The sequence below is a fragment of the Saccharopolyspora sp. NPDC050642 genome, assembly GCF_040654735.1.
Classification (GTDB): Bacteria; Actinomycetota; Actinomycetes; order Mycobacteriales; family Pseudonocardiaceae; genus Saccharopolyspora; species Saccharopolyspora elongata.
In genome coordinates this window covers 57672-115342 of sequence record NZ_JBFAIN010000018.1, presented here as the reverse complement: position 1 = coordinate 115342, position 57671 = coordinate 57672, and the positions used below count along the sequence as shown (strand labels likewise).

Sequence of the window (57671 nt, the reverse complement as noted above, 5' to 3'; positions counted from 1 at the left end):
CGAAGATCGCCGCCTCCTCCGGCGTCTTGATGCCGCGGATGCCACCGTGCGCCCCGCCCGAGGGCACCCCGGCCGCGATGAAAGCCTCGCTGTCGGACGGCATCGTGGCGAAGTCGGCGCTGAGCACGGGCGCGTGCTGCACGCGGTACCCCTGCGTCATCACGCCCTCCACCGCACCGGAACCGGGCGGCGCGCCCGGGCCCCCGGTGTCCGGGTGCTCGCTGTCGTCGCCGTCCATCACGAAGTGCGCGTAGTTGCCCGAGGCGAGCATCTCGAAGTTCAGGTACAGCGCGATGTCGCGGATCTCCTCCGGCGTGAGCGAGTCGACGTAGTGGTGCGACCCGACGTTGATCAGCTCCTCCGCGCCCCAGAACGCGAACCGGACCTTGTTCGGCACGACCTGCTGGTAGGGCGCGAGCCGCAACGCCGCCTGCAACACCGCCGCAGCGCTGGACCCGTTGTCGTTGACGCCCGGGCCTTCCGGCGCGCTGTCCAGGTGGGCACCGACCATCACCACGTTGTCGGCAGCGCCGCCGGCGGTCTCGGCGAACACGTTCACCGTCGTGCCGTACTCATCGTGCCCGCGCAGATCCACTGTGACCGGTCGCCCCGCCTGGCCCGCTAGTTCCTCGGCGACGAGCTGCGTGACGTGCCCGACGGGGATCGCCGAATCCGGTGCGCGCAACCGCAGGACCGCCCATGGCGCGGGCGAAACGTCGTGCAGCACAAGCGCTGCCGCACCGGCCGCGCCGGCGGCCCGGGCCTTGTCCGGGGTGGTGCAACCGCCGGTGCGCACCAATGCGACCGCGCCTCGGACGTCGGGCGGGAAATCGGCGGCCTCGCAACCGGGGGTGGCGTCGTCGGCGGCGCCGAGCGCGAACAGCGGCGCGGTGATACCGCCTTCCGGGGTGGACGGCGCGTACTGGGACATCAGGATGCGCACCGCCGATCCGTCCGGCGCGGTCAGACGCTCCACATCGGCGCGGAACCCGTGGTACGGCACGTCCTGGTAGGTCACTTGGTACCCGGCCGCGCGGAGCTGGTCGGTGAAGTAGCGCACCGAAGCGTCGTACCCGGGGGTGCCCGTAGCGCGGTTCCCGCCGTTGGCGGCGGCGATGCCGTCCAGCGCGGCCAGGTGCGCCACGCTTTCGTCGTCACCTGCGGCGATCCGGTCGGCGAGCCATTCGCGGTCCACCGCACCTGCGCTCGGCGCCGTCGCGAGGACCAGCAACACCGCCAACGCAACACCCAGCCGTCTCATGCCGAACCTCCCGGATCAGTAACCGGATCATGGCACGGAGCCGATCTCCCCGGCAGCGACGAACGGACCAACCCAGCCCACCCCGTCCGGTCGACCCGAAAGACCAAGCTGTCCCGCGAAACCGCGCGCCAGGTAGTGGCGAAGACGCCGAGTGGGACCCGGTTCGCACCGACCCGCTGTTGATCGTCTTGGCCGGCAAGCTGGAAGAGGACCACACGATCGCGTTCTACGACGCGCTCATCGTTGAAGCAGCCTTGCGATCGGGCGCAACGAAGCTGCTTACCGAGGACATGCAACACGGCCGGCACTTCGGGAACCTGGTCATCGAGAACCCGTTCCGGCCCTGAAACGCCGAGCGGGCCGCCTCCTGGAGGAGACGGCCCGCCTTCGGTTTCCGGATCAGCCGAGTTCGATGATCAGGTCGCCGCCCTCGACCTGCTGGACCGCGCCGATCGCCAGGCGCTTCACCCGGCCGCCCTGCGGGGCCGTGATCGCCGCCTCCATCTTCATCGCCTCGATGGTGGCGATCGTCTGGCCCGACTCCACCGCGTCGCCTTCGCCGACCGACAGCGTCACCACGCCCGCGAACGGCGCCGGCACGTGGCCGGGGTTGGACCGGTCGGCCTTCTCCGCGACCGGCAGGTTCGTGGCCACCGAGCGGTCGCGGACCTGGATCGGCCGCAGCTGCCCGTTGAGGATCGCCATCACGGTGCGGATGCCGCGCTCGTCGGGCTCGCTGATCGCTTCCAGGCCGATCAGCAGCCGCACGCCCGGCTCCAGGTCCACCGAGTACTCCTCCCCCGCGCGCAGCCCGTAGAAGAAGTCCTTGCTGCGCAGCAGGGAGGTGTCGCCGTACGCCTCGCGGTGCTCGGTGAACTCCTTGGTGGGCTTGGCGAACATCAGCCGGTTCAGGGTGTTCCGGCGGTCCGAGACGAGCCCCTCGCGGTCCTCATCGGACAGTTCCGCGAGCTTGCGCACCGCGGTGCGGCCCGCCAGCGCGCGGGTGCGGAACGGCTCCGGCCAGCCCGCCGGCGGCTCGCCGAGCTCGCCCTGCAGGAACCCGATCACCGAGTCCGGGATGTCGAACTTGCGCGGGTCGGCCTCGAAGTCGGCCGGGTCCACGCCGGCGCCCACCAGGTGCAGCGCCAGGTCGCCGACCACCTTCGACGAGGGGGTCACCTTGACCAGCCGGCCGAGGATCCGGTCGGCCGCGGCGTACATCGCCTCGATCTCCTCGAACTTGTCGCCCAGCCCGAGCGCGACCGCCTGGGTGCGCAGGTTCGACAGCTGGCCGCCGGGGATCTCGTGCTTGTACACGCGCCCGGTCGGCGACGCCAGGCCCGCCTCGAAGGGCTGGTAGACCTTGCGCACCGACTCCCAGTACGGCTCCAGGTCGCACACCGCCTGCAGGTCCAGCCCGGTGGCCTGCTCGGTGTAGTCGGTGGCGGCCACCACCGACGACAGCGCGGGCTGCGAGGTGGTGCCGGCCAGCGACGCCGTCGCGGCGTCCACCGCGTCCGCCCCGGCCTGGACGGCCGCCAGGTAGGTGGCCAGCTGGCCACCCGGCGTGTCGTGGGTGTGCACGTGGACCGGCAGGTCGAATTCCTCGCGCAGCGCGGAGATCAGCTTCGCCGCCGCCGGCGGGCGCAGCAGCCCGGCCATGTCCTTGACCGCCAGCACGTGCGCGCCGGCGTCGACGATCTGCTCGGCCAGCCGCAGGTAGTAGTCCAGCGTGTACAGCTTCTCGTCCGGGTTGGACAGATCGGCCGTGTAGCACAGCGCGACCTCGGCGACCGACTTCCCGGTGGCCCGCACCGCCTCGATGGCCGGGCGCATCTGCTCGACGTCGTTGAGGGCGTCGAAGATGCGGAAGATGTCGATGCCGGTGTCGGTGGCCTCCTGCACGAAGTGCTCGGTCACCTCGGTCGGGTAAGGCGTGTAGCCGACCGTGTTCCGGCCGCGCAGCAGCATCTGCAGGCAGATGTTGGGCACCGCCTCGCGCAGCTTCGCCAGCCGCTCCCACGGGTCCTCGGCGAGGAACCGCAGCGCCACGTCGTAGGTTGCGCCGCCCCAGCACTCCAGGGACAGCAGCTCCGGCGTCAGCCGCGCCACGTGCGGCGCGACCGCGAGCAGGTCGCGGGTGCGTACTCGGGTCGCCAGCAGCGACTGGTGGGCGTCCCGGAAGGTGGTGTCGGTGACGCCGACGGCCTTGGATTCCCGCAGCCAGCGGGCGAAGCCCTCCGGGCCGAGCTCGGTGAGCCGCTGCTTGGAGCCGGCCGTCGGCGGCACCGACAGGTCGATCTCCGGCAGCTTGTGCACCGGGTCCGGGGTGGTCGGGCGCTCGCCGTTGGGCCGGTTGACGGTGACGTCGGCGAGGTAGTTCAGCAGCCGGGTGCCGCGGTCGGCCGAGTGGCGGGCGGTGAGCAGGTGCGGCCGCTCGCCGATGAACGATGTGGTGACCTTGCCCGCGGCGAAGTCCGGATCGTCCAGCACCGCCTGCAGGAACGGGATGTTCGTGGACACGCCGCGGATGCGGAACTCGGCGACCGCGCGGCGGGCGCGGGCGACGGCGGTGGCGAAGTCGCGGCCCCGGCAGGACAGCTTCACCAGCATCGAGTCGAAGTGCGCGCTGACGCTGGTGCCGGCGAACGCGGTGCCGCCGTCGAGCCGGATGCCCGCGCCGCCCGGCGAGCGGTAGGCGCTGATCATGCCGGTGTCCGGGCGGAACCCGTTGGCCGGGTCCTCCGTGGTGATGCGGCACTGCAGGGCCGCGCCGCGCAACCGGATCGCGTCCTGCGTCATGCCGAGGTCTTCGAGCGTCTCGCCGGCGGCGATGCGCAGCTGCGACTGCACCAGGTCGGCGTCGGTGACCTCCTCGGTGACCGTGTGCTCCACCTGGATGCGCGGGTTCATCTCGATGAACACGTGGCGGCCCTGCTCGTCGACCAGGAACTCCACGGTGCCCGCGTTGACGTAGCCGATCTTGCGGGCGAAGGCGACGGCGTCGGCGCAGATCCGCTCCCGCAGCTGCGGGTCCAGGTTCGGCGCCGGGGCGATCTCGATGACCTTCTGGTGGCGGCGCTGCACGGAGCAGTCGCGCTCGTAGAGGTGGATCACGTTGCCCGCGGCGTCGGCGAGGATCTGCACCTCGATGTGCCGCGGGTTGATGACCGCCTGCTCCAGGAAGACCGTCGGGTCTCCGAAGGCCGATTCGGCCTCGCGCATCGCGGCTTCCAGCGCCTCGCGCAGCCCGGCGGGGTTGTCGACGCGGCGCATGCCGCGCCCGCCGCCACCGGCGACGGCCTTGACGAACACCGGGAACGTCATGCTCTCGGCGGCGGTGAGCAGCTCGTCGATCTCGCGGGACGGCGCCGAGGAGTCCAGCACCGGCACGCCGGCCTCGCGGGCGGCGGCGACCGCGGTCGCCTTGTTGCCGGTCATCTGCAGGATCTCGTGGCTGGGGCCGACGAAGGTGATCCCGGCTTCCCGGCAGGCGCGCGCCAGCTCGGGGTTCTCGGAGAGGAAGCCGTAGCCGGGGTAGACGGCGTCCGCGCCGGCCTCCCGCGCGGCCTTGACGATCTCCTCGACGGACAGGTAAGCGCGGACGGGATGCCCAGGCTCGCCGATCTCGTACGACTCATCGGCTTTCAGGCGGTGCAGCGAGTTGCGGTCTTCGTGGGGGAACACCGCGACCGTGCCCGCGCCTAGTTCGTACGCGGCGCGGAACGCGCGGATCGCAATCTCGCCGCGATTCGCGACGAGGACCTTGCGGAACATGCCGGCTCCTCCTGGGCAGGTGTCGGTCGGTGTGAGCACCGTACCGCGAAAATTCCCCTAACCGGGAGAACCTCTCAGGTGATGGACACCTCGGTACCTTTATGACCTGCCCAAATACCGGATCAATGCAAGGTCTAGACCAAAAGAAATCGGCGAAAATTTCGCTTGAGTCGAATTTTCGATCTCTTACTGGAGCCCAGGCGTGGCGCCCGCTCCGGATCGCCGCCCGATCGGCGGCTGCCGGCCCCAGAAGACCACAAGACCGTGGATGGCGCCGGAAAGCTCGAACGCTTCGCCCGACCTGGTACTGGCCGGGCGCTCTGCCGGATCCGACCCTCGCGGTCCCACCGACGGGACTGCGACCGGTGACGTCGTTCCGCTCCAACGACCACCGAGAACTACCAGTCCGCCTGACGCCCCAACGTGGGGAAGCCGCGCGCAAAGCCCGCGCGACCGGCCCGTTCACCTCGCCCATCGAGACGAACGGGCCGTTCGCTCAGCTCTTCTCCAGGTACTCCGCGCGTTCGGCGTCGACGACCTCCGCGACCATCCGGGCCAGGCCCGGGTGGTTCCGCAGCCGTGGGTCCTCGCCGACCACCCGGTCCGCCTCCTCGCGGGCCTGGGCGATCACGTCCTCGTCGCGCAGCAGCGACAGCATCTTCAGCCCCGACTTCCGGCCCGACTGCGCCGCGCCGAGGATGTCGCCCTCGCGGCGCAGTTCCAGGTCCAGGCGGGCCAGCTCGAAGCCGTCCGTGGTGGAGGCGACCGCGTCCAGCCGGTCCCGCGTCGTGGTACCCGCCGTCGCCTCGCTGACCAGCAGGCACAGGCCCGGCGCGCTGCCCCGGCCGACGCGGCCGCGCAGCTGGTGCAGCTGGCTGACGCCGAACCGGTCGGCGTCCATGATCACCATGACGGTCGCGTTCGGGACGTTGACCCCGACCTCGATGACGGTGGTGGCGACCAGCACGTCGAGCTCGCACGCGGCGAAGGCGCGCATCACCGCGTCCTTGTCGTCGGCGGGCAGCCTGCCGTGCAGGATGCCCAGCCGCAGGCCCGCCAGCGGCCCGGCCGCGAGCTGCTCCGCGACGTCGAGCACCGCCAGCGGCGGCCGCCGCTCCTCGCCGTCCTCCGGCGGCGGCTCCTCGCCGCCGCCGTCGCTGTCGTCCACAGCGGACTTCGCCGCTTTCTTCTTGCCCTTGCCCGGGTTCTCCTCGTCGTCGCCGATCCGCGGGCACACCACGTAGACCTGGTGCCCGGCCGCGACCTCCTCGTGGATGCGCGCCCAGGCCCGGTCCAGCCAGGCCGGTTTCTCCGCCACCGGAACGACGCTCGTGCTGATCGGCGAGCGGCCGCGCGGAAGTTCCCGCAGCGCCGAGGTTTCCAGGTCGCCGTAGACCGTCATCGCCACCGTGCGCGGGATCGGCGTCGCGGTCATGACGAGCACGTGCGGCGACGCGTCGTCCCCGCCGCGCGCCCGCAGCGCATCGCGCTGCTCGACGCCGAAGCGGTGCTGCTCGTCCACCACGACCAGGCCGAGATCCGCGAACGACACCCGGTCCTGGATCAGCGCGTGCGTGCCGACGACGATCCCGGCTTCGCCGGAAGCCGCCTCCAGCAAGGCCTTCTTGCGCTGCGCCGCGTTCAGCGAGCCGGTCAGCAGCGTGACGCGCGTGGCGTTCTCCGCGCCGCCGAGCTCGCCGGCCATCGCCAGGTCGCCGAGCAGTTCGCGCAGCGATCGGGCGTGCTGCGCGGCGAGCACCTCGGTCGGCGCGAGCATCGCCGCCTGCCGGCCGGAGTCCACCACCTGCAGCATCGCGCGCAGCGCCACCACCGTCTTGCCACTGCCGACCTCGCCCTGCACCAGGCGGTTCATCGGGTGCTCGGTGGTCAGGTCGGCGGCGATCTGCTCGCCGATCTCCTGCTGCCCCTTGGTCAGCTCGAACGGCATCCGCTGGTCGAACGCCGCCAGGACGCCGTCGTCGCGCATCCGGCACACCGGCGCCGGGTGCGACTTCGCCGCGCCGCGCAGCTGCGCGAGCGCCAGCTGGACCGCCAGCGCCTCGTCCCACTTCAGCCGGTCCTGCGCGGCCTGGACGTCGCCGAAGTTCTGCGGGCGGTGGATCTTGCGCAGCGCCGACTCGAGATCGGCCAGCCCCATCCGGTCGCGCAGCTCCGCCGGCAGCGGGTCTTCGGCGCCGTCCCAGACGTCCAGCACCTGGCCCACGCACCGCGCGATGGACCACGACGGCAGGCCCTGCGCTGCCGGGTAGACCGGGAGCACCGCGGAGGCGAATTCCTCGGCCGCCGAACCGAGATCGGTCTTGTCCGCGTCGAAGAGCTGGTACTCGGGGTGCGCCAGCTGCAGCTGGTCGCGGAAGGCGGTGACCTTGCCCGCGAACATGCCGCGCCGCCCCGGCAGCAGCTCGCGCTCCCGCCACGCCTGGTTGAAGAACGTGCAGCTCAGCGAGCGGTGGCCGTCGGTGATCCGGGCCTCGACGATGGTGCCGCGGCGGGACTTCATGGTGCGCTTGCTGACCCGCTCGACCTTCGCGAGCACCGTGGCGTGCTCGCCGAGCTCCAGCCCGGCGATCGCGGTCAGCTCGCCGCGCTCGGCGTAGCGGCGCGGGTAGTGGCGCAGCAGATCCCCCACCGTGACGAGGCCCAGCGCCGAATCGAGCGCCTTGCCGGTCTTGGCGCCGAGCACCCGGTCGAGCTTCGCGTCCAATGTGGTCACTGCATGTCCTCCGCCGTGCGCATCGTCACCGGTCGTCCCGCCGGGCAGGCACCCGCAAGCTATCGGACGGCACCGACGAGTCGATCAGTCGGTGGTGGCGACCCGCGCGCTCTGGCTGCCCAGCCGCCAGCCGAGCCAGCCCGCGAGCGCACCGCCCAGCAGCAGCCAGCCCTGCGCGTGGAGATCGACGGTGTCCCGGAAGTCCGTGGCGTCCAGGTTGGTGAGCGTGGTCAGCACGACGGTGCCGAGCATCAGCGAGCCGAAGACGCCCAGCGCCGCCCCGGCCCAGGCCAGGCCGCGCCGCCGCAGCACCCCGCGGACCCCGAACACGCTCCACACCGCGGCTACCGCCAGCCACCAGACGAGCTTGTCGAACAGGAAGTCGCGCAGCGAGCTGGAACTCTTCGGCGACCCCGACGACGTCCACTCGATCGCGATGGGCTCCGGCAACCTGGCGCGCAGCAGCAGCGGGACGGCGATCATCAGCAGCGCTATGAGCACGGTCCAGCCACCGACGAACCACAGATACCGGCTTCGGACACTCACTGGACGCTCCCGGGACAGTCGACGACCAGTAACGACAGTAGCGCCAGGCCGCCGCCACCGGTCGGCCCGGCCGGGCATCGCCGACCGGGCCGGGGCTGGTCAGGCGGCCGTGACCGGCTGCGGGGCCCGGTCCAGGCGCCACCGGCGCGTCACGAACAGCGCCAGCGCGGCCATCAGCACCCAGCCGACCAGGCCGGTGATCCCGGCGATGACCACGTTCGGCGGCTCGGCCGCGGAACCCAGGATCATCGGCAGCCCGGCGGACGCGTTGAACGAGCCGTGGCACAGCACCGCGGGCCAGACGCTGCCCGAGTACAGCCGCAGCCAGCCCATCAGCACCCCGTAGATCACGCAGAACCCGGTGAACAGGACCGCCGCCCAGGGGCCGAGCTGCGGGTAGTTGTAGCCGAGCAGCGTCAGCGGTGCGTGCCAGACGCCCCAGATCAGGCCGGAGAGCAACAGCGCGGGCCAGGTGCCGAACTCCATCAGCCGCGGCAGCAGCCAGCCCCGCCAGCCCCACTCCTCGCCGAAGGCCGGCACCGAGTTGATCAGCGGCGCGAACAGGACCATCGACACCAGCTGGATCAGCACGATGGTCCCGACGCCGATCGGCGGGGCGCCGCCCATGCCCTCGCGCATCAGGCTGAAGTCGAAGTCCACCGCGAGGACCCCGACGGCCGCGCTCAGCGCGACGGCCGCCGCGCTGATCAGCGGCGGGCCGAGCCAGGCGGCCAGCAGCAGCACGACCGTGCGCCCCTTGCGCGGCCCGAAGGTCAGGCCGGTCGCGCGGGCCCATTCGCGGGCCGGCACGCGGCGGTCCAGCAGCCGCACCGCGAGCACGCCCAGGGTCGGCGTGAACATCATGACTCCGGCGAGCCACGGGAAACCGCTGCCCAGGCCGCCCGCGAGCCACAGCGGCAAGGCCACCAGCCACGCGCCGCCCAGCGCCACCAGCAAGTACACCCACAGATCGCGACGTCCCACGTTGTCTCCCCTCACAGCGCCGAGCGTTCGGTGATGAGCGCGTTGACCAGTTCCGCGCCGCGTTCGGCGTGGCCGACGCTGATGTAGAAGTCGCGGCCGGAGGTCAGCCGCAGGACCAGGCATTCGCCGCCGCGCAGCATGATCGCGGTGCTGTTCGGCAGAACCCGGTAGCCCCAGCCACCGACCTCCAGCGGACGCCGGGTCTCGCCCCTCGCGCCGTCGATCTTCGTCAGCGGGATCAGCCGGGCCGGCCAGCGCTGCGGCCCGAACGCGACCCGGACCCCGCGCTCGTCGATCTGCACCCGCGCCGAGGACAGGGCCAGGCAGGCCGCGCCCGCCAGCAGCGGGGACAGCACGATCGGCCAGGGCTGGAGGACGGCGGTCGCGGCCGCGACCAGCAGCACGAGCCAGCCACCCGCGCGGAGCGCCGGGCTCGACACCGACGCCAGCCACACCGCCCGCTGGCCCGGCTTCAGCGCCAGCTCCGGTCCCTCGGCCGTGTCTTGCGCGCCCTCGTCCGGCCCCCGGTGGCAGGCGAACCAGCCGAGCCGGCCGGCGAGCGCCCCGATCAGCAGCACCGGGATCACCTGCCAGTTCATCGACCGCGCCTGCCGCCACTCGGCGACGTCGAGGTTCGACCACACCGTCAGCGCCGCCAGGCCGATCATGAACACCGCGCCGGCGGCGAGGATGGCGCCCGCGGCGGCACGGGTGCGGCGTTGCCGCCAGCCGCGCGCGGCGTACCCGGCGACGGCCAACCCGAGCACCAGCCAGCCGACCGGCACGAAGATCAGGAAAGCCGCGACCGACGTCGAGTCGTTCGGCGCGCCGGCGAAGCCCCAGTGCGACGCGATCGGATCGGGCAGCCGGTCGCGGAAGGCCTGGATGCCGACGAAGAGCACTGCCGTCACGGCCACGACCCAGAGGCCCGAGGCGGCCAGGAACCGGGTGCGGTAGGTCATTTCGCCTCCTGCGTCTGGTGGGCCACCCGACTCCGGCCCGGATGAATCCCTCAACTCTCCCCCTGCCTGATCCACTCGATGACGTCGTCCGGCCGATAGCCGTGGCGCTCGGCCTCGGCCAGCAGCTCGCCGACCTTCCGCTGCAGCGCGGCCTTCGCATCCGGGCGGCGCAGCACCGTGACGCCGCGCCCGCGGCGGAACTCCAGCAGCCCCTCTTCGCGCAGCTCGCGCAGCGCGCGGAGCACGGTGTTGGGGTTGATCTGCAGCGCGACCGCCAGGTCCCGCGCGGGCGGCAGTCGATCGCCCGGCGCGACCTCGCCGTCGGTGATGGCGCGCCGGATGGCGTCGGCGGCCTGCTCGTGCAGCGGCCGCTGATCGTGCAAATCCAACGAAAGCAACATGGTGCTAATGACACTAGCACCATTCATTTCTTACCTGCCAGCAGCCTCACCGTTCGCGCAGGTCAGGACCCGTGCGTACGTTTTGTCGCCATAGCAGCAAGCAGTGCACACGGGCCTGACCAGGCAAAACGCGACCGCATCGGAGCGATGCCGGCGCCGGCGGAGGTGCTACTCGACGCCGATGAGGAGCAGGGCGTCGAGGTTCCCGCCCGGGTAGTGGGCGAACTCGACCTCGGGATGGGCGTGGCGGAGGTGCCCGGCCAGCGCATCCGGCAGGCCGTCCGGGGCATCGGCCCGGACCAGCGCCGTGAGCAGCTCGCCACCAGTGGCGAGCATCCTGGTGGCGAGGTCACGGGCCGCGGCGGGCACGTCGTCGCCGATGAGCACGACCTCGCCGTCGATCAGCCCGAGCACGTCGCCGGGCAGGCAGCGGCCGACCCAGGTCAGCGCCTCGGCATCGGCGATGCGCAGCTCGCCGCGCCGCGTCGCGGCCGCCGCCTCGGCCATCGCCACCTGGTCGGCGGCCCGGCGCCGGGTCGGATCGTGCACCGCGAGCGCGGCCAGCCCCTGCACCGGCGACGCCATCGGCACCACGACCACGTCCTGCCCCTCGCCGATCGCGCCGACCCGCTCCACCGCGGCGGCCGTCGCCGCGTCGTTGGGCAGCACGACGACGTGCGCGGCGCCGGTCGCGACGAACGCCTCGCGGAGCCGCTCCTCGGTCAGCTCCGCGCCGCCGACCAGCACATCCGCGCCCTCGGCGGCGAACAGCTCCCCCAGGACGTCGTCGGTGACGCAGGCGAGCACGGCGACGTCCCGCGCGAACGCGGCCTGCTGGTCGGCGAACCGGGTGACCTTGATCTTGTGCACGCGCCCGGTCCCGATGCCCGACTCGATCGCCGCCCCGATGTCGTCGCAGTGCACGTGCACGGCCCAGGAATCCGCGCCGTCACCGACCACCGACACGCAGTCGCCGAGCGCGCACAACGCATCGCGCAGCGCCGCGACCCGGTCCTGATCGGTGTCGGCCAGCAGGTACATGACCTCGTACTCGTGCTGCGACTCGTGCTCCAGCACACCCGAATCGCCCGGCACCGGCGCCTCCGGCGCGAGGCGCTCGCCGTCGCGCACCACCGCGTGCAACGCGTCGAGCATGATCACCAGGCCCCGCCCGCCGGCATCGACGACGCCGGCGTCGGAGAGCGCCGCGAGCTGGCCCGGAGTAGCGGCCAACGCGTCGACAGCCGCCCGGGTCGCGCGGTGCACGACAGCGTCGAGCTCGCCGGAACCGGCCGCGAGCGCCGCAGCGCGCAACACCGACAGCACCGTGCCTTCAACGGGCTCGGCGACGGCGTGCCTGGCCAGCTCGTCCGCGCGGGCCAACGCCGCACCGAACGCCCGGCCGTCGGCTTCGGCGACGTCGCGCAACGACTCGGCGATACCGCGCAGGGCCTGCGAGAGCAGCACGCCGGAGTTCCCGCACGCGCCGCCGAGCGCACCCTTCGACAACGCGGCGAGAACACCGCCGAGCGTGTCCGGCTCGACCGCGTCGAGCGCTTCCACCGCCGCGCGCATCGTGTGCAGCAGGTTCGTGCCGGTGTCGCCGTCGGCGACCGGGTAGACGTTGATCCGGTCGATCGCGTCGCGCTCGGCCGCCAGCCCGGCCAGCGCCAGGTCGGCCCACCGGCGGGCAGCCGCCGCAGTCAGCGTCCGCAACACCCGCGACCTCCCACGCAGCCACCTACGATCGGATTGTCCGAGACTAGTCGCTGTGCGCGCCGGGTTCGGCACGCATCGGCACTCGCCCCCACCGCCGGGAGCGCCTCCGCCGGTGGGCTACACTGATCCGGTCCCAGGGTGGCGATGACCCCGGGCAACCGGGTTCTCCGGGCTGAGGCCGCCGGTCACGGCGGTGGACAGTGAGCGCTCACGCGAGGCTGATGCGGCCGTGGTGCGCTTGCGGCTCTCATCGCTGTAACCGTCAAGCAAAGTTAAGGGGTGTCTGACGTGGCTGCCGTCTGCGACGTCTGCGGTAAGGGACCAGGCTTCGGCAACTCGGTCTCGCACTCCCACCGGAAGACCAAGCGCCGGTGGAACCCGAACATTCAGACCGTGCACGCCAAGATCGGCCTTTCGCAGCGCAAGCGCATGAACGTGTGCACCTCTTGCCTGAAGGCCGGCAAGGTCGTCCGCGGCTGAACTCGACTGCGCGCAAAACCCCGGGGCCCAGCGCCCCGGGGTTTTCTGCGTTCACGGCCTCACGAAGCATGGTTGCGCCATTGCGGGCCGACCTTCTCCCACTCCGCGGCCCAGGCCGCGAGCCGCCTGCGGGTCACGATCAACCGGGCCCCCATCAGGGCGACCGTGGTGACCAGCGCAGATCCGAGCAGCACGCTCGCCCCGGCCATCCCGGCGGCCTGAGTCGCCTCGGCGCGGGTCAGCGGCGGCGAGGTCGGCCGCCCCTGCTGGTCCAGCCACACCGGCACGGTTCCGGCCGCCGGGGCGCGGGCCGGTAGCTCGATGACGGCGAAGCGCTCGTCCGGCGACTGCCCCCAGCGCACCGCGACCGGTCGGTGCGCGTTCCCGGCGCCGGCACCGAGCTCGGCGACGACCGTCGCCACCACCTGGTGCTTGGCCGCCTGCTCGCGATCCACATCGGCGAGCCGGCCGCGCAGCTCGGACTGCGCGACGAACAGGGCCGCCACCACGGTGGCGACCGCGATCAGCGCGACCAGCAGCAGCGCGGCGGGCTCGAAGTAGTCGGTGCGCCGCCGCATCGGGTTCGCGCCCGGGAAAATCCTGCGGATCAGGCACCGCAGGTCGCTGCCGTTCCGGCCGGCTCTCATGGCGAGCCTTCTTCCGCCCTGAACGCATCATCCGGCAAGGGCCAATGTACGACCGGGCGGAACCGAAATCCATACGCCGCGAGCAGGCAAAACGCACCTGCGCCGGGACTACGGCAGCTTCCAGTCGATGGGGTCCATGCCGCGGCGTTCGAGGATCTCGTTCACCCGGCTGAACGGGCGGGAACCGAAGAAGCCGCGGTCGGCCGACATCGGGCTCGGGTGCGGCGATTCGACGCACTCCACGCCGGGCATCAGCGGGCGCAGGTCGCGGGCATCGCGGCCCCAGAGGATCGCCACCAGCGGCTCCTCCCGCGCGGCCAGCGCGCGGATGGCCTGCGCGGTGATCTCCTCCCAGCCCTTGCCCCGGTGCGAACCGGGGTTGCGGGGCCGGACCGTCAGCGACCTGTTGAGCAGCAGCACCCCGCGCTCGGTCCACGGCGTGAGGTCGCCGCCGGAAGGCGTGGGGTGACCGAGGTCCTCGGTGTACTCGCGGTAGATGTTGACCAGGCTGCGCGGCGGCGCGACGCCGGGCGCGACGGAGAAGCTGAGGCCGACCGCGTGCCCGGGCGTCGGGTACGGGTCCTGGCCCACGATCAGCACCCGCACGTCGTGGAACGGCTGCTGGAAGGCGCGGAGCACGTGCTCCGGGGCGGGCAGGTACGTCCGGCCCTCGGCTACCTCGGTGCGCAGGAACTCGCCCATCTTCTTGATCTGATCGGCGACCGGCTCCAGGGCTTTCGCCCACCCGGCCTCCACGAGTTCGTGCAACGGCTGTGCGACCATCCGAGCACCCTAGCGAGCTACCAAGATCGCCCTCCGGACAACCCCCGAGATCGACTTCGAGCGATCAATGTGTCGCACGTCACACTCGATGGAAGTAACATGCCGGGCGATATGGCGCACACCCGTATCCGACCGTCACACGAAAGCACCATTTCCGCTAGTCATCCGCCGAATTCGGCTGTCAAATCGGCGACACTCCGACACAACGCGCGGACCGCTCGATCGGTGACCTTTTGCATATAGGAAATAACATCGGAATAACGCAATCCACGTCTTTTGGTGGCCTCCTCAAGGCCGCTCGGCTAGGTTCACCGGAGTTCTGAAGACCGCAAGGGTGGATGGCATGACCCGGAGGTGGGCCGCAAACTCATGACTTCGCAGGAATCAGCCGAAACATCAGCCGAGCAGCGCTCCCTGCTCCGTCGCGCGGTTGGCGCAGCGGCAATCGGCAACTGCACGGAGTGGTACGACTTCGGCGTATATGCATATGTGGCCGCATACGTGGGCCACCAGTTCTTCCCCGGCCCGCTCGAGACCATCTCGGCCTTCGGCGTCTTCGCGATCTCCTTCCTGTTCCGGCCGCTGGGCAGCCTGTTCTTCGGCCCGCTGGGCGACCGGATCGGCAGGCAGAAGGTGCTGGCGCTGACGATCCTGCTGATGTCCGGATCGACGTTCGTCATCGGCCTGCTGCCGACTTACGAGGCCATCGGCGTCTTCGCGCCGATGCTCCTGCTGCTGTGCCGGTTGCTGCAGGGCTTCTCGACCGGCGGCGAATACGGCGGCGCGGCGACCTACATCGCCGAGTTCGCGCCCGACCGCCGCCGCGGCTTCTGGGGTAGCTGGCTGGAATTCGGCACGCTCGTCGGATTCGGATTCGGCGCGCTGGTGCCGACGATCCTGATCTTGAACCTGGACAGCGCCTCGATGGAAAGCTGGGGCTGGCGCATTCCGTTCCTGATCGCCGGTCCGCTCGGCGCCGTCGGCCTCTACTTGCGGAGCAAGCTGGAGGACACCCCGGCGTTCAAGCAGTTGGAAGCGACGCACCAGGTGGCCAAGTCGCCGCTGAAGGACCTGATCAAGGAATGGTGGCGGCAGCTGCTGATCCTGATGGGCATCGTGGTGCTGATCAACATCGCCAACTACACGATCCTGACCTACATGGAGACGTACCTCAAGAACACGCTCCACGTGGAGGACGGTCAGGAGTACCAGGTCCTGGTCCCGCTGCTGCTCACGGTGCTGTTCATGCTGGTGATCATCACCCCGGTGGGCGCGCTGTCGGACCGGATCGGCCGCAAGCCGCTGTTCCTGTCCGCGGCGATCTGCTTCATCGTGCTGCCGATCCCGGCGTTCATGCTGATCTCCCAGGGCACCGTGCTGACCACGATCCTGGGGCTGGGCCTGCTGGCGATCGGGCACGTGCAGCTGATCGGGCCGCTGGCGGCGACGCTGCCGGCGATGTTCCCGACGAAGGTCCGCTACGCGGCCTTCTGCATCGGGTACAACATCTCCACGGCGGCCTTCGGCGGGACCGCGCCGCTGGTCAACGACGCCGTGGTCACCTCGACCGGCAACACCATGTTCCCGGCGTTCTACCTGATGGCCGCGGCCCTGGTGGCGCTGGTGCCGATCCTGCTGATGAAGGAGACGGCGAACAAGCCGCTGATGCAGGACGCGCCTGCCCCGGCGGGTTCCTCGGCGAGCTAGTCGCACCGAACGCGGAGAACCCCGATGCGCCAGTGGCGCATCGGGGTTCTCCGCGTTCGGGGAAGTCCTCGGCGATCCCGCCTCAACGCCAGTGCTCCCAGCCCGCGGGGCCCTCGTACTCGCCGCCGTCCACCGTGACACCGGCGCCCTCGGCGACCACGCCGATCGCGCGCCAGCCCTCCGGCAGCGGACGTCCCGGCGGGAACGTCGCGGCCAGCGCCTGGTCCTCGCCGCCGGTGAGCACCCAGTGCCGGGCGTCCGCGCCCAGCGCCGAGGCGACCTCGGTCAGCCGCTGCGGCACCTCGACCTGCTCGGTGCGGACGTCGATGGCCACCTGCGACGCCTCGGCGATGTGCCCGAGATCGGCCAGCAGCCCGTCCGAGGTGTCCACCATGGACGTCGCGCCCGCGACGGCCGCCTGCGGCCCCGCCGCGTACGGCGGCTCCGGCACGCGGTGCGCGCCGACGACCGCGACCGGCGAGCGGAAACCCCGCCCCAGCACGGCCAAGCCGGCCGCCGACCAGCCCAGCCGGCCGGCCACCGCGACCACGTCCCCCGGCCGCGCGCCCGAACGCGTCACCGGCTCCCGGCCCTGCAGGTCGCCCAGGGCTGTGATCGAGATCGTCAGTGAGGTCGCCGACACCATGTCGCCGCCGACGATGCCGATGCCGACCCGCTGTGCTTCTTCCCACATGCCCGCGGACAGCTCGTCGGCCACGCTCGTCGGCAGGTCCGGGGAGCAGGCCAGGCCCACCAGCAGGCCGGTCGGCACCGCGCCCATCGCGGCGATGTCCGAGAGGTTTACGGCGACGGCCTTGCGGCCCACCTGCTCCGGTGTCGACCAGTCGAAACGGAAGTGCACCCCTTCGACCAGCACGTCGGTGGCGGCCACCACCCTGCCGTCCGGGGCCGCCAGGACCGCGGCGTCGTCACCCGGCCCGATTAACGTGCCAGGTGACTGCGGCCGCCCGGCCGTAACCCGATCGATGAGGCCGAACTCACCCAACTGGGAAACGGTCTGTGCGTCCTGCGATGAATCAGGACCCAACTGGGACCTTCCTTCCTTGAGCATCCGCTCGGTCCGATGGGGTAGCTTTCTGCCAGTTTCCTACCCCGAGCACATCGGCCACACGAAGGGGCACGCCGTGGTTCAGGCATACATCCTCATCCAGACCGAAGTCGGCAAGGCCGCCGCGGTCGCCAGCGAGATCCAGGACTTCGCCGGCATCATCAGCGCCGAAGACGTCACCGGCCCGTACGACGTGATCGTGCGCGCCGAGGCCGAGAACGTCGACCTGCTCGGCAAGATGGTCGTGGCGAAGATCCAGAACGTCGAAGGCATCACCCGCACCCTGACCTGCCCCGTGGTGCACCTGTGACGATCCGTCACTGAACTGGTTCCGCGTCGCCGGAGATCTCCCGCAGCGGCGCGAGCCACCCCGGGCGGCGGCGCCGCTCGAGGAAAGCGCGGATGGGCAGCCCGCACCAGAGTGGAGCACGGCCGGGCCGGTGACCGCACCCGGCGGCGGCCGTGCTGTAGTGGACGACGTGGTTCACCAATCAGCGCCCGGATTGCCCCGGCCGGTGTTGATCGTGGCGATCACGCTCGGCGCACTCCTCGCCCTGGCGGTCGCCGGCGTCGGCGCGTACGGCTGGTACGGCGAGCACCAGGCGCAGCAAGCCCAAGCGCAAGCGGAGGCGGCCCGGCGAAGCGGGCCGCTTCCGCTCGCGCCCGTCCCGGCGCCGAAGGCGTCGTCGCCGGAGTGCGCGGCGGTGCTCGAAGCGCTGCCGCGCGAGCTCGCCGTGGGCGACGCGCGCGTGCCGCGCCGCGCGCTGGCGGAGCCGGCGCCGGCCGGAACCGTCGCGTGGGGAGATGCGAAGCACGACCCGCTGACCGTGCGGTGCGGCATCGACGCCCCGCAGGAGCTGACGCCGACGGCGCAGCTGCTGGACGTCTCCGGCGTCAGCTGGCTGGAGATCAACCAGGGCGGCGACACCTCGTGGCTGGCGGTCGACCGCCCCGTGTACGTCGCGCTCACCGCCCCGGAGGGCACCGGGACCGGCCCCATCCAGGACCTCTCCGAGATCCTCCGCAACACCTTCCCCAAGCAGCCGGTCTTCCCCTGACGCACCAAAAAGGCCCGTGCACGTTCTGTGCTGCTCTAGCGACACAAAACGCGCACGGGCCTTGAGCTGTGGAAACCGCGTGCTCAGCGGAGGCCGGTGCCCCGGGAGACCGCCGTTTCGACGAGGGTGGTCAGCAGGGTCCGGTAGTCGACGCCCGTGTCCGCCCACATCCGCGGGTACAGCGAGATCGCCGTGAAGCCCGGCATCGTGTTGACCTCGTTGACGATCAGCTCGCCGTCCTCGGCGAGGAAGAAGTCGACCCGCGCCAAGCCCTGGCAGTCCAGCGCGCGGAAGGCCCGCACCGCCGCGGCGCGCAGCTCCTCGATCGCGTCGTCGCCGATCTTGGCCGGGATGTCGAACTCGGTGACGTCGTCGAGGTACTTGGACTCGTAGTCGTACCAGTCGGATTCGCCGGTGACCCGCAGCTCGGCGGGCAGCGACGCCTCGATCCGGCCGTCCGGGAACTCCAGCACGCCGCACTCGATCTCGCGGCCCACCACCGCCGACTCGATGATCACCTTCGGGTCGGTGCGCCGCGCCTCCGCGATCGCCGCGTCCAGGTCCGCCCAGTCGGTGACCTTGGTGATGCCCAGCGACGATCCGGCCCGCGTCGGCTTGACGAACACCGGCAGCCCGAGCCGTTCGCGCTGCCGCTCGTCCAGCGTGGCCTGATCGCGGCGCAGCACCTCGAAGCGCCCCACCCCCAGGCCCTCCGCGGCGAGCAGCTTCTTGGTGTACTCCTTGTCCATCGACACGGCGCTGGAGAGCACGCCCGCCCCGACGTAGGGCACGTCGGCCATCTCCAGCAGCCCCTGGATGGTGCCGTCCTCGCCGAACGCGCCGTGCAGCACCGGGAACACCACGTCGACCGACGACAGCACCTCGCCGCCGCGGCCCGGCTCCAGCAGCACCAGCTCGCGGCGGGTGGGGTCGCCGGGCAGCGCGAGAGCGGTGTTCGGCGCGACCTCGGGCGCCTGGCGGTCCCGGATCTCCAACTGCTTCGGGTCGTCGGTGCCGAGCACCCAGGCGCCCTCTCGGGTGATGCCGACCGGCAGGATCTCGAAGCGGTCCTGGTCCAGGTGCGCGAGCACGCTACCGGCGGACACGCAGGAAATGCCGTGCTCGGTGCTGCGCCCGCCGAAGACGACGGCCACCCGGGTCTTGCGCTGTGTCATGCGCCGGACCCTACCTGCCGTGCCGAGAGCCCGTTTCACAAAGGTTGACCGGTTCGCAGTGGAACCGATCGACTCCCCCGCCGCGAACGAGCTGTTTCACGCGTTCCCGCACAGCCGGGCCAGAATCGGCAGCGCGCGCTCCAGTTCATCGCGCGAACACGCGGCGTAGCCGAGCGCCAACCCGAACCACTGCTGCGGACCGCAGTGGTGCCGCCGCAGCCCGTCGAGCACCAGTCCGTGCTCCGCGGCCATCGCGACCACGTGCTGCTCGGTCTCCGCGTCCGGCAGCGGCAGCACCACGTGCGCCCCAGCGCGGTCGCCGAACACCTCGACGCCTTCGGCGGCGAGCTTCTCCACCACGAACGCCCGGCGCTGCGACAGCTCCCGCCGCAGGCGTCGCAGGTGCCGTCCGAGGTCGCCGTGGCGGGCGAGCTCCACCAGCACGCGCTGCCCCGCCGGAGCCGGGCTGGTCCCGGTGCGATCGCGGTGCTGCAGCACGCAAGCCGCGACGTCGTCGGGCGCCAGCATCCATCCCACGCCCAGGGTCGGGGTGAGGATCTTGCTCGTCGTGCCGAGGTGCACGACGACGTCCGGGGCCATCGACGCGAGCACCGGCAGCGGCGCCACGTCGTAGCGGAGCTCGCCGTCGTAGTCGTCCTCGATGATCAGCCAGCCCTCGGTGCGCGCCCGCTCCACCAGCGCGATCCGGCGCTCCGCCGGCAACCGGCCGCCGATCGGGTACTGGTGCGCGGGCGAGCAGTAGACCGCCTGCACGCCGCGCGGAATGGCATCGACCACGATGCCCGCGTGATCGACCGGTGCCGCCACCACCCGCACGCCCACCGACCGCAGCGCGCCGACCGCCCGCTGATATCCGGGCTCCTCCACGGCGACCGTCGCGCCGCGGCGGAGCACCGAGCCGGCCAGCTCGACGACCGCCGCGGTGGTGCCACCGGTGGCCAGCACGTTGTCCACCGTCAGCCCGCCGACGACCAGACCGCGGTGGCGCAGCAGGTGTTCGGCGATGGCTTCGCGGTATTCGATCGACCCGCCGCGATGCGGCTTCGAGTCGGGCGGGGTGTCCGCCGCCGCGCGCCAGGCCCGCCGCCACGCCGCCCGGTCGACTCCGCCCGCCCAGGGCACGCCGGGCGTCAGCACCACCATCGGCTCGTCCGCCTGCCGCGCGCCGCGGTCGGCGCCGGCGGTGGCCCCGGTCCGCGATCCGGGCGGGCTGGTCGTGACGTAGGTGCCCGAGCCGTGCCGTCCGGCGATCCAGCCCTCGGCGTGCAGCTGCTCGTACGCCGCGGCGGTCACGGTGCGGCTCACTTCGAGGTGCCGCGCGAGCGCGCGCGTGGACGGCAGGCGGTCGCCGCCGCGGAGCTGGCCGAGGGTGGCGGCGTGCCGCAACGCGTCGGCGAGCTGAACGGCGAGCGGGCGCGGATCGTCGCGACGCAGGTCGATGGCCAGCTCCAGCAGCGGCGAGCTGGCCGCGGGCACGGAATGTGGCATTTCGAAATTCTCCCTGATTGGCACTTCGATAATGCCACTTGCTGAAAGATCCTGTTCCTCGTGACCCGACAGCTCTCCACCACAGAACGGACCACCATCCGCCGCGGCAGCGACCGGGCCCGCACCGAGCGCAGCGAGCTGCACACCGCCCTGGACGCCGGCCTGATCTGCCACCTCGGCCTGCTGGTCGACGGCTCACCCCGGGTCGTGCCCACAGGCTACGGACGCAGCGACGACACGCTCTACGTGCACGGCTCGACCGGCGCGCGGAGCCTGCGGGAGGCCGCCGAGGGCGTCGAGGTGTGCGTCACGGTGACCCACCTCGACGGGATCGTCTACGCGCGCTCGCTGTTCCACCACTCCGTGAACTTCCGCTCCGCGATGATCCACGGGCGCGCCCGGAACGTCGTCGACGACGACGAGAAGCTGCGGGCGCTGCGGGTGATCACCGAACAGCTCGCGCCCGGTTCGTGGGACCACGCGCGGCAGCCGAACAAGCGGGAACTGGCCGCGACGGCGGTCCTCTCCGTCGACCTCGCCGAAGCCGCGGTGAAGGTCCGCAGCGGCGGCCCCAGCGACGACACCGAGGACGTCGAGGCGGGCAAGGCGTGGGCCGGGGTGCTGCCGCTGCGCATGCACTGGGGCGCGCCGGAATCCGCGCCGGACCTGCCGGCGGGGTTCGAGGTGCCGCGGCACGTCGGCGAGCGGCAGTACCGGCCATGAGCGTCGTGGAGCTGGAAGACGTCGAGCCCGCCTACCCGGTGCTCCGCGAGCTGCGGCCGGATCTGGCTTCGCCGGCGGAGTTCCGGGCGCAGGCGGAGCAGCAGCGGGCGGCGGGTTACCGGCTGATCGCGTCGCTCGACGGCGACGGCGAGGTCGCCGCCGTCGCCGGGTTCCGCACCGGGCAGTCGTTCGCATGGGGGGCCACTACCTGTACGTCGACGACCTCGTCACCCTGCCGACGGCCCGGAAGCAGGGGCACGCGAAGGCGCTGCTCGACTGGATCGACGCGGAGGCGCGCAGGCTCGGAATCGGGGAAATCCACCTGGATTCGGGCACGCACCGCCACGACGCGCACCGCCGCTACCTCGGGACCGGATTCGCGATCGCGTCCTTCCACTTCTCGAAACCCGCGCCCGGGGCCTGAGCCGCGGCCGGGTCGATTGTGGACACGGCGCGAAAGCCGTTGCGGCGCGGGGCGCCCGGTCTCCCGGGTGCCCCGCGCCGTCACCGCGCCTGGTGGAGGCCGGTGACCGGGTCGTGGGTGTAGAAGGTCATCCGGGCCCGGGCCGGGCGGTAGACGTGGACGCTCACCGCCGGGTCCGGCCCGTTGTTGTGCACCTGGTGCACGTAGTTCGGGCCGAAGACGCGGGACTGGCCCGCGGTCAGCGGGTGCAGCACCTCGGTGCCCCGGGGTTGGACGACGCGCTCGGTCAGGTTGCCGGTGATCACGGTGAAGGCGCCGGTGGCGCCGCCGTGGTCGTGCAGTTCGGTGTGCTGGCCGGGCAGCCAGCTCAGCAGCCACGCCTCGTAGCTCTCGGTGCGCGCGAGCAGGCCCGACCAGCGCTGGTCCGGGTCGTAGCGCAGCAGGTGCGTCCACGAGCCGCGGTCGGCGGCGAGTTCCCGGGCGATGCGGACCGGGTGCGCGATGGAGAGATCGGCAGGTGCGGCAAGGGTATTCGGCGGAACGGCGAACACGGCGGACGTCCTTCGGGATCGTGATGAGCCCCGGGCCGTCGGCGCGCGTGCGTGCGCGCCCGGAAACGCCCGGGGATTACGGGAGAACGATCAACACGAAGAACACAGACAGAGCGCGCTGGCGACGCGGCGCAGGTCGATGTGACCCCGTCGATCAGTCATAGCACGCAGCAACACGTGGAGAACTGAACCAGTCCGCGGGGACCCGCGTCAACTCGAACCCGCAAGATCTCACACCACGGTGACGAATCCCGCCCGCCGATGATCACTTCTGGGGTTCTGGAGGCCGTTTGGGATTCGGGAAGTCCGGTAGGGCGGGTTGTGGCCTTCGAAGCGGCGCAGCCGCTTAGCCCACCTAAGCAACTCTCACCGCCGCGGGTTCTCAGGCGTCTTCTCGCGAGGACAGCCCCGACTGGCATTCATGACGTCGGGGATCCCACAGCGAGAAGCCGCCTGAGGTTCCGCTACGCAGGACGAGCCTGGAAATAGCCCCTACAGGGCTTGGAGGACGTCGGCCACCAGGTCGTCGGGGTCTTCGCAGCCCGCCGAGAACCGGACGAAGCCCTCCGGCACCGGATCGCCCCACTGGGCCCGGCGGTCGACCGTGCTGTGCAGGCCGCCGAAGCTCGTCGCCGCCACGACCAGCTCGCTGCGCCGGACGAACTCCTCGACCGCCCGCGCATCGGCCAGCTCGAACCGGAACACCCCGCCCCAGCGGCGCATCTGCCGCCGGGCGAGCTCGTGCGACGGGTCGCCGGGCAACCCCGGCCAGCGCAGCCCGGACACCGCCGGGTGCTCGCGCAGCGCCTCGACGAGCGCCGCCGCGTTCTCGGCCTGCCGCGCCAGGCGCAGGTCCAACGTGCCCATGCTGCGGTGCGCCAGCCAGGTCTCGAAGGGGCCGGGGATCGAGCCGGAGAGCGTCCGCGCCCGCACCAGCCGCTGCGCCAGCTCCTCGTCGCGGACCGACACGTGCCCCATCAGGATGTCGCTGTGCCCGGACAGGGCCTTGGTGTCGCTGGCCACCACGATGTCCGCGCCCAGCTCCAGCGGCCGCTGCCCGAGCGGCGTCGCCGTCGTGTTGTCCACCGCCAGCAGCGCGCCCGCCGCGTGCGCGCGCTCCGCGAGTTCGGCGATGTCGCAGACGTCCAGACCCGGGTTCGACGGGGTTTCCAGCAGCACCAGGCGAACCCCTGCGAAGACGTCGTCGTGCCAGGGGCCGGGCGTGTCGATCTCGCGGACGTCCAGCTGCAGCTCGGCGAGCTCGTCGCGGACGAACTGGCGCGTCGCGTAATACCCGTCGCTGGGCAGGATCAGCGCGTCGCCGGGGCGGAGCACCGCGCGCAGCAGCGTGCTGATCGCCGCCATGCCCGACGGCAGCAGGACGCAGTGCCCGCCGTCCAGGTCGCCGATGGCCGACTCCAGCGCCCGCCAGGTGGGATTGCCCGCCCGGCCGTAGAAATCGGCGGCCTGGACGTCCTCGCCCAGGTGGAACGGCGCGGCGAAGACCGGGCCCGGCAGCAGCGGCGTCCCGCCGGCCGGCTCCGGGTGCCCGCCGCGCACGCAGCGCGTGCCGTCGCCAAGATCCGATGTGCTCACAAGTTCTCCCATCGCGAGTTCGGTGCCCCCTCGCGGTAACGGTTGTCGTGAGTGGTGGTGGCCGCTCCGGCGACCACGGCCGCTCACGACCTCGGGAAGCCGCCCGTCACTCCGGCTTGCGCTCGCGGCCGAGCAGTTCGGCGGCCGCGGGCGCGGGCGCGAGTCCTTCGTGGCACACCCGGTGCACCACGTCCGTGATCGGCATCTCGACGCCGTGCCGCGCCGCCAGCTGGCGGATCGACGAGCACGACTTCACGCCCTCGGAAACCTGCCCGTGCGCGGCCTCCTGCGCCTGCGCCAGGGTTTCGCCGCGTCCCAGCCGCTCGCCGAAGGTCCGGTTGCGCGACAGCGGCGACATGGCGGTGGCGACCAGGTCGCCCAGCCCGGCCAGGCCCGCGAACGTCATCGGGTCGGCGCCCAGCGCGACGCCGAGCCGGGTCGTCTCGGCCAGGCCGCGGGTGATCAGCGAGGACATCGTGTTGTGCCCGAAGCCCAGCCCGGCGGCCATCCCGCAGGCCAGCGCGATCACGTTCTTGCACGCCCCGGCGATCTCGATGCCGACGAGATCCGTGTTGGTGTAGGGCCGGAAGTACGGCGTCGAGCAGGCGTGCTGCAGTGCGACGGCCCGGTCGTGGTCCGGGCAGGCCACCACGGTCGCGGTCGGCTGCTCGGCGGCGATCTCCTTGGCCAGGTTGGGGCCGGAGACCACCGCGACGTGCTCCATCGGCACGTCCGCGACCTCGCCGATCACCTCGCTCATCCGCTTCAGCGTGCTCAGCTCGACGCCCTTGGCCAGGCTCACCAGCGTCGCCTCCGGCGGCAGCAGCGGCTGCCAGCCGGCGAGGTTCTCGCGCAACGTCTGGCTGGGCACCGCGAGCACCACCGCGCCGGCGCCGTGCACCGCCTCGGCGGCGTCATCGGTGGCGCGCAACGTCGACGGCAGCCGGATGTCCGGCAGGTAAGCGGCGTTGCAGCGGGTTTCGTTGATCGCCGCGGCGACCTCCGCGCGCCGCGCCCACAGGACTACGTCGTTGCCGGCGTCGGCGAGGACCTTCGCGAACGTGGTGCCCCAGGATCCTGCGCCGAGGACGGTGATCCGCTCAGGCCGCGCCATCGTCGCCCCGGCTCTTGCGAGCGCTGCTGTAGAACTCGTCCGGCGGCTGCTCACCGCGGATCTCGCCGAGCAGTTCCCGCACGCGGGCCATCGCCAGCTGCGTGACCTCGCGCAGCGCGTGCGTGTCGTGCTCCATGCCGCGGTAGGCCGACAGGTCCAGCGGCTCGCCGAAGACGAGCTCCACGGACTTGCGCGGGAACGGCCGGAACCGCTTCTCGTAGTGGTCGTAGATGTCGCGGGTGCCCCACCGGGCGGCCGGGATCACCGGGATGTCGTGCGCCAGCGCCAACCGCGCCACTCCGACCTTCGGCGTCATCGGCCAGCCGTCCGGGTCCTTGGTGATGGTGCCGTCGGGGTAGATCACGATCGCCTTGCCGCGCTCCAGCGCGTTGTGCGCGTCCTGCAGGCTCTTCTGCGCGTCGGCGGTGCCGCGGTAGACGGGGATCTGCTCGACGCCCACCAGGACGCTCTTGAGCACCGGCACGTTCCAGAGCGTGTTCTTCGCGAGGAACCGGGGCACCCGGCCGGCCCGGTGCACGGTGACGGCGTCGAAGATCGGGTCCAGGTGCGAGACGTGGTTGAACACCAGCAGCGCCGGGCCCTCGGCGGGGATGTGCTCCAGCCCGGTCACCTTGGTGCGGGCCAGCGCGGCGGTCAACGGGTAGAAGACACCGCGGGCGAGGCCGAGCCAGAACTTGCCCATGCCCTGCGCCTTTTCGCTGGTCTGCCTCCGCTGGCGCCGGAGGCTCTTCGGTTCCGCCACGGCATCTCCTTCAACTGGTCGCAAGCGCCCCGACAAGTTACCTGCCGGGCCGGGCCGCCGGACATCCCGCACGGCGGAAGCCGAATGCCGCCGGAGCGGTGCCGGTCCGGGGCCGCGCGACGGCAAGATGGCAGACGTGACCGCAGGTTTGTACCTCATAGTGCCGATCAAGCCGCTGCACCTGGCGAAGTCGCGGCTGCTCGGCGCCGCCGACCGGGGCGCGGCGCACGCCGACCTGGTCACGGCCGTGGCCTTGGACACAGTGACGGCCGCGCGCCGGGCGGCCGGTGTCGCCGGAGTCGTCGTGGTGACCTCCGACCCGACGCTCACCGAGACGTTCGCCGCCGAGGGCGTCGAGGTGCTCCCGGACACCCCGGCGGACGGGCTGAACGCCGCGTTGCGGCACGGCGACGCCGAGTTGCGGCGGCGCGGGATCGCGACGCGGATCGGCGCGCTGCAGGCGGACCTGCCCGCCCTGCGCCCCGTCGAGCTCGCCGCCGCGATCGCCGCCGCCGGTGACGACCGCTCGTTCTGCCCGGACCGGCACGGCACCGGCACCACGCTGCTGCTGGCGGAGCCCGGCGGGCCGCTCGCGCCCCGGTTCGGGCCGGGCTCGGCGGACGCGCACGCCGACTCCGGGGCGAAAACGCTCCTGGGGCAGTGGGACTCGCTGCGCTGCGACGTCGACACGGAGGCCGACCTGACCGCCGCGGCGGAGCTCGGCCTCGGCCCGCACACCGCCCGCGAGACGCGACGTTAAGCGGCTCGTATGTGAATGTTCATCCACAACCGTGAACATCACACGCGCACGTCAGAAGTCGAGGAGAACCGCCCGGATGAGCGACAATGGAAGGGTGAGCACCGACAGCAGCGACCGGATCCCGAAGCAGCCAGCCAAGCGGGCCTCCAGCGGCCGGGCACCTCGCGCGCCTCGCGCGGCCCGCCGCACCGGAAACCCGGTCGCTCCCGAGGCGCCGGCGACCGCCGACCGCGCCGTCGACACCACCGACGGTGCCCGGGTGCCCTCCGCCCCGCCCGCGGTGACCCGCGCGGCGGCCACCACCGACCTGCCCGAAGACCGGTACCTCAACCGCGAACTGTCGTGGCTCGACTTCAACGCGCGGGTGCTGGCGATCGCCGAGGACCAGTCGCAGCCGGTGCTGGAGCGCACCAAGTTCCTCGCGATCTTCGCGTCCAACCTGGACGAGTTCTACATGGTCCGGGTCGCCGGGCTGAAACGCCGCGAGGAGACCGGCCTCTCGGTGCGCAGCGCCGACGGGCTCACCCCGCACGAGCAGCTGGTGCGGATCGCCGCCCGCAACCAGGACCTGATGGAGAAGCTGAGCCGCGTCTTCCTCGACGAGCTGCTGCCGGAACTGGCGGCGCACGGCGTCCGGGTCCTGCGCTGGGCCGAGCTGGAAACCGCCGACCAGGACAGGCTGACCCGCTACTTCGAGGACCACATCTTCCCGGTGCTCACCCCGTTGGCGGTCGACCCGGCGCACCCGTTCCCGTACATCTCGGGGCTGTCGCTGAACCTCGCGGTCACCGTCGCCGACCCGGACGCCGGGCTGCGGCGCTTCGCGCGGGTCAAGGTGCCGGACAACGTGCCGCGGCTGATCCGCGTCGAAACCGACCGGGAGAACGAGCACGCCACCTTCCTGCCGCTGGAGGAACTCATCGCGGCGCACCTCGGGAAGCTGTTCCCCGGGATGCGGGTCGCCGAGCACCACATCTTCCGCGTCACCCGCAACGCCGACCTGGAGGTCGAGGAGGACCGCGACGAGGACCTCCTGCAGGCCATGGAGCGGGAACTCGCGCGCCGCCGCTTCGGGCCGCCGGTGCGGCTGGAAGTGACCGAGACGATGAGCGAGAACATGCTCGAACTCCTGCTGCGCGAGCTGGAGGTCGACCAGCACGACGTGGTGGAGGTCAAGGGACTCCTGGACCTGTCCTGCCTGTTCCAGCTGGACCGGTTGCACCGCCCGGACCTCAAGGACTCGCCGTTCGTGCCCGCGACGCACCCGGCGTTCGCCGAAGGGCAGACGCCGAAGAGCATCTTCTCCACGCTGCGCGAGGGCGACGTGCTGGTGCACCACCCCTACGACTCGTTCTCCACGTCGGTGCAGCGGTTCATCGAGCAGGCCGCGGCGGATCCGCACGTGCTGGCCATCAAGCAGACGCTGTACCGGACCTCCGGCGACTCCCCCATCGTCAACGCGCTCATCGACGCCGCCGAGGCGGGCAAGCAGGTGGTGGCGCTGGTGGAGCTGAAGGCGCGGTTCGACGAGCAGGCCAACATCCAGTGGGCGCGGACCCTGGAGCGCGCCGGCGTGCACGTCGTCTACGGCCTGGTGGGGTTGAAGACGCACTGCAAGACGGCGCTCGTGGTGCGCCAGGAGGGTTCCACGATCCGCCGCTACTGCCACCTGGGCACCGGCAACTACAACCCGAAGACCGCGCGGATCTACGAGGATCTGGGCCTGCTGACCGCCTCGCCGGAGATCGGCGCGGACCTCACCGACCTGTTCAACGTGCTCACCGGCTACGCCCGGCACGGCGAGTACCGCCGGATCCTGGTGTCGCCGCAGGGCATCCGCAACGGCATCGTGGAGCGCGTCGAGGACGAGATCGAGCGGGCCCGGCAGGATTTGCCGTGCGGCATCAGGATGAAGGTGAACTCGCTGGTCGACGAGCAGATCATCGACGCCCTCTACCGGGCTTCGCTGGCCGGCGTGCCGGTGCGCGTGGTGGTGCGCGGGATCTGCTCGCTGAAGGCCGGTGTGGAGGGGCTCAGCGAGAACATCGAGGTGCGCTCGATCCTGGGCCGCTTCCTGGAGCATTCCCGGGTGTTCCACTTCGTCGGCATCGACGAGCACTGGCTCGGCAGCGCTGACATGATGCACCGGAACCTGGACCGGCGGATCGAAACCCAGGTCCGGGTGACCGACGTGAAGCTCACCCGCCAGCTCGACGCGATGCTGGATTCGGCGCTGCACCCGGCGACCCGCTGCTGGGTGCTCAACGCGAAGGGCGACTGGGAGGCGTCGCCGCGCAGCGGGGAGCAGGTCCGCGATCACCAGGTGGAAATGCTGCGCATGCACGGTGCGAAGGTGTCCTGAGGAAGATGAGCATTACCGAGAACCAGCCGGTGCCCGGCGGAATCGACGAAGAAACGTCCGCACCGGTCCGGGCGGCCGGTGCCGTGCTGTGGCGCGCGGGCGCCGGCGGTACCGAGGTGGCGCTGGTGCACCGGCCCCGCTACGACGACTGGTCGCTGCCGAAGGGCAAGCTCGACCCGGGCGAGCTGCCCGCGCACGCGGCGGTCCGCGAGGTGGCCGAGGAGACCGGGTTTCCCTGCGTGCTGTCGCGATTCCTGACCCGGGTGGACTACTCGGTGCCGGTGGCCGGCGGCGGCCGGGCCCCGAAGGTCGTCGACTACTTCACGGCCCGGGCCGGCGACGGGTCGTTCGCGCCGAACGACGAAGTGGACGAGCTGCGCTGGCTGCCCACCGGCCGGGCGCGGGAGCTGCTGAGCTATCCGCACGACGCCGGGGTGCTCGACGCATTCGAGGAGTCGCCCGCCGAATCCGCGACCGTGTTGCTGGTGCGGCACGCGAAAGCAGGCAAAAGGTCCGAATGGGCCGGAGACGACGACCTGCGCCCGCTCACCGAAGCCGGACAGCGGCAGCGCGACGCATTGCATTCGCTGTTGTCGTTGTTCGGTCCCGCCCGCATCTATTCCGCGCCGCGACTGCGCTGCGAACAAACGGTGGCGCCGATCGCGGCGGACCTCGGAATCGGGATTGCGACCGAGCCGCTCTTTTCCGAAGAGGGCTATCTCGGCGATCCGGACGCGGCCGCCGACGTGCTCCGCAGGGTGGCCGGCGGCCCCGGCACGGCGGTGGTGTGCAGCCAGGGCGGCGTGATCCCGGACCTGGTGGCGCGGCTGGCCGATTCCGCCGACCTGTCGCTCGGCGAGGTGGCCAGCCGGAAGGGCAGCGTCTGGACGCTGACGTTCGCCCGGGACCGGTCTTCCGGGAACGGCAGCGCCCCGGCGCTGCGGCTGACCGCGGCGGACTACCTCGCGGACCCGCTGGCCTGACCGGCGGCGGGGAGAACGAGCAGGAGACGGATGCGTCGGCGAATTCGGTGCCGGCGAATGATCCGCCGACGCCCCGGCTCCAACTGACGACCGCGACCGCACCAGCACCGAACCGGCCGGGCCGGTGGTGTGCTGCGCGGGCGCTGTCCGGCGCTGATCGCGCCGTGTGGACGTTGCGCGCCGTCCACGGGTGAATCTGTGCGACCGCCGGCGCCCCGGCGGTCACGGCCTTCTCAAGCGGTTTTCCGGGCATCGCCTGACGTCGGGGCGATGACCGGACGACCGGGGAACGCCGTGAGCGGGCGGCTGGTAACCCCTTGCCGGGTCATCTCGCCGCCCGCTCGGTCCACTGGTGCTCGCTGCAGTAGCGAGCAGTCACTTCTTCGTGGACTTGCGCGTCGTCGTCGCCTTCTTGGTCGCCGGACGGGTCGTCTTGGCCGTCGACTTCGTGGCGGCGGCCTTGGCCGTCGTCGCCCGCTTCGCGGTGGACTTGGCCGGGGTCGCCTTGGCGGTGGACTTCGCCGGGGCCGCCTTGGCCGTGGTCGCCTTGGCGGCGGTCGCCTTGGTGGCGGTCCGCTTCGGAGCGGCCTTGGTGGCGGTCGCCTTCGCCGTGGTGGCGCGGGTCGCGGTCTTCGTCGCGGCGGCACGCGTGGTGGTGGCCTTGGCGCGAGTACCGGCGGGGGCCTTGGCGGCGCCCGCGGTCTTCGTGGTGGCACCACGGGTGGTGGCCGCCTTGGCCGTGGTGGCGCGCGGCAGTTTCCGCTGTCCGCCCACGACTTCCTTGAACTGGGTGCCGGCGCGGAAGGCGGGGACGTTGGTCTTCTTGACCTTCACGCTCTCACCGGTGCGCGGGTTGCGAGCGGTGCGTGCGGCGCGGGCCCGCTTCTCGAAAACCCCGAAGCCGGTGATGTTGACCTTTTCGCCCTTGTTGACGTTGCGAACGATGATGTCCACAACGCTTTCCACAGCCTGGCTGGCGGTCTTCTTGTCTCCGAGGCGTTCTGCCAGAGCCTCGATGAGTTGGGCCTTGTTCACTTCAGTCCCTCCCAGGACACAACAACGGCCCCGTTGGGCCGACTCAATGTCAACGGTAAAGCCCCGGACAAACAAATGCCATTCGCCACGCCTCATTTTTTCGTTGGGGCGTGGGCATTCGCGTCCGGGCAACGGGGTCCGCAGAGCTCCTGGAGCAACTGTTCAGTTGTCCCCCGGCGGGCGAGTTTTTCCTTTCACAACAGGAAAAACTCACCCCCGAAAGGCGCCTCGATCAGCCCTGGTGGGCGGGCAGGGTCGCCGGTTTGAAGCTCGGCCGGGCCCGCTCAAAAGTGTCGATCGTCTCGGCGTGCCGGAGGGTCAGACCGATGTCGTCGAGCCCTTCCAGCAGCCGCCAGCGCGTGTAGTCGTCGATGCTGAAGGGCACCGTGAGGTCCTTGGCTTGCACCGTCCGCTGCTCCAGATCCACCGTCACGGCGGTACCCGGCTCGCTCTCCAGCAGCTTCCACAGCAGCTCCACATCGGACTGCTCGCACTGGGCCGCCAGCAGCCCCTGCTTGCCCGAGTTGCCGCGGAAGATGTCCGCGAAACGGCTGGAGATGACCACCCGGAAGCCGTAGTCCTTCAACGCCCACACGGCGTGCTCGCGCGACGACCCGGTGCCGAAGTCGGGCCCGGCGACCAGCACGCTGCCGGCGCGGAAGGGCTCCTGGTTGAGGATGAAGTCCTCGTCCCCGCGCCAGGCGGCGAACAGGGCGTCCTCGAACCCGGTCCGGGAAACCCGCTTGAGGTAGACGGCCGGGATGATCTGGTCGGTGTCCACGTTGGACCGGCGCAGCGGGACGCCGACCCCGGTGTGCGTCTTGAACGGTTCCATCGTCACTGCTCCTGGTGGGATGTGGTTCAGGTCTTGTCTTTGAAGCGGCGGAGCCGCTTGGCCCACGCACGGTGACCACCCGCGGGTTCTCAGACGTCTTCTCGGGAGGACAGCCCCGACGCTGTGTGGACATGCATGAGTCGGGGATCCCGGACCGAGAAGGCGCCTGAGGTTCCGCTACGGGACCGCCTGCGCAGGCCGAGTTCAACGTCGGCGTTCAGCTCAGGTCTTCGGGGGAGGACAGGGTTCCGCGCACGGCGGTGGCGGCGGCGACCAGCGGGGAGACCAGGTGCGTGCGGCCGCCCTTGCCTTGCCTGCCCTCGAAGTTGCGGTTGGAGGTCGACGCGCTGCGCTCGCCCGGCGTCAGCTGGTCCGGGTTCATGCCCAGGCACATCGAACAACCGGCCGAACGCCATTCCGCCCCGGCCGCGGTGAAAACCTCGTGCAGCCCCTCGGACTCAGCCTGCTTGCGGACCTTCATCGAGCCGGGCACCACGAGCATCCGCACGTCCGCGGCCACCTTGCGGCCCTTGAGGACCTCGGCGGCGGCGCGCAGGTCCTCGATCCGACCGTTGGTGCACGAACCGAGGAAGACGGTGTCCACGGCGACCTCGCGCAGCGGCGTCCCGGGCGTCAAGCCCATGTACGCCAAGGCCTTCTCGGCGGCGAACCGCGCGCCCTCGTCGGCGATCTCCGCCGGGTCCGGCACCCGCTCGCCCAGCGGCAGGCCCTGCCCCGGGTTGGTGCCCCAGGTGACGAACGGGGTCAGTTCGTCGGCGTTCAGCGTGACTTCTGCGTCGAATGTGGCGTCGTCGTCGGTGCGCAGCGTCCGCCAGTACTTGACGGCCGTGTCCCAGTCCGCGCCCTCGGGGGCGTGCGGCCGCCCCTTCAGGTAGGCGAAAGTCGTTTCGTCGGGCGCGATCATGCCGGCCCGCGCGCCCGCCTCGATCGACATGTTGCAGACCGTCATGCGGGCTTCCATGGACAGCTTGCGGATCGCCTCGCCGCGGTACTCCAGGACGTAGCCCTGGCCGCCGCCGGTGCCGATCTTCGCGATGACGGCGAGGATCACGTCCTTGCTGGTGACTCCCGGCCGCAGCGTGCCCTCGACGTTGATGGCCATGGTCTTGAACGGCTTCAGCGGCAGGGTCTGGGTGGCCAGCACGTGCTCGACCTCGGAAGTGCCGATGCCGAACGCCAAAGCGCCGAACGCACCGTGCGTCGAGGTGTGGCTGTCGCCGCAGACCACGGTCGTGCCGGGCTGCGTCAGCCCGAGCTGCGGCCCGACGACGTGCACGATGCCCTGCTCGGCATCGCCCATCGGGTGCAGCCGGATGCCGAATTCCTCGCAGTTCTTCCGCAAGGTGTCGACCTGGGTGCGCGACACCGGGTCGGCGATCGGGAGGTCGATGCCGGTGGTGGGCACGTTGTGGTCTTCGGTGGCCAGCGTCAGGTCGGGCCGCCGGACGGGCCGCCCGGCCAGCCGGAGCCCTTCGAATGCCTGCGGACTGGTGACCTCGTGCACCAGGTGGAGATCGATGTAGAGCAGGTCTGGCTCGTGCCCTTCACCACGGCGCACGATGTGCGCTTCCCAAACCTTCTCCGCGAGCGTTTTTCCCATCGCTGCTCCCAGTCGAGCCTGCCGAGACCCGGATCGGGTCTCTCCCACAGAGTGGACTTCCCAGATGCCGGGAAGTTAGTATCGGTACGTGGGACAGCATAGCGGCATCGGAGTACTGGACAAGGCAGTGGCCGTCCTCCAGGCGGTAGCGGCCGAACCTTGCGGCCTGGCCGAACTGTGCAGCCGCACGGGGCTGCCAAGGGCAACGGCGCACCGCCTGGCGGTGGGGCTGGAGGTCCACCGCCTCCTGCGGAGGGGCTCGGACGGTCGCTGGCGCCCGGGTGCGGCGCTGGCGGAACTGGCGGGCGGAGCGGTGGATCCGCTCCTGGAGGCGGCGGCGACGGTCCTACCGAAGCTCAGAGACGTCACGGGCGAAAGCGTCCAGCTCTACAGGAGGGACGGAATGCAACGCCTGTGCATAGCGACGGCGGAACCGCCGAGCGGCCTGCGGGACACGGTCCCGGTGGGAACGGCGCTGTCGATGACGGCGGGCTCGGGGGCGAAGGTCCTCGCGGCCTGGTCCGACCCCGCGACCCAACGCGCGGTCCTGGCTGAAGCGGTCTACGGGGAACGAACGCTGATGGAGGTCCGGAGGAGGGGCTGGGCCCAGAGCGTCGCGGAACGGGAGTCGGGAGTGGCAAGCGTCTCGGCGCCGGTCCGGGACACCCAAGGCAACGTCGTGGCGGCCATATCGGTTTCGGGCCCGATCGACCGGATGGGAAGGCGCCCGGGAGCCCGCTGGGCGGCGGACCTGCTGGCGGCGGCGGACGCGCTCCAGAACCGCCTGTGAACCCAAGCGATGCGGGCCAACGGCCCGCATCGCCAAACCCCACGCGCCCCACCAGTCGAGAGGCGCCCAGCGGAAAATCCGCCGAAGGCGTCCCGCCCTCGACACACGCGAAGGTGCCCGCGCAGCACGGTTCCCACCCGCTGTCGGCCCGAGCAGAACCAACAACGCCCAGCGATCGCCCTGAAGACCGCTGAAGCCTACTGAAGCCACACGCCCAACTCCGCCACGATCCCATCGGCAGAGACCGACAAACCGGCCCAAGCGAAGCGCAGGGCAAACCCAAGCCCCCAAGCAAAGACGGCCCAACCCCAAACGCCCAAGCGAAGCGCAGGGCCGGCCAACTCGATGCGCCCAAGCGAAGCGCAGGGCCAACTCCCAAGGCCCCGGATAAAGGCAACCCGGCTCCAAAGGCCCAGATGAGGCTGTGTCTTCTGGCTGGTCGACAACCCAGGCCGGGTACCCCACGAAAAGCGATGGAGCCCACAAAAAAGCAACCCCCGCACCGTGGGGGGCATGGGGGGCTCGGCCCCCCAATCAAAAAACAAAAAGGGCCCTGTATACGCGAAGCGTATACAGGGCCCTCCCACCCTTGTAGTCCCGACGGGATTTGAACCCGCGCTACCGCCTTGAGAGGGCGGCGTCCTAGGCCGCTAGACGACGGGACCTTGGAACGAGAAGAACTTTACAGCACCCCGGAATCGCCTCGAACACCCACCCCCGGCAAGCGGGGTCCAACGCCCCGGAGCCGTCGCTTCCGGGGCGTTGACGAGCTACTTCTGCGATTCGGCGAGCAGCCGGAGGGCGAGTTCCTTGAGCTCCGGGCTCGCGGTGGCGGCGTTGCCGGAATCGAACGGCGGGTGCGGGTCGTACTCGACGGCGAGCTGGATGCCGCGGGCGATCTCGTCGCCGGCGAGGCGGGCGGCCAGGAAGAGCGCCATGTCGATGCCCGCCGAAACACCTGCGGCGGTGATGACCTTGCCGACCTGGACGTACCGCTCCGGCACGTACTTCACGCCGAACGTGCTCTCCAGGTAGCTCGCCGAGGCCCAGTACGTGGTCGCGCGGTCGCGGAGCAGACCGGCCGCGCCGAGGATCAGCGAGCCGGTGCAGACCGATGTGGTCCACGTCGTGCGCCGGTCCACGCGGCGGATCCAGTCGATCAGAGCCGGGTTCTCCATCGCGGCGACCGTGCCGCGTTCACCGGCGCCCGGGACGAGCAGCACGTCCAGCCGGTCCACCTCAGCGATCGACCGCTCGGCCACCACCGAGACCTGGCGCGTGTCGGTGCGAACCGGGCCGCGGCGCTCGGCGATCATCGTCACGGTCGCGCCGGGCAGCCGGGACAGCAGCTCGGCCGGACCGGTGGGGTCCAGCAGGCTGAAGCCGTCGTACAGCAGGATTCCGATGCGAGGGCCGCTGCCTTCCGCGACGGCGGTGCCGGCCGGGATGCCGAACGCGGCGACGGCGGCCATGCCGGCGAGCACTGTCCGGCGGGTCGTTGGTTGACTCCTCATGTCCGGGGAGTCTTGGCGGTTTCCGGGTCGAGCGGACGAGGCATGTCCGCCATCCTGCGAATCTTGTCCCCGGAGACCCCGTAGTGGTCGAGGAAAGCCTGGCGCAGCGTCGTCGCCGACCGGAACCCGCACCGGCGCGCGACAGCGGCCAGCGAAAGCTCGCTGGCCCGCACCAGCTGCGCGGCGGCCTCGGTCCGCGCAACCCGCACCGCGCGAGCCGGAGTGGTGCCCAGATGCGTGGCGAACAGCCGGTTGAGGTGCCTGCTGGTAACTCCGGCTCGGGCGGCCAGCGCGGACGGGCTCAGATCGTCGGCGAGGTTGGCGGTGATGTGCGCGAGCAGGTCCCGAACCAGCCGGTTGCTGGGCGGCGGAGCGGCCAGGAAGGTGCTGATCTGCGCCTGATCGGCCGGACGGTGCAGGTAGGTGACGAGTTCCCGGGCGACTTCACGAGCCAAGGTCGGGCCGTGGTCGTCCTCGATCAGAGCGAGCGTGAGGTCCAGTGCGCTGGTGACCCCGGCGGACGTGTAAACGTCGCCGTCCCGGATGTACAGCGGAGCGGGATCCACGGTCACGGAAGGGAACTCGGCGGCGAGGGATGCGCCGTACCCCCAGTGAGTGGTGACCCGCCGATCGTCGAGCAACCCGGCGGCGGCCAGCACGAAGGTGCCGGTGCAAACGGAAGCGATCCGCCGGCTCCGCTGAGCCAACCGCCGAACCTGCCCGAGCAGTCGCTGATCGGTGGCGGCGGCCCGAGTCCCGGCCCCACCAACGACGAGAACGGTATCGATCTCCCCGGTCAAGGAGGCCAAGCGCCGAGCGCCCCCGACGACGATCCCGGAAGAACTACGTGCCCCGGCCCCGGAAACGGTGGCCAACTCGACGACGTAAGGAGGAGAGGCCCCATGAGAGTTGGCAACCTCCAAAGCCCCACAAGGACAAGCGACGTCAAGGATCTGAGCCCCGTCATAAGCAACAACGACAAAGCGACGCCCAAGCCCCCCACCAAGACCCACAAGAAAAAGCTACCGCCCCAAAAGAGAAGAGCCCACCCCAAAACCCCAAGCAACCCAGGAGGCCCAACAACGAAAGCCCCCGCCCCCCAAGAAGAACACCCCAAGCCCAACAAGCCACAAGCCACCCAAGAAAGCCCCGAGCAACCCAACCCAACAAAGCAAAGCCCCAAACCAAGGCCCAAGCGAAGCGCAGGACCACCCCAGCAACCCAAGCGAAGCGCAGTGCGAACCCCAACACCCAAGCGAAGCGCAGGGCCAACTACGAAGGCCCAAGCGAAGCGCAGGGCCGGCCAACTCGATGCGCCCAAGCGAAGCGCAGGGCCAACTCCCAAGGCCCGGATAAAGGCAACCCGGCTCCAACGGCCCAGATGAGGCTGTGTCTTCTGGCTGGTCGGCAACCCAGGCCGGGTACCCCGCGAAAAGCGATGGAGCCCACAAAAAAGCAACCCCCGCACCGTGGGGGGCATGGGGGGCTCGGCCCCCCAATCAAAAACGAAAAGGGCCCTGTCTACGCGAAGCGTAGACAGGGCCCTCCCACCCTTGTAGTCCCGACGGGATTTGAACCCGCGCTACCGCCTTGAGAGGGCGGCGTCCTAGGCCGCTAGACGACGGGACCGCGTTGTTGAGTGATCACGAGGTGACCAGCTCGCTGGGGTACCAGGACTCGAACCTAGACTAACTGAACCAGAATCAGTCGTGCTGCCAATTACACCATACCCCATGGTGCCGGATGGCCAGCTCGGTTTTCCGATCTCCTCTGGGAGAAGTTCGGGCTCCGGGCCGCTGCCCTCCGTGTTGATAAGAATATTAGACCATCCCTTCAGAGGCCCGAAAATCGCCCCCCCTCTTTTGGGGATCGTCGCAGGTGGCGGCGGCTGCAGCGGCCCGGCGGCAGGGTCAGCGGCCGACCAGCGCGGCGGTCCGGCGCGGTGGTTGCGCGGGGGCGGGGACGGCGGGCAGGTCGGCGACGAGGAGTTCGGGCAGCTGGTGGAGGCCCGTGATGGTCGGCACGTCGGCGGCCGGGTCCTGGTTGCCGCCGCGGTCGAGCCAGATGCCGTGCAGGCCGGCGCGGGCGGCGCCGAGGGCGTCGATGTCGAGCTTGTCCCCGACGTGGGCGACTTCTTCGGGGCGCAGGCCGAGCGCGTCGCAGGCGGTGTGGAAGATGCGAGGGTCCGGTTTGGCGACACCGATCTCGGCGGAGATGATCAGTTCGTCGAAGGCGTCGGCGAGGCCGACGGCGGCGATCTTCTTGCGCTGGTAGGCGCTGGGCGCGTTGGTGATCACGGCGAGCCGGAGGCCGCTGGCGCGGAGCCAGTCGAGGCACGGCCAGGCGTCGTCGTAGAGGGACCAGGCGCGCTGCATGGCGGCCATTCGCAGGGTTTCGCGGCGCGCCGCTTCGGCGGTGTCGAGTTTCTCGCCGAAGGCCGCGAAGAACGCCTGGGTGCGTTCGACGCACATCGCGTCGAAGTCGACCTCGTTGGTGACGTACCGCGCGTAGTGCTGGTCCGTGGTGCGCTGCCACACCGGCCAGGCACGGTCGCTGCCGACGAGCTCCCGCAGGCTGTGCCGCGCCGCTCGTCCGCTGTCGAGCAGGGTGTCGTCGAAATCGAGGCAGACCGCCTTGATCTGTCCGAGTTCGTGGGTGGTCGGTGCTTCAGGCGCGGATGTCACCCCGAGAGGCTAGGCGCTCACCCGCTGCGTCCGACTCGGCCAACACGGTGATCCTGTTGGCCTGTTTCGGTTGAGTCCGGTTGGCGGCGGCGGTCGTGAGCGCGAGGTGTGTTCTCGCACTCACGACCGACTGCTCAGAGGCCGGCAGGCCGGCTTGTCGCCTTTGAAGCGGCGCAGCCGCTCAGCCCACCCTCGCTACCGGCACCGCCACTCGAACCGAGCCTGGAAAGCCCGCTTCTCAGCCGAGGGCCTTGCGCAGCCGCTCGAGGGAGATGTCGCGGCCGAGGAGTTCCATGGACTCGTACAGCGGCGGCGACACCGTGCGGCCGGTGATCGCCACGCGGACCGGCGCGAAGGCCTTGCGGGGCTTGATGCCGAGGCCGTCGACGACGGAGTCCTTCAGCGCCTGCTCGATGGCCGCCGTGGTCCATTCGGGCAGCGCGTCGAGGGCGTTGATGGCGGCTTCCAGGACCGGCTTGGCGTCTTCGCCGAGCGCCTTCTCCGCGGAGGCGGGTTCGGGCGCGAAGTCGTCGCCGGCGAACAGGAAGGCCATCATGCCGACCGCGTCGGAGAGCACGATCAGCCGCTCCTGCACCAGCGGCGCGGCGGCGCGCACGGTGGCGAGCTGCTGCTCGGTCGGCTCGGCCGGGAGCACACCGCCCTGGACGAGGTAGGGCACCACGCGGTCGACGAACTCGTCGGGCGCGAGGGCGCGCAGGTGCGCGGAGTTGATCGCGTCGGCCTTCTTCTGGTCGAAGCGCGCCGGGTTGGCGCTGACGCGACCGATCTCGAAGGCGTCCACCATCTCGTCGAGGCTGAACACGTCGCGGTCGTCGGAGATGGACCAGCCGAGCAGCGCGAGGTAGTTCAGCAGGCCTTCCGGCAGGAAACCCCGGTCGCGGTGGTGGAACAGGTTGGACTGCGGGTCGCGCTTGGAGAGCTTCTTGTTGCCTTCGCCCATGACGAACGGCAGGTGGCCGAACTCGGGGGTGAAGTCGGTGACCCCGATGCGCTGCAGCGCCTCGTAGAGCGCGATCTGGCGGGGCGTGGAGGACAGCAGGTCTTCGCCGCGCAGCACGTGGGTGATGCGCATCAGCGCGTCGTCGACCGGGTTGGTGAGGGTGTAGAGCGGGTCGCCGTTGCCGCGCACCAGCACGGGGTCCGGGACGCTGCCCGCGGGGAAGGTGATCTCGCCGCGCACCAGGTCGGTGAAGGCGATGTCGCGGTCGGGCATCCGCAGGCGCAGCACGGGCTTGCGGCCCTCGGCGCGGTAGCCGGCGATCTGCTCGTCGGTGAGGTCCCGGTCGAAGTTGTCGTAGCCCAGCTTGGGGTCGCGACCCTTGGCCTTGTGGCGGGCTTCGACCTCTTCCGGGCTGGAGTAGGACTCGTAGAGCTCGCCGGCGGCCAGCAGTCGCTGGGCGACGTCGGCGTAGATGTCGCGCCGCTCGCTCTGCCGGTAGGGGCCGTAGGGGCCGCCGACCTCGGGGCCTTCGTCCCAGTCGAGGCCCAACCAGCGCAGCGCGTCGAGGATCGCCTGGTAGGACTCCTCGGAGTCCCGGCTGGCGTCGGTGTCCTCGATGCGGAACACCAGGGTGCCCTTGTTGTGCCGGGCGAACGCCCAGTTGTAGAGGGCGGTGCGGATGAGGCCGACGTGCGGTGTCCCGGTCGGCGAGGGGCAGAACCGGGCGCGAACGGTCCTGACATCGGCTTGTGCTGCGGCTTCTGGCGTGCTCATAACACATCCAGCGTAGTCACTCGCCGTCGGCGGTTGACGGGCGCATCCAGGGAGGGCATCCTGAGCTTATTCAACACACGTTGAAATACTGGAGGGGATCGCAATGGAGCGGACCACCTGCTGCGTGATCGGCGGCGGACCGGCGGGCATGGTGCTGGGGCTGCTGCTCGCCAGGGCCGGCGTCGAGGTGACCGTGCTGGAGAAGCACGGCGACTTCCTGCGGGACTTCCGGGGCGACACGGTGCACCCCACCACGCTGCAGCTCCTCGACGACCTGGGGCTGGCCGAGCGGTTCGCCGAACTCCCGCAGCGCCGCCTGAGCCAGGTGCGGCTGCCGATCGGCCCGGCGGGCGAGCTGTTCACCATCGGCGACTTCAAGGCGCTCAAGGTGAAGTACAACTACATCGCGATGGTCCCGCAGTGGGACTTCCTGGACATGCTGGCCGACGCGGGCAAGCAGGAGCCGACGTTCACCCTGCGGATGAACACCGAGGCGACGGAGCTGATCCGGGAAGGCGGCCGCGTCAACGGGGTGCGCTACCGCACCTCCGACGGCGAGACCGGCGAGCTGCGCGCCACCATCACGGTGGCCTGCGACGGCCGGAAGTCGTTCGTGCGCGAGATGCCCGAGCTCGGGCTGCAGGACTTCCCGACGCCGATGGACGTCCGGTGGTTCCGGGTCCCGCGGCAGGCCGGCGATCCCGCGGGCGGCATCGGCCTGATCCGGGAACGCACCTTCACCGTCATGTTCGACCGCGGCGACTACTTCCAGGTCGCGTCGATCATCGGCAAGGGCACCGACGCGGAGGGCCGCAACCGGCCCGTCGAGGAGTTCGGCGAACGCCTGACCCGCTTCTTCCCGTGGCTGGCCGGGCGGGACCTGGTGCGCAGCTGGGACGACGTCAAGGTGCTGCACGTGACCCTGGACCGGTTGCGCAAGTGGCACGTGCCGGGCCTGCTGTGCATCGGCGACGCGGCGCACGCGATGTCACCGGTCGGCGGCATCGGCATCAACCTGGCGGTGCAGGACGCCGTCGCGGCGGCCCGCCACCTGGCCGGGCCGCTGCGCGACGGTCGTCTGGAGCGCAGGCACGTCGCGGCGGTGCAGCGGCGGCGCTGGCCGACGACGGTGCTGATCCAGCGGCTGCAGCGGGTGATCCACGAGAACGTGATCTCCCCGGCGCTGCGCGGGGAAATCGACTTCGGCGACACCGCGCGCCTGCCGCTGCCCCTGCGGGCGGTCTCGAACGTCCCGTGGCTGCGCAGGATCCCGGCGTACGTCCTCGCCTACGGCGCGGTCCGCGAGCGCCCGCCCAAGGCGGCCCTCCGCTGAGGACCGGGCCACGGACCTCCGCAATTTCCATTGAAATCGAAGGTCCGATTTCAATGGAAATTGCGGATCCTGGGGCCCGGCGTCAGCCCTGCTGGACCGGGTTGGTCAGGGTGCCCAGGCCGTCGATGGAGACCGAGACCTTCTGGCCCGCCTGCATCGGGCCCACGCCCGCCGGGGTTCCGGTGAGGATCACGTCTCCCGGCAGCAGCGTCATCACCCGCGAGATCCACGACACGAGCGCCGCGATGTCGTGGATCTGCAGCGACGTCCGCGAGTTCTGCTTGAGCTCGCCGTCCAGTTCGGTGCGGATCGCCAGGTCCGACGGGCTCACCGAGGTGTCGATCCACGGGCCCAGCGGGCAGAACGTGTCGTAGCCCTTGGCCCGCGTCCACTGCCCGTCGGCCTGCTGCTGGTCGCGCGCGGTCACGTCGTTGGCGATCGTGTAGCCCAGCAGCACTTCGGTGCCCCGCGCCTCCGGCACGTCCTTGCACGGCTGCCCGACGACGGCGGCGAGTTCGCCCTCGAAGTCCACCCGCTCGGAGTTCGGCGGCAGCTTGATGGCGGCGTTGGGGCCGATCACCGTGGTCGACGGCTTCATGAAGATCACCGGGTTCTCCGGCGGTTCCGAGCCCATCTCACGGGCGTGCTCGGCGTAGTTCTTGCCCACGCAGATGACCTTGGTGGGCAGGATCGGGGCCAGCAGCCGGACATCGGCCATCGGCCACTTGCGACCGGTGAACGTCGGGTCGCCGAACGGGTGCTGGTCGATCTCGACCGCCAGCACCTTCTCCTGCGGTGCGGCCGGATCCGGCTCCAGTGCGACGAAGGACACCCCGTCGGAGTGGGCGACACGTGCCAAGCGCAAGACGAACCTCCGGAATCGAAAGTGGACCGTCACCAGCGTAACGCCGCGAAAGCGAATGCCCGTGCGCGGTTGTCGCGGCGCGAATGGCCATGGCGACCGCCGCCACTCACGACCGGGTGCGATGTGTCGTGAGTGGCGGTGGTCGTCACAGCGACCACAACCACTCACGACCGGATCGCTACCGGGCAGCGGCCGCGTTGCGCCGCAGGGCCTTGTACACCAGCGCGTCGCAGAGCGCGAGCCAGCTCGCCTCGACGATGTTGCCGTGCACGCCCACCGTGGTCCACTCCTCCTCGCCGTCGCGGGATTCCACGAGCACTCGGGTGACCGCGTCGGTGCCTGGCGCGTCGATGAGGATGCGCACCTTGTAGTCGGCCAGCTCAACGGATTCCAGCCAGGGCAGGTGCGGGACCAGCGCCTTGCGCAGCGCCGCGTCGAGGGCGTTGACGGGCCCGTTCCCTTCTGCGGTGGCGATCACGCGCTCCCCCACGACGTGCACCTTGACCGTCGCTTCGGAAACCGTCTCGCCGTCCGGTCGGTGGTCGAGCACGACGCGATAGGACTCCAGCTCGAACGGCGCCTCGACCGGATCGCCGTCGGCCACGGCGGCCATTTCGCCGCGCAGCAGCAGTTCCAGCGACGCGTCGGCCGCTTCGAAGGACCAGCCGCGCGCTTCCAGTTCCTTCACCCGGCGCACCGCGCCGGTGACGGCGGCCGGCGACTCCGCGAGGTCGAGGCCGAGCTCGGCGCCCTTGAGCTCCAGGCTGGCGCGCCCGGCCATCTCGGTGACCAGCACCCGCATCCCGTTGCCCACCAGCGCCGGATCGATGTGGTTGTACAGCTCGGGGTCCACTTTGATCGCGCTCGCGTGCAGCCCCGCCTTGTGCGCGAAGGTCGACTGGCCGACGTAGGCCTGGTGCGTGTCCGGCGCGAGGTTGGCGATCTCGGCCAGCGCGTGCGAAACCCTGGTCAGCTCCCGCAGCTTTCCCTCCGGCAACACCGGCATCTCCAGTTTCGCGGCGAGATTGCCGATCACGGCGAACAGATCCGCGTTGCCCGCCCGCTCCCCGTAGCCGTTGGCGGTGCACTGCACGTGGGTCGCACCGGCCTGCACGGCGGCGACGCTGTTGGCCACCGCGCAGCCGGTGTCGTCCTGGCAGTGGATGCCGACGCGGAATCCCGTGCGCGACACGACTTCGCGGACCGTCTCGGCCAGTTGCAGCGGCAGCTGCCCGCCGTTGGTGTCGCACAGCACGACGACGTCGGCGCCCGCGCCGGCGGCGGCGTCCAGCACGCGCAGCGAGGTGTCGGGATCGAAGGCGTAGCCGTCGAAGAAGTGCTCGGCGTCGAGGAACACCCGGCGCCCCTCCCCCACCAGGTAGCGCACCGTGTCGGCGACCATCGCGCAGTTCTCGGCCACATCGGTGCGCAGCGCCCGCTCGATGTGCCGTCGGTCCGATTTGGCCACCAGGGTCACCACCGGGGCGCGCGACTCCAGCAGTGCCCGCACCTGCGGATCTTCGTCCACTTTGGTCCCGGCCCGCCGGGTGGAGCCGAAGGCGACGAGGGCGGCGTGCCGGAGTTCGAGTTCGCCTTCGGCGGCGCGGTGGAAGAACTCCGTGTCCTTGGGCAGCGCGCCGGGCCAGCCGCCTTCGATGAAGCCGACGCCCAGCGAATCCAGCAGCCGCGCGACGGCGAGCTTGTCGGTGACGGAGTAGGAAATGCCCTCGCGCTGCGCGCCGTCCCGCAGGGTCGTGTCGTAGACGTGGAAGTCGTCGCCCAGCGGCGTTCCGGCCGGGTTGGTGCGGGTCACTGGATTTCTCCCGTCGGCGTCGGAGATTGGGGTGGAGCGGCGGCGCAGGCAACAAAAAAGACCCCCCGCAGATGCGAGAGGTCAGCGCGCCGGGGTGCGGAGTCGTCTACCCGGCGCGCTCGCCAATAATGATCACACTGCGGAAAGCCACGCACCCATGCTGCCACAACCCGGCACCGGACCACCAGATGGCCGCGCCTTCCCACCATCCGGGCGGGAATCGGCCTACTGCCCGGATTCGGCGTGGCGCTTGATCGCCGCCAGCCGCCGGTCCCACCGGGCGGCGCGGGACGCCAGCCAGCGCGCCGTCGCCGCCAGCGGCTCCGACCGGATCGCGAAGCGGACCTCCCGCCCCACCCGGGCCGAGGTCACCAGGCCCGCGTTCTCCAGCACCGCCAGGTGCTTGACGACCGCCTGCCGCGACACCGGCAGCGCGGCGGCCAGCGCCGTCGCGCTGGCCTCACCGCGCTCGCCGAGCAGGTCCACGAGCTGCCGCCTGGTCGGGTCGGCCAGCGCCGCCAGCACCTCGTCGACCTCACCGTGCTCCGTCACGCCTGCTGCTTCTCCACCTTCTGCTTGACCTCGTCCAGCACCTGCTCCCAGCCGCCGGTGTTGTCGTCGACCGCGCCGCGCCGCGCCTCCTCCGATGCGGCGAGCGCGGCGAACCCGCTCTCGACCACGCGCAGCCGGGTCGTTCCGCCCTCCTCGGTCAGGGTGAACTCGACCAGCGTCGAGTTGCCCGCCGCGGGGTCCTCGCCGGGGAAGGCGCTCGCCCAGCGGTAGGCGAGGTAGCGGTGGGGTTCCAGCTTCTCGATCAGCTGCGGGAAGTTGCCGTACTCGGCGTGCTCCGAGACCAGCCGGCTGCCCTCGCCGACCTCGACGCCGGTCGGATCCGCCTCGCCGAGCCAGAACTCGGGTTCCAGCAGCGCCGCCCACACCTGCTCAGCAGGCGCCTCGATGACGATCTCGCGTTCGATCCGGTCGGAAACCATGCCCACTCCAATCCACGGTTGTGCAACCCCAGGGTTGCACCCCATCGCCTCATGTGCAACTCGTGGGTTGCACATGGGGGCAACGAAGAGGGCGCCCCACCGGGGACGCCCTCAACGCGATGAACGAGATCAGGACTGCGGAGCGACCTCGCGGGAGGAGACCAGCGCCGCGAGGCGGTCGCCGATCGCGAAGGTCGCGCCCGGCGCCGAGTGGTCGCGGGTGGCCAGGTCGAACGCCACCGACGCCTCGACCCGCCTGGCGGCCTCGGTCAGGCCGACGTGGTCGAGCAGCATCGCGACCGACAGCACCGCCGCGGTCGGGTCCGCCACGCCCTGCCCGGCGATGTCCGGCGCGCTGCCGTGCACCGGCTCGAACATGCTCGGGTTGCGACGGGTGGCGTCGATGTTGCCGCTGGCCGCCAAGCCGATGCCACCGGTGACGGCGCCGGCCAGGTCGGTGATGATGTCGCCGAAGAGGTTGTCGGTGACGATCACGTCGAACCGGGACGGGTCGGTGACCATGTGGATCGTGGTGGCGTCCACGTGCTGGTAGGCCACGGTGACGTCCGGGTACTGCAGCGAGACCTCTTCCACCACGCGCGACCACAAGGATCCGGCGTGGGTGAGCACGTTGGTCTTGTGCACCAGCGTCAGGTGCTTGCGCGGCCGGGAGGCGGCGCGGGCGAACGCGTCGCGCACCACCCGCTCCACGCCGAACGCGGTGTTGATGCTGACCTCGGTCGCGATCTCGTGCGTGGTGTCCTTGCGGAGCAGACCACCGTTGCCCACGTACGGACCCTCGGTGCCCTCGCGGACCACGACCATGTCGATCTCGCCGGGGTCGACCACCGGGCTCTTCACGCCCGGGTAGAGCCGGGCCGGCCGCAGGTTCACGTGGTGGTCGAGCTCGAAGCGCAACCGCAGCAGCAGGCCGCGCTCCAGGATGCCGCTGGGGACCGTCGGGTCGCCGACGGCGCCGAGCAGGATCGCGTCGTGCTGGCGGAGTTCACCCAGCACGGACTCGGGCAGCAGCTCCCCGGTCGCGTGCCAGCGCGCCGCTCCCAGGTCGTAACGAGTGATCTCGGTATCCGGCACCACCTCACCGAGGACCTTGAGTGCCTCGGCAATAACCTCCGGCCCGATCCCGTCGCCGGGGATCACAGCGAGCCGCATCTACACACCTCCCGAGAACCACCCCGACCCGCGGGGCTCGAACTGTTGAGCCGAAGGCTACCGGCACGACTGCGGGCAGCGGCATGCCGGGCCCACCAAGTGGATGACATGTCCCGCATAGTGGGACACCCATTGGAGTGAGATGACCATCGGTCCCTGGTACGACACGGGGGCCGTCCCACATCGTGGAACGGCCCCCGCGTCACTCGTCCGAGTTACTCAAAGCTGACGGTGCGCACGATGCGCGCACCGACCGCGGCGCCGATCGGCTCCAGCACGCCCGGCTCGACCGGACGGTCCACGCGCAGCAGCATGATCGCGTCCGAGCGCTCCGTGGTCTGGCTGACCATCGCCGCCTCGATGTTCACGCCGACCTCGCCGAGCAGGGTGCCGACCCGGCCCATCACGCCCGGCCGGTCCGGGTACTCCAGCAGCAGCACGTTGCCCTCGGCCCGCAGGTCGAAGTGCCGGCCGTTGACCTCGACCAGCTTCTCCACCTGGTTCGACCCGGACAGCGCGCCCGAGACCACGGCGGTGCGGCCGTCCGGCAGGCCCGCGCGCACCGACACCACGCTGCGGTGGTTCGGGCTCTCCGAGGAGGTCTTGACCTCCACCTGCACGCCCAGGTCCTCGGCCAGCTGCGGCGCGTTGACGAAGGTCACCTGGTTCTCCACGGCGCCGGCGAAAACGCCGCGCAGCGCCGCCAGCTGCAGCACCGAGACGTCCTCGTCGGCCAGCTCGCCGCGGGCCTCGATGGTCACCGAGCTCGGCGTGCTGCCGACCAGCGCGGCCAGCACCTGGCCCAGCTTCTGGGTCAGCGACAGGTACGGGCGGACCTCCTCGCCGACCACGCCGCCCTGCACGTTGACGGCGTCCGGCACGAAGTCGCCGCGCAGCGCCAGCCGCACCGAGCGGGCCACGTCGGTGCCCGCGCGGTCCTGCGCCTCCACGGTGGACGCGCCCAGGTGCGGGGTGACGACCACGTTGGACAGCTCGAACAGCGGGCTCTCGGTGGTCGGCTCGGTCTTGAAGACGTCGATGCCCGCGCCGCCGATCTGGCCGTTGCGCAGCGCGTCGACCAGCGCGTCCTCGTCGATCAGGCCGCCGCGGGCGGCGTTGACGACCAGCAGGCCCGGCTTGGCCTTCTTCAGCTCCTCAGCACCGATGAGGCCGAGCGTCTCGGCGGTCTTGGGCAGGTGGATGGAGATCGCGTCGGCGCGGGCCAGCAGCTCGTCGAGCGTGACCAGCTCGATGCCCAGCTGCGCGGCGCGACCCGCCGACACGTAGGGGTCGTAGGCGATCAGCTTGGTGCCGAAGGCGGCGACGCGCTGAGCGAACAGCTGGCCGATCTTGCCCAGGCCGACCACGCCGACGGTCTTGCCGTTGAGCTCGACGCCGGTGTAGGAGCTGCGCTTCCACTCGCCGTTCTTGAGGCTGGCGTCGGCCTGCGCGACGTTGCGCGCCACCGCGAGCAGCAGCGCCATCGCGTGCTCGGCGGCCGAGACGATGTTGGAGGTGGGGGCGTTGACCACCATCACGCCGCGCTCGGTGGCGGCGGGCACCTCGACGTTGTCCAGGCCGACCCCGGCGCGGGCGACGACCTTGAGCTTCTTCGCCGCCGACAGCACCTCGGCGTCGACCTTGGTGGCGGAGCGGACCAGCAGCGCATCGGCGTCGGCGACGGCGTCGAGCAACGCCGGCCGGTCGGTGCCGTCCACGTTGCGGATCTCGACCTCGTCCCCGAGGGCGTCGATCACGGACGGTGCCAGCTTCTCGGCGATCAGGACGACAGGACGGCTTGCGTTGGTCACGGGCGAACTCCATTTTTGAAGATCACGGTCGGCACGGCGATGTGCCCGGACGGGGTCGAAGTTTAACGGGAGTTTGAGAAAGCGTTCACAAGGGTGTTGCCCGGATCACCGGTCCGGAATCGCCCGCCCGTTAAACCCGATTCTTCGGCATTGTCGCAGATCAACCAGGCTGCGGACACAACGCGCAACGCCGTGGGGACGCGTTGTCACCCATGCGGCTGCCGGGTCGCCGGTTGCCCGAAGGCACGGCTACCGCGCGCACCTGCCCGTGCGCGTTTCGGGGTGCTGCAGCGCCCCGAAGCACTCGCGGAACCACCCGCGCAACCGGCAGCTGCCGCGCGAGGCGCTCCGTGCTCGGATCACGGCTCGTCGAACTCGCCGTCCTTGGCTCCGGCGACGAACGCGTCCCACTCCTCGGGAGTGAAGACCAGGACCGGGCCCTCCGGTTCGGCGCCGTTGCGCATGCCGATGTAGCCGTCCACGAAGGCGATCTCGACGCCCGGCTCGTCCGGGTCGTCCGTGCTGGTGATCCACTCCGCGTCGGTGAAGTCGAGCTTGTGGCGGATGTGCGCCTTGTTGTCGACGATCTCGTTGTCTGCACTCACGATGCGTACCCTATCCCTCACCCGCAGCGACCGGTTCCCCCTTTGGCAATTGGGAAAGCCGCACCGGGAACCTACCGGGAAGGCCGAGGCCCGGTGATCCCTCGTGGGGCTCACCGGGCCTTTTCGCATCGGCCGGACGCGCGGTCGGCGCGCCGCCGAGGATCGCGGGTCCTTACTTGTTGGTCCAGGACATCAGCGAACGCAGCTTCTTGCCGACCTCTTCGATCTGGTGGGCGTTGCCCTCGGCCTGCAGCTTGGTGAAGTTCGGGCGCCCGGCCTCGTCCTCGGCCACCCACTCCTTGGCGAAGGTGCCGTCCTGGACCTCGCTCAGGATCTTGCGCATCGACTCCTTGACGTGGGCGTCGATCACCCGCGGGCCGCGGCTGAGGTCGCCGTACTCGGCGGTGTCGCTGATCGAGTACCGCTGGCCGGCGATGCCGCCCTCCCACATCAGGTCCACGATCAGCTTGAGCTCGTGCAGGACCTCGAAGTAGGCGATCTCCGGCTGGTAGCCGGCCTCGACCAGCACCTCGAAGCCGGTCTGCACCAGGGCGCTCGCGCCACCGCAGAGGACCGCCTGCTCACCGAACAGGTCGGTCTCGGTCTCCTCCTTGAAGGTGGTCTTGATGACGCCGGCCCGCGCGCCACCGATGGCGGCGGCGTAGGACAGCGCCAGCGCCTGGGCGTTGCCGGAGGCGTCCTGCTCGACCGCGATCAGGCAGGGCACGCCCTTGCCGTCGACGAACTGGCGGCGCACCAGGTGGCCCGGGCCCTTCGGGGCGACCATCGCGACGTCGACGTCCGCCGGCGGCTGGATCAGGCCGTAGCGGATGTTGAAGCCGTGGCCGAAGAACAGCGCGTCGCCCTGCTTCAGGTTCGGCGCGATGTCGTTGGCGTAGATCTCGCGCTGCTTGGTGTCGGGCGCGAGGATCATGATCAGGTCGGCTTCCGCCGAGGCCTCGGCCGGGGTGAGCACCCGCAGGCCCTCCTCCTCCGCCTTGGCGCGCGACTTGGAGCCCTCCGGGAGGCCGACCCGGACGTCGACACCCGAGTCCCGCAGGCTCAGGGCGTGGGCGTGGCCCTGGCTGCCGTAGCCGATGACCGCGACCTTGCGACCCTGGACGATGCCCAGGTCGGCGTCCGCGTCGTAGAAGATTTCAACTGCCATGGTGATTCAGCGTTTCCTTTCGGGACTTCTTCGTACCCGCCGCCGAATGCGGTGGTCTTCTCGCCCGGGGTACCCGCCAGGACGGCTCCGCGGACGATTTCGGCGACAGGTTCTTCGGTTTTCGGCCCTGTGGCGGGGGCGCCGGATCAGCGCACTGCAGTGGCCGTGATGGAACGCGGGCCACGCCCGATCGCGATCGTTCCCGACTGCACCATCTCGCGGACGCCGTAAGGTTCCAGCATTCGCAGCAGCGCGTCGAGCTTATCGGCGGTACCGGTGGCCTCGATGGTCAGCGCCTCCGGCGAGACGTCCACCACTTTCGCGCGGAACAACTGCACCGTCTCCAGCACCTGGCTGCGCACCGACGCGTCCGCGCGGACCTTGACCAGCAGCAGCTCCCGCTGCACCGCGGCATCGGTCTCCAGCTCCACGATCTTGATCACGTTGACCAGCTTGTTGAGCTGCTTGGTGACCTGCTCCAGCGGCTGGTCGGAGACGGCGACCACGATCGTCATCCGGGAGATCTCCGGGTGCTCGGTCGGGCCGACCGCGAGGGACTCGATGTTGAAGCTGCGCCGGGAGAACAGGCCGGACACCCGGGCTAGCACCCCGGGGACGTTCTCCACCAGCACGCTCAGCGTGTGTCGGGTCATGGGCGCAGTCCCGCCTCTCCGAGATTTGCAGTTGTGGTTGCGTCCAGCTCAATCGCTCGTTTCGAGGTTTCTTGTGGCTGGTTTGCGTCACGGTCCCCTGAGGTGCGGTTGAGCAGCACCAGAGTTGACATAGGGCTGCTCATGCCAGTTCCGCCTCTCCGCGTTTCACAGTTGTGGCTGCGTCCGGCTCAATCCCGCGTTTCGCAGTTTCTCGTGGCTGGTTTGCGTCACGTTCCCCTGAGGTGCGGTTGAGGAGGACTCGGGTTGACACAGGGCTACTCATGCTTCCTCCTCCTCGAACAAGGGGCGGATGCCGCGCGCCGCCATGATCTCGTCGTTTCCGGTGCCCGCGGCGACCATCGGCCACACCTGGGCGTCCTTGCCCACCACGAAGTCGATCACGACGGGTCGGTCGTTGATCTCCATCGCCCGCTGGATGACGCTGTCGACGTCCTCTTTGGACTCGCACCGCAGGCCCGCGCAGCCGTAGGCCTCGGCCAGCAGTTTGAAGTCCGGGATGCGGTGCTTGTGGGTGCCGAGGTCACTGTGTGAGTAGCGCTCGGCGTAAAACAGGTTCTGCCACTGACGGACCATACCGAGGTTGCCGTTGTTGATGACGGCCACCTTGATGGGGATGTCCTCGATCGCGCAGGTGGCGAGCTCCTGGTTGGTCATCTGGAAGCAGCCGTCGCCGTCGATGGCCCACACGGCCTTGTCCGGCAGGCCGGCCTTGGCGCCCATCGCGGCGGGCACCGCGTAGCCCATGGTCCCGAGGCCACCGGAGTTCAGCCAGGTGCGCGGGTTCTCGTAGCCGACGAACTGCGCGGCCCACATCTGGTGCTGGCCGACGCCGGCGGCGTAGATCGCCTCCGGCCCGACCAGCTTGCCGAGGCGCTCGATGACGTACTCCGGCGACAGGCTGCCGTCGGTCGGCCACTGGTAGCCCAGCGGGAACCGCTTGCGCAGGTCGTCGAGGTTCTCCCGCCAGGTCGTCAGGTCCGCGGTGCCGTGCTGCTCGGTGGCCGCGGCGACCGCGTCGATCAGCTCGGCGATGACCTCCTTGCAGTCGCCGACGATCGGCACGTCCGCGTAGCGGTTCTTGGAGATCTCCGCCGGGTCGATGTCGGCGTGCACGACCTTGGCCTCCGGCGCGAACGACGACAGCTGGCCGGTGACCCGGTCGTCGAAGCGGGTGCCCAGCGCGATCAGCAGATCGGCGCGCTGCATCGCGGCGACCGCGGAGACGGTGCCGTGCATGCCGGGCATGCCCAGGTGCTGCGGGTGCGAGTCGGGGAACGCGCCGCGCGCCATCAGCGTGGTGACCACCGGGATGCCGGTGCGCTCGGCCAGCTGCCGCAGCTCGGCGTGCGCCTCGGCCTTGATGACCCCGCCGCCGACGTAGAGCACCGGGCGGTGCGCCTCGGTGATCAGCTTGGCGGCCTCCCGGACCTGCTTGCCGTGCGGCTTGCTGGTCGGCCGGTAGCCGGGCAGCTTCATCTCCGGCGGCCAGGAGAACGACATGGTCGCCTGCTGGACGTCCTTGGGGATGTCCACCAGCACCGGGCCGGGGCGGCCGCTGGCGGCGATGTAGAACGCCTCGGCGATGACCCGCGGCAGGTCATCGGGGTCGGTGACCAGGAAGTTGTGCTTGGTGATCGGCAGCGTGATGCCGCAGATGTCGGCTTCCTGGAAGGCGTCGGTGCCGATCAGGCCGGTGCTCTGCTGCCCGGTGATCGCGACGATCGGGACCGAGTCCATGTTGGCGTCGGCGAGCGCGGTGACCAGGTTCGTCGCACCCGGGCCGGACGTCGCCATGCACACGCCGACCTTGCCGGTGGCCTGCGCGTAGCCGGTGGCCGCGTGCCCGGCGCCCTGCTCGTGGCGCACCAGGACGTGCCGGACCTTCTTCGAGTCGAGGAGCGGGTCGTAGGAGGGGAGGATCGTGCCGCCCGGAATCCCGAAGACGATCTCGCAGCCGACGGCCTCCAGCGAGCGCACCAGTGCCTGCGCACCGGTCATCTTCACTGGGGCACCGCTGGGCGGCGCGGGCTTGGGACGGCGTCCTGGCGGGGGCGCCGGGACCGGATTCTGCCGAGTATTGGCGCTGGTCATCGGGTCTGCCTCGGGGTCGGGAGTTGGACCGGACACGAAAAAACCCCCGCAGACCCCAATAGGCCTGACGAGGGTTGGCGCGTCGACGCTGCGAACTTCCTAGGCGTCGACGCGCCGGGGAAGTACGAGAATGTCGTGCAGTCGCAGCATGGCAAGGACGTTAATCAAAGCGACCCGCGACGTCAAACCATGCGGGACGATCTTCCCGCATCGTGGACGCCTGAGATCGCTCGGCGCGACCCCGATCGCGACGATAATCCCAGGTCAACGATGCCGTCCGGGGTGGTCCGCGCCGTGGGATGTGACGTGCGACGCGTGGGCCGTGCGCGTCGCGGCGGTCACGTGGACGGCGGATCGCCGGCGGCGTTCGGCCGCCCACGGGGCCGGGAACCGCAGGTGAGACCATCGGGACGTGAGCGAGACCCCGCAGGAGCCCGAGCAGCCCGACGCCAAGCAGCCCGCCCCGGAGCCGTCCGACACCCAGTCCTCCGACGCGGAGCGGGCCGCTGAGCGCTCCGACGCGGAGCGGGCCGCCGAGTCCGCCGACGCGGAGCAGGCCGCCCCGGCGGAGCCCGAGGGCTCGAAGTCCCTGACGTTCCGGATCACGCCGGTGGCGCTGCTGGGCGTGCTGGCGGTCATCATCTGCGCCACCCCGCTGGCCACCACCGCGGGCACCTGGGCGCTGCTGATCTACCTGATCCCGCTCGGTCTGGCGGTGTGGATCCTGCGCACCCGCACCACGTTCGACGCCCAGCAGGTGGTGGCGCGCACCATGTTCGGCCGCACCAAGTTCGGCTGGGACGACGTGGTGTCGCTGCGGCTGGACGAGAAGCGCTGGCTCAAGGCGGTGTTGCGCTCCGGCAAGGAGGTCCAACTCCCGGCTGTGCGGGTGCGCGACCTGCCGCGAGTGGCGGCGATCAGCGGTGGGCGGCTGCCCGACCCGACCACGCAGGAGTAATGTCGGCCGCACCGCAACTTCCCGCGCCCACAAGGCGCGGTCCGGGGGCGGGCTCGCAACGCCTCGCCGTCAGGCAAGTGGCGAAGCCACTTCCGGTGGTAGACCGCCGCCGCGACGCCCGACTCGCAAGGCCGAAAGCGGCCGCAAGCGGCGAAGCCGCTTAGCCCGCCCGAGCAACTTGCACCGCCGCGGGTTCTCAGAAGTCTTCTCGCGAGGACAGCCCCGACGCCGCGTATTTGGTCATGCGCAAGTCGGGGATCCCGGAGTCGAGAAGGCTTCTGAGGTTCCGCTACCGGCACCGCCACGCAAAACGAGTTTGGAAACCTTCAAAATGCCTCAGTTGCGCTCCCGCACCACGACACATGGACGGAATGCCGCCGGCGCCCGCTCGCTGTGGCGTGCCACCGGCATGACCGACGACGACTTCGGCAAGCCCATCGTGGCGATCGCCAACTCCTACACCCAGTTCGTGCCCGGCCACGTGCACCTGCGCGACCTCGGCGACGTTGTGGCCGCCACCATCCGCGAGGCCGGCGGCGTGCCGCGCGAGTTCCACACCATCGCGGTGGACGACGGCATCGCGATGGGCCACAGCGGGATGCTCTACTCGCTGCCGTCGCGCGAGCTGATCGCCGACTCGGTGGAGTACATGGTCAACGCGCACCAGGCCGACGCGCTGGTGTGCATCTCCAACTGCGACAAGATCACGCCCGGCATGCTCAACGCCGCGATGCGGCTGAACATCCCGGCGGTGTTCGTCTCCGGCGGGCCGATGGAGGCCGGCAAGGCGGTCGTGGTGGATGGCGTGGCGCAGGCGCCGACCGACCTGATCACGGCGATCTCGGCGTCCGCGAGCCCTGCGGTGGACGAGGAGGGGCTCTCGGAGGTCGAGCGGTCGGCGTGCCCGACGTGCGGTTCGTGCTCGGGCATGTTCACCGCGAACTCGATGAACTGCCTCACCGAGGCCCTCGGCCTGGCGCTGCCCGGCAACGGGTCCACGCTGGCGACCCACGCCGCGCGCCGCGCCCTGTTCGAGGAGGCCGGCCGCACGGTGGTGCGCATCGCGAAGCGCTACTACGGCGAGGACGACGAGTCGGTGCTGCCGCGCTCGGTCGCGAACAAGAAGGCGTTCGAGAACGCGATGGCGCTGGACATGGCCATGGGCGGTTCCACGAACACGGTGCTGCACACGCTGGCGGCGGCGATCGAGGGCGAGATCGACTTCTCGCTGGACGACATCGCGGAGACCAGCCGCCGGGTGCCGTGCCTGTCGAAGGTGAGCCCGAACTCCGACTACCACATGGAGGACGTGCACCGGGCCGGCGGAATCAGCGCGATCATGGGCGAGCTCGACCGGGCGGGCCTGCTGCACCGCGACGTTTCGTCGGTACACAGCGCGAGCCTGACCGAGTGGCTGTCCAAATGGGACATCCGCGGCGAGTCGCCGTCGGCGGAGGCCATCGAGCTGTTCCACGCGGCGCCGGGCGGGGTGCGCACCACGAAGGCGTTCTCCACGGAGAACCGCTGGTCCTCTTTGGACACCGATGCCGCGAACGGTTGCATCCGCGATGCCGCGCACGCCTACACCGCCGACGGCGGCCTGGCGGTGCTCAAGGGCAACCTCGCCGAGGAAGGCGCGGTGATCAAGACCGCCGGTGTCGATGAGGAGCTCTGGCACTTCCAGGGTCCGGCGCGCGTGGTGGAGAGTCAGGAGCAGGCCGTGTCGGTGATCCTGAACAAGGAGATCCAGCCGGGCGAGGTGCTGGTGGTCCGCTACGAGGGTCCGGCGGGCGGGCCGGGCATGCAGGAGATGCTGCACCCGACGGCCTTCCTGAAGGGCTCGGGCCTGGGCAAGAAGTGCGCGCTGATCACCGACGGCCGGTTCTCCGGCGGTTCGTCGGGCCTGTCGATCGGCCACATCTCCCCGGAGGCGGCCAACGGCGGCGCGATCGGCCTGGTGGAGAACGGCGACCAGATCCTGATCGACGTCCGCGAGCGCAAGCTGGAACTGCTCGTCCCCGAGGAGGTCCTGGCCGAGCGCCGCGCCAAGATGGACGCCAGCGAGCACCCGTGGCAGCCGGTGGGCCGCGACCGCAAGGTCACGGCGGCGCTGCGCGCCTACGCCCGCTTCGCCACGTCCGCCTCCTACGGGGCGGTCCGCGACGTCAACAAGTGATCGACCTGCCGAACGCGAGGGGCACCCGTCACCGGGTGCCCCTTTCGTTTTGCCCTGAACGGGCGGCCGCCGCTTTGTACTGTTGGTCCGTCCGGTGCGGTCTGGGAGGTTGCGGTGGTTTCGGGTGAGGTTGCCGAGCTGGTGAGCGCGGCGCGGTCCGGCGACGAGCGGGCGTTCGGCGAGTTGACCGGGCGCTACCGCCGGGAACTCCGGGTGCACTGCTACCGGATGCTGGGCTCGTACGACGATGCCGAGGACGTCGTCCAGGAGACGCTGCTGCGGGCGTGGCGCCGGCGGGAGACCTACGAGGGCCGGTCGACGTTCCGCGCCTGGTTGTACAAGATCGCGACGAACGCCTGCCTCGACCTGATCGACCGGAACAAGCGGCGGGCGGTCCCCTACCAGGTCCCGCCGCTGGCCGGTTCGGGTGAGCCGCCCGCCGATGTCTCCTGGCTGCAGCCCGTCCCGGACCGCCTGCTGGAACCGGCCGCGGACGCCGCCGAGGAGCCGGCCGCCTTGGCCGTCGCGCGGGAGACGATCGAGCTCGCGTTCCTGGCCGCGATCCAACAGTTGCCCGCCCGGCAGCGGGCCGTGCTGATCACCCGGGACGTGCTGGGCTGGCCGGCGACCGAGACGGCGGCGCTGCTGGAGACGAGCGTGGCGTCGGTGAAGAGCGCGTTGCAGCGGGCGCGGGCGACGCTCAAGCAGCAGTTGCCCCGACGCCGGGAGGAGTGGGCGCCCAGCGGCGAGCCGGGGGCGGACGAGCGCGCGCTGTTGCGGCGTTACGTCGATGCGCACCAGCGGGCCGACCTCGATGCGCTCGCGGAGCTGCTCGCCGAGGACGTGCGGCTCACGATGCCGCCGCACGCGGCCTGGCTCATCGGTCGCGACCCGCTGCTGGCCTTCACCGCCGAGGTCTTCGACCGGGATTCGCAGTGGTACCACGGGAGGTGGCGCGGCGTGGTCACCGGCGCGAACCTGCAGCCCGCGGTCGCGCAGTACGTCCAGCACCCGACGGCGGCGGAGACCCGGGATCTCGCGGGCGAGTTCCGCGCGCAGGTGCTCGACGTGCTGACGGTCGAAGGCGGCCGGATCACCGCGATCACCTCGTTCGAACCGCGCTACTTCGCCGCGTTCGGGCTGCCCCTGGTCCTGCCCTGAGGCGCCGCCGGGAAATTTCTCGGCGGCACCGATTCCTTTTCCGCCGGTGGGCCGTCACACGGTCAGAAGTCACGACGACCGAGACGGAGAAGCGATCATGACCACGACCAAGGCGGCCCTGGTGAACTCGACGATCATCTCGCGGGACGGCACGGACATCGCGTTCGGGCGCTCCGGCGAGGGCCCCGCGATCGTCCTGGTGGCCTCGGCCCTGGCCGACCGGTCCGACGCCGCGAAGCTCGCCGCGCTGCTGGCCGCGGACTTCGCGGTGATCAACTACGACCGCCGCGGCCGGGGCGCGAGCGGCGACGCGGCCGACTACGCGGTGGAACGCGAGATCGAGGACATCGCGGCGCTGATCGACCACGTCGGCGGTTCGGCGGCGCTGTTCGGGAGTTCGTCCGGCGCGGTGCTGGCGCTGCGCGCCGCCGCGGCCGGGATCGGCGTCGAGCGGCTGGCGTTGTACGAGCCGCCGTTCGTGGTCGCCGACGGGCCGTTCGGGCCGCCCCGGGATTTCGCGCGGCAGATCGGCTCGTTGCTCGCCGACGA

At 70.8% G+C, this 57671-nt stretch carries 50 protein-coding genes and 3 tRNA genes (2 of these 53 cut by a window edge); 16 read left to right on the top strand and 37 right to left on the bottom strand.

Annotated features, from left to right (window positions below; translation table 11 throughout):
• Positions 1-1261: the 5' portion of a M28 family peptidase gene (locus tag AB0H93_RS25770; RefSeq protein ID WP_358575733.1), read on the bottom strand. The gene continues 164 nt to the left of window position 1, outside the view; only the first 1261 of its 1425 coding nucleotides appear in the window; its start codon is at positions 1259-1261; its stop codon lies beyond the left edge, outside the window.
• Positions 1262-1440: 179 nt separating this feature from the next.
• Here AB0H93_RS25770 and AB0H93_RS25765 point away from each other — a divergent pair, with 179 nt between their 5' ends.
• Positions 1441-1608, top strand: a complete 168-nt coding sequence (locus AB0H93_RS25765; RefSeq protein WP_358575731.1) for a hypothetical protein — start codon at positions 1441-1443, stop codon at positions 1606-1608.
• A 52-nt stretch (positions 1609-1660) separates the two neighbouring features.
• Here AB0H93_RS25765 and AB0H93_RS25760 read toward each other — a convergent pair whose 3' ends face one another.
• The 7 genes from AB0H93_RS25760 to AB0H93_RS25730 all read right to left on the bottom strand — a co-directional run bounded on the left by AB0H93_RS25760 (position 1661) and on the right by AB0H93_RS25730 (position 12384).
• A complete protein-coding gene (locus tag AB0H93_RS25760; RefSeq protein WP_358575730.1) occupies positions 1661-5038 on the bottom strand; it encodes a pyruvate carboxylase in 3378 nt (1125 codons plus the stop codon).
• A gap of 496 nt (positions 5039-5534) precedes the next feature.
• Positions 5535-7772, bottom strand: a complete 2238-nt coding sequence (gene recG, locus AB0H93_RS25755) for an ATP-dependent DNA helicase RecG (protein WP_358575728.1) — start codon at positions 7770-7772, stop codon at positions 5535-5537.
• 84 nt (positions 7773-7856) lie between these two features.
• Entirely contained in the window at positions 7857-8318 is a 462-nt protein-coding gene (locus tag AB0H93_RS25750; protein ID WP_358575727.1) for a hypothetical protein, read from the bottom strand.
• Positions 8319-8417: 99 nt separating this feature from the next.
• Positions 8418-9302 carry a CPBP family intramembrane glutamic endopeptidase gene (locus tag AB0H93_RS25745; RefSeq protein ID WP_358575725.1) on the bottom strand — a complete coding sequence of 295 codons (885 nt, stop codon included), beginning with the start codon at positions 9300-9302 and terminating at the stop codon, positions 8418-8420.
• Positions 9303-9313: 11 nt separating this feature from the next.
• Positions 9314-10264: a DUF1648 domain-containing protein gene (locus AB0H93_RS25740; RefSeq protein ID WP_358575724.1), complete on the bottom strand. Its 951-nt coding sequence runs from the start codon at positions 10262-10264 to the stop codon at positions 9314-9316.
• A gap of 50 nt (positions 10265-10314) precedes the next feature.
• Positions 10315-10653, bottom strand: a complete 339-nt coding sequence (locus AB0H93_RS25735) for a GntR family transcriptional regulator (protein ID WP_358575722.1) — start codon at positions 10651-10653, stop codon at positions 10315-10317.
• A gap of 180 nt (positions 10654-10833) precedes the next feature.
• Positions 10834-12384, bottom strand: a complete 1551-nt coding sequence (locus AB0H93_RS25730; protein ID WP_358575721.1) for a DAK2 domain-containing protein — start codon at positions 12382-12384, stop codon at positions 10834-10836.
• 288 nt (positions 12385-12672) lie between these two features.
• Between AB0H93_RS25730 and rpmB the strand changes: the two genes are divergently transcribed.
• Positions 12673-12864 (top strand): 50S ribosomal protein L28, encoded by a 192-nt coding sequence (rpmB, locus tag AB0H93_RS25725; RefSeq protein WP_093262649.1) that lies wholly within the window; start codon positions 12673-12675, stop codon positions 12862-12864.
• A gap of 59 nt (positions 12865-12923) precedes the next feature.
• Here rpmB and AB0H93_RS25720 read toward each other — a convergent pair whose 3' ends face one another.
• Positions 12924-13511 (bottom strand): hypothetical protein, encoded by a 588-nt coding sequence (locus AB0H93_RS25720; protein WP_358575719.1) that lies wholly within the window; start codon positions 13509-13511, stop codon positions 12924-12926.
• Positions 13512-13619: 108 nt separating this feature from the next.
• Complete coding sequence (locus AB0H93_RS25715; protein WP_358575718.1) at positions 13620-14294, bottom strand: uracil-DNA glycosylase; 675 nt, start codon at positions 14292-14294, stop codon at positions 13620-13622.
• A gap of 489 nt (positions 14295-14783) precedes the next feature.
• Here AB0H93_RS25715 and AB0H93_RS25710 point away from each other — a divergent pair, with 489 nt between their 5' ends.
• On the top strand, positions 14784-16001 hold the full coding sequence (locus tag AB0H93_RS25710) for an MFS transporter (RefSeq protein WP_358575716.1): 1218 nt from the start codon (positions 14784-14786) through the stop codon (positions 15999-16001).
• Positions 16002-16083: 82 nt separating this feature from the next.
• Here AB0H93_RS25710 and AB0H93_RS25705 read toward each other — a convergent pair whose 3' ends face one another.
• Positions 16084-17073 (bottom strand): thiamine-phosphate kinase, encoded by a 990-nt coding sequence (locus AB0H93_RS25705; protein ID WP_358388758.1) that lies wholly within the window; start codon positions 17071-17073, stop codon positions 16084-16086.
• 73 nt (positions 17074-17146) lie between these two features.
• Between AB0H93_RS25705 and AB0H93_RS25700 the strand changes: the two genes are divergently transcribed.
• Positions 17147-17380, top strand: a complete 234-nt coding sequence (locus tag AB0H93_RS25700; protein ID WP_358575715.1) for an Lrp/AsnC ligand binding domain-containing protein — start codon at positions 17147-17149, stop codon at positions 17378-17380.
• Positions 17381-17594: 214 nt separating this feature from the next.
• Complete coding sequence (locus tag AB0H93_RS25695; protein ID WP_358575713.1) at positions 17595-18128, top strand: DUF3515 domain-containing protein; 534 nt, start codon at positions 17595-17597, stop codon at positions 18126-18128.
• 83 nt (positions 18129-18211) lie between these two features.
• Here the strand turns inward: AB0H93_RS25695 and AB0H93_RS25690 are convergent, their stop codons facing one another.
• Positions 18212-19303, bottom strand: coding sequence for a D-alanine--D-alanine ligase family protein (locus tag AB0H93_RS25690; RefSeq protein WP_358575711.1), 1092 nt, complete (start codon positions 19301-19303; stop codon positions 18212-18214).
• Positions 19304-19399: 96 nt separating this feature from the next.
• Positions 19400-20812 (bottom strand): PLP-dependent aminotransferase family protein, encoded by a 1413-nt coding sequence (locus tag AB0H93_RS25685; protein WP_358575710.1) that lies wholly within the window; start codon positions 20810-20812, stop codon positions 19400-19402.
• 60 nt (positions 20813-20872) lie between these two features.
• Here AB0H93_RS25685 and AB0H93_RS25680 point away from each other — a divergent pair, with 60 nt between their 5' ends.
• Positions 20873-21535 carry a pyridoxamine 5'-phosphate oxidase family protein gene (locus tag AB0H93_RS25680; protein WP_358575708.1) on the top strand — a complete coding sequence of 221 codons (663 nt, stop codon included), beginning with the start codon at positions 20873-20875 and terminating at the stop codon, positions 21533-21535.
• 193 nt (positions 21536-21728) lie between these two features.
• On the top strand, positions 21729-21959 hold the full coding sequence (locus AB0H93_RS25675; RefSeq protein WP_358575706.1) for a GNAT family N-acetyltransferase: 231 nt from the start codon (positions 21729-21731) through the stop codon (positions 21957-21959).
• 80 nt (positions 21960-22039) lie between these two features.
• Here the strand turns inward: AB0H93_RS25675 and AB0H93_RS25670 are convergent, their stop codons facing one another.
• The 4 genes from AB0H93_RS25670 to AB0H93_RS25655 all read right to left on the bottom strand — a co-directional run bounded on the left by AB0H93_RS25670 (position 22040) and on the right by AB0H93_RS25655 (position 25983).
• Positions 22040-22510: a cysteine dioxygenase family protein gene (locus tag AB0H93_RS25670; RefSeq protein ID WP_358575704.1), complete on the bottom strand. Its 471-nt coding sequence runs from the start codon at positions 22508-22510 to the stop codon at positions 22040-22042.
• A gap of 492 nt (positions 22511-23002) precedes the next feature.
• The gene (locus tag AB0H93_RS25665; protein ID WP_358575703.1) at positions 23003-24106 is read right to left on the bottom strand and encodes a cystathionine gamma-lyase; all 1104 of its coding nucleotides are present in this window, start codon (positions 24104-24106) and stop codon (positions 23003-23005) included.
• A gap of 106 nt (positions 24107-24212) precedes the next feature.
• A complete protein-coding gene (locus tag AB0H93_RS25660; RefSeq protein WP_358575702.1) occupies positions 24213-25220 on the bottom strand; it encodes an NAD(P)H-dependent glycerol-3-phosphate dehydrogenase in 1008 nt (335 codons plus the stop codon).
• Positions 25207-25983, bottom strand: a complete 777-nt coding sequence (locus tag AB0H93_RS25655) for a lysophospholipid acyltransferase family protein (protein WP_358575700.1) — start codon at positions 25981-25983, stop codon at positions 25207-25209. Before AB0H93_RS25655 ends, AB0H93_RS25660 begins: the two co-directional genes overlap by 14 nt.
• A 136-nt stretch (positions 25984-26119) precedes the next feature.
• Here AB0H93_RS25655 and cofC point away from each other — a divergent pair, with 136 nt between their 5' ends.
• From cofC to AB0H93_RS25640, 3 genes are all read left to right on the top strand, one after another.
• Positions 26120-26743 carry a 2-phospho-L-lactate guanylyltransferase gene (cofC, locus tag AB0H93_RS25650; RefSeq protein WP_358575698.1) on the top strand — a complete coding sequence of 208 codons (624 nt, stop codon included), beginning with the start codon at positions 26120-26122 and terminating at the stop codon, positions 26741-26743.
• A gap of 76 nt (positions 26744-26819) precedes the next feature.
• Positions 26820-29105, top strand: a complete 2286-nt coding sequence (locus AB0H93_RS25645) for an RNA degradosome polyphosphate kinase (protein WP_358575696.1) — start codon at positions 26820-26822, stop codon at positions 29103-29105.
• Positions 29106-29110: 5 nt separating this feature from the next.
• On the top strand, positions 29111-30088 hold the full coding sequence (locus tag AB0H93_RS25640) for an NUDIX hydrolase (protein ID WP_358575695.1): 978 nt from the start codon (positions 29111-29113) through the stop codon (positions 30086-30088).
• A gap of 375 nt (positions 30089-30463) precedes the next feature.
• Here the strand turns inward: AB0H93_RS25640 and AB0H93_RS25635 are convergent, their stop codons facing one another.
• The 3 genes from AB0H93_RS25635 to leuC form a co-directional block, all read right to left on the bottom strand.
• A complete protein-coding gene (locus AB0H93_RS25635; RefSeq protein ID WP_358575694.1) occupies positions 30464-31123 on the bottom strand; it encodes an HU family DNA-binding protein in 660 nt (219 codons plus the stop codon).
• 232 nt (positions 31124-31355) lie between these two features.
• On the bottom strand, positions 31356-31958 hold the full coding sequence (leuD, locus tag AB0H93_RS25630) for a 3-isopropylmalate dehydratase small subunit (protein ID WP_358575692.1): 603 nt from the start codon (positions 31956-31958) through the stop codon (positions 31356-31358).
• A 217-nt stretch (positions 31959-32175) separates the two neighbouring features.
• A complete protein-coding gene (gene leuC / locus AB0H93_RS25625) occupies positions 32176-33579 on the bottom strand; it encodes a 3-isopropylmalate dehydratase large subunit (protein ID WP_358575690.1) in 1404 nt (467 codons plus the stop codon).
• Between the two features lie 88 nt (positions 33580-33667).
• Here leuC and AB0H93_RS25620 point away from each other — a divergent pair, with 88 nt between their 5' ends.
• The gene (locus AB0H93_RS25620) at positions 33668-34369 is read left to right on the top strand and encodes an IclR family transcriptional regulator (RefSeq protein WP_165968088.1); all 702 of its coding nucleotides are present in this window, start codon (positions 33668-33670) and stop codon (positions 34367-34369) included.
• A gap of 592 nt (positions 34370-34961) precedes the next feature.
• Here the strand turns inward: AB0H93_RS25620 and AB0H93_RS25615 are convergent.
• The 7 genes from AB0H93_RS25615 to gltX all read right to left on the bottom strand — a co-directional run bounded on the left by AB0H93_RS25615 (position 34962) and on the right by gltX (position 40302).
• Positions 34962-35034, bottom strand: a tRNA-Glu gene (locus AB0H93_RS25615).
• Positions 35035-35139: 105 nt separating this feature from the next.
• Positions 35140-35883: a DJ-1/PfpI family protein gene (locus AB0H93_RS25610; RefSeq protein WP_358575688.1), complete on the bottom strand. Its 744-nt coding sequence runs from the start codon at positions 35881-35883 to the stop codon at positions 35140-35142.
• Positions 35880-36896 (bottom strand): DJ-1/PfpI family protein, encoded by a 1017-nt coding sequence (locus tag AB0H93_RS25605; RefSeq protein WP_358575687.1) that lies wholly within the window; start codon positions 36894-36896, stop codon positions 35880-35882. The genes AB0H93_RS25610 and AB0H93_RS25605 overlap by 4 nt, the downstream gene beginning before the upstream one ends.
• 543 nt (positions 36897-37439) lie before the next feature.
• Positions 37440-37512: transfer RNA gene (locus AB0H93_RS25600), tRNA-Glu, on the bottom strand.
• Positions 37513-37545: 33 nt separating this feature from the next.
• Positions 37546-37617: transfer RNA gene (locus tag AB0H93_RS25595), tRNA-Gln, on the bottom strand.
• Between the two features lie 176 nt (positions 37618-37793).
• Positions 37794-38567, bottom strand: a complete 774-nt coding sequence (locus AB0H93_RS25590) for an HAD family hydrolase (RefSeq protein ID WP_358575686.1) — start codon at positions 38565-38567, stop codon at positions 37794-37796.
• Between the two features lie 238 nt (positions 38568-38805).
• Positions 38806-40302 (bottom strand): glutamate--tRNA ligase, encoded by a 1497-nt coding sequence (gltX, locus tag AB0H93_RS25585; protein WP_358575685.1) that lies wholly within the window; start codon positions 40300-40302, stop codon positions 38806-38808.
• Positions 40303-40405: 103 nt separating this feature from the next.
• Here gltX and AB0H93_RS25580 point away from each other — a divergent pair, with 103 nt between their 5' ends.
• Positions 40406-41635 carry an FAD-dependent oxidoreductase gene (locus AB0H93_RS25580; protein ID WP_358575684.1) on the top strand — a complete coding sequence of 410 codons (1230 nt, stop codon included), beginning with the start codon at positions 40406-40408 and terminating at the stop codon, positions 41633-41635.
• 82 nt (positions 41636-41717) lie between these two features.
• On the opposite strand, the gene AB0H93_RS25575 is transcribed toward AB0H93_RS25580, so the two are convergent.
• From AB0H93_RS25575 to AB0H93_RS25530, 10 genes are all read right to left on the bottom strand, one after another.
• A complete protein-coding gene (locus AB0H93_RS25575; protein ID WP_132484708.1) occupies positions 41718-42500 on the bottom strand; it encodes a fumarylacetoacetate hydrolase family protein in 783 nt (260 codons plus the stop codon).
• Positions 42501-42678: 178 nt separating this feature from the next.
• Positions 42679-44313 carry a citramalate synthase gene (cimA, locus tag AB0H93_RS25570; RefSeq protein ID WP_358575683.1) on the bottom strand — a complete coding sequence of 545 codons (1635 nt, stop codon included), beginning with the start codon at positions 44311-44313 and terminating at the stop codon, positions 42679-42681.
• 225 nt (positions 44314-44538) lie between these two features.
• Positions 44539-44865 carry a metalloregulator ArsR/SmtB family transcription factor gene (locus AB0H93_RS25565; protein WP_358575682.1) on the bottom strand — a complete coding sequence of 109 codons (327 nt, stop codon included), beginning with the start codon at positions 44863-44865 and terminating at the stop codon, positions 44539-44541.
• Entirely contained in the window at positions 44862-45305 is a 444-nt protein-coding gene (locus AB0H93_RS25560) for an SRPBCC family protein (protein WP_358575681.1), read from the bottom strand. Before AB0H93_RS25560 ends, AB0H93_RS25565 begins: the two co-directional genes overlap by 4 nt.
• Before the next feature lie 129 nt (positions 45306-45434).
• Positions 45435-46478, bottom strand: coding sequence for a 3-isopropylmalate dehydrogenase (locus tag AB0H93_RS25555; RefSeq protein WP_358575680.1), 1044 nt, complete (start codon positions 46476-46478; stop codon positions 45435-45437).
• A gap of 215 nt (positions 46479-46693) precedes the next feature.
• A complete protein-coding gene (gene serA, locus AB0H93_RS25550; protein ID WP_358575678.1) occupies positions 46694-48289 on the bottom strand; it encodes a phosphoglycerate dehydrogenase in 1596 nt (531 codons plus the stop codon).
• Between the two features lie 359 nt (positions 48290-48648).
• Complete coding sequence (locus tag AB0H93_RS25545; RefSeq protein WP_093262585.1) at positions 48649-48894, bottom strand: DUF397 domain-containing protein; 246 nt, start codon at positions 48892-48894, stop codon at positions 48649-48651.
• A gap of 172 nt (positions 48895-49066) precedes the next feature.
• On the bottom strand, positions 49067-50062 hold the full coding sequence (gene ilvC, locus AB0H93_RS25540) for a ketol-acid reductoisomerase (RefSeq protein ID WP_093262583.1): 996 nt from the start codon (positions 50060-50062) through the stop codon (positions 49067-49069).
• A 146-nt stretch (positions 50063-50208) separates the two neighbouring features.
• Positions 50209-50715 (bottom strand): acetolactate synthase small subunit, encoded by a 507-nt coding sequence (gene ilvN / locus AB0H93_RS25535; RefSeq protein ID WP_093262582.1) that lies wholly within the window; start codon positions 50713-50715, stop codon positions 50209-50211.
• 279 nt (positions 50716-50994) lie between these two features.
• Complete coding sequence (locus AB0H93_RS25530; protein WP_358575676.1) at positions 50995-52827, bottom strand: acetolactate synthase large subunit; 1833 nt, start codon at positions 52825-52827, stop codon at positions 50995-50997.
• A gap of 412 nt (positions 52828-53239) precedes the next feature.
• Between AB0H93_RS25530 and AB0H93_RS25525 the strand changes: the two genes are divergently transcribed.
• The 4 genes from AB0H93_RS25525 to AB0H93_RS25510 form a co-directional block, all read left to right on the top strand.
• A complete protein-coding gene (locus AB0H93_RS25525) occupies positions 53240-53785 on the top strand; it encodes a PH domain-containing protein (RefSeq protein ID WP_358575674.1) in 546 nt (181 codons plus the stop codon).
• A gap of 331 nt (positions 53786-54116) precedes the next feature.
• On the top strand, positions 54117-55961 hold the full coding sequence (ilvD, locus tag AB0H93_RS25520; RefSeq protein WP_358575673.1) for a dihydroxy-acid dehydratase: 1845 nt from the start codon (positions 54117-54119) through the stop codon (positions 55959-55961).
• 114 nt (positions 55962-56075) lie between these two features.
• A complete protein-coding gene (locus AB0H93_RS25515) occupies positions 56076-57122 on the top strand; it encodes an RNA polymerase subunit sigma-70 (protein WP_358575672.1) in 1047 nt (348 codons plus the stop codon).
• 97 nt (positions 57123-57219) lie between these two features.
• On the top strand, positions 57220-57671 hold the 5' portion of the coding sequence (locus AB0H93_RS25510; protein ID WP_358575670.1) for an alpha/beta hydrolase. 379 nt of this gene lie beyond the right edge of the window; 452 of the gene's 831 nt are visible here — the first part of the coding sequence; the start codon lies at positions 57220-57222; its stop codon lies off the right edge, out of view.

What these genes read in the sequence shown, in the direction of transcription:
- ilvD (WP_358575673.1), top strand. Translation starts at nt 54,117, where the DNA reads ATGCCTCAGTTGCGCTCCCGCACCACGACACATGGACGGAATGCCGCC.
- AB0H93_RS25530 (WP_358575676.1), bottom strand. Translation starts at nt 52,827, where the DNA reads ATGACCAGCGCCAATACTCGGCAGAATCCGGTCCCGGCGCCCCCGCCA.
- AB0H93_RS25760 (WP_358575730.1), bottom strand. Translation starts at nt 5,038, where the DNA reads ATGTTCCGCAAGGTCCTCGTCGCGAATCGCGGCGAGATTGCGATCCGC.
- ilvN (WP_093262582.1), bottom strand. Translation starts at nt 50,715, where the DNA reads ATGACCCGACACACGCTGAGCGTGCTGGTGGAGAACGTCCCCGGGGTG.
- AB0H93_RS25645 (WP_358575696.1), top strand. Translation starts at nt 26,820, where the DNA reads ATGAGCGACAATGGAAGGGTGAGCACCGACAGCAGCGACCGGATCCCG.
- leuD (WP_358575692.1), bottom strand. Translation starts at nt 31,958, where the DNA reads ATGGAACCGTTCAAGACGCACACCGGGGTCGGCGTCCCGCTGCGCCGG.
- AB0H93_RS25610 (WP_358575688.1), bottom strand. Translation starts at nt 35,883, where the DNA reads ATGAGGAGTCAACCAACGACCCGCCGGACAGTGCTCGCCGGCATGGCC.
- AB0H93_RS25580 (WP_358575684.1), top strand. Translation starts at nt 40,406, where the DNA reads ATGGAGCGGACCACCTGCTGCGTGATCGGCGGCGGACCGGCGGGCATG.
- ilvC (WP_093262583.1), bottom strand. Translation starts at nt 50,062, where the DNA reads ATGGCAGTTGAAATCTTCTACGACGCGGACGCCGACCTGGGCATCGTC.
- AB0H93_RS25715 (WP_358575718.1), bottom strand. Translation starts at nt 14,294, where the DNA reads ATGGTCGCACAGCCGTTGCACGAACTCGTGGAGGCCGGGTGGGCGAAA.
- AB0H93_RS25560 (WP_358575681.1), bottom strand. Translation starts at nt 45,305, where the DNA reads ATGGTTTCCGACCGGATCGAACGCGAGATCGTCATCGAGGCGCCTGCT.
- AB0H93_RS25720 (WP_358575719.1), bottom strand. Translation starts at nt 13,511, where the DNA reads ATGAGAGCCGGCCGGAACGGCAGCGACCTGCGGTGCCTGATCCGCAGG.
- AB0H93_RS25675 (WP_358575706.1), top strand. Translation starts at nt 21,729, where the DNA reads ATGGGGGGCCACTACCTGTACGTCGACGACCTCGTCACCCTGCCGACG.
- AB0H93_RS25555 (WP_358575680.1), bottom strand. Translation starts at nt 46,478, where the DNA reads ATGCGGCTCGCTGTGATCCCCGGCGACGGGATCGGGCCGGAGGTTATT.
- AB0H93_RS25640 (WP_358575695.1), top strand. Translation starts at nt 29,111, where the DNA reads ATGAGCATTACCGAGAACCAGCCGGTGCCCGGCGGAATCGACGAAGAA.
- leuC (WP_358575690.1), bottom strand. Translation starts at nt 33,579, where the DNA reads ATGGGAAAAACGCTCGCGGAGAAGGTTTGGGAAGCGCACATCGTGCGC.
- AB0H93_RS25690 (WP_358575711.1), bottom strand. Translation starts at nt 19,303, where the DNA reads ATGACACAGCGCAAGACCCGGGTGGCCGTCGTCTTCGGCGGGCGCAGC.
- AB0H93_RS25660 (WP_358575702.1), bottom strand. Translation starts at nt 25,220, where the DNA reads ATGGCGCGGCCTGAGCGGATCACCGTCCTCGGCGCAGGATCCTGGGGC.
- AB0H93_RS25685 (WP_358575710.1), bottom strand. Translation starts at nt 20,812, where the DNA reads ATGCCACATTCCGTGCCCGCGGCCAGCTCGCCGCTGCTGGAGCTGGCC.
- AB0H93_RS25740 (WP_358575724.1), bottom strand. Translation starts at nt 10,264, where the DNA reads ATGACCTACCGCACCCGGTTCCTGGCCGCCTCGGGCCTCTGGGTCGTG.
- gltX (WP_358575685.1), bottom strand. Translation starts at nt 40,302, where the DNA reads ATGAGCACGCCAGAAGCCGCAGCACAAGCCGATGTCAGGACCGTTCGC.
- AB0H93_RS25705 (WP_358388758.1), bottom strand. Translation starts at nt 17,073, where the DNA reads ATGCTCAAGGAAGGAAGGTCCCAGTTGGGTCCTGATTCATCGCAGGAC.